Annotated in this window: 52 protein-coding genes and 2 pseudogenes; 33 read left to right on the top strand and 21 right to left on the bottom strand. The window is 35.9% G+C overall.

All coding sequences use genetic code 11. From position 1 onward, the window contains the following. Window positions 1-185: 185 nt before the first annotated feature. On the top strand, window positions 186-353 hold the full coding sequence (locus IPH52_18535) for a hypothetical protein (GenBank protein ID MBK7057007.1): 168 nt from the start codon (window positions 186-188) through the stop codon (window positions 351-353). 112 nt (window positions 354-465) lie between these two features. After that, on the top strand, window positions 466-711 hold the full coding sequence (locus IPH52_18530) for a hypothetical protein (protein MBK7057006.1): 246 nt from the start codon (window positions 466-468) through the stop codon (window positions 709-711). Between the two features lie 481 nt (window positions 712-1,192). On the opposite strand, the gene IPH52_18525 is transcribed toward IPH52_18530, so the two are convergent. From IPH52_18525 to IPH52_18500, 6 genes are all read right to left on the bottom strand, one after another. Then, the gene (locus IPH52_18525; GenBank protein MBK7057005.1) at window positions 1,193-1,366 is read right to left on the bottom strand and encodes a hypothetical protein; all 174 of its coding nucleotides are present in this window, start codon (window positions 1,364-1,366) and stop codon (window positions 1,193-1,195) included. Between the two features lie 16 nt (window positions 1,367-1,382). After that, complete coding sequence (locus tag IPH52_18520; protein MBK7057004.1) at window positions 1,383-1,913, bottom strand: hypothetical protein; 531 nt, start codon at window positions 1,911-1,913, stop codon at window positions 1,383-1,385. A gap of 16 nt (window positions 1,914-1,929) precedes the next feature. Continuing rightward, window positions 1,930-2,064, bottom strand: a complete 135-nt coding sequence (locus IPH52_18515; GenBank protein MBK7057003.1) for an AAA family ATPase — start codon at window positions 2,062-2,064, stop codon at window positions 1,930-1,932. 232 nt (window positions 2,065-2,296) lie between these two features. Then, window positions 2,297-2,659, bottom strand: coding sequence for a hypothetical protein (locus IPH52_18510; protein MBK7057002.1), 363 nt, complete (start codon window positions 2,657-2,659; stop codon window positions 2,297-2,299). After that, window positions 2,656-2,805 carry a hypothetical protein gene (locus IPH52_18505; GenBank protein MBK7057001.1) on the bottom strand — a complete coding sequence of 50 codons (150 nt, stop codon included), beginning with the start codon at window positions 2,803-2,805 and terminating at the stop codon, window positions 2,656-2,658. The genes IPH52_18510 and IPH52_18505 overlap by 4 nt, the downstream gene beginning before the upstream one ends. A 740-nt stretch (window positions 2,806-3,545) precedes the next feature. Continuing rightward, window positions 3,546-3,971 carry a hypothetical protein gene (locus IPH52_18500; GenBank protein MBK7057000.1) on the bottom strand — a complete coding sequence of 142 codons (426 nt, stop codon included), beginning with the start codon at window positions 3,969-3,971 and terminating at the stop codon, window positions 3,546-3,548. Window positions 3,972-4,108: 137 nt separating this feature from the next. Here IPH52_18500 and IPH52_18495 point away from each other — a divergent pair, with 137 nt between their 5' ends. The 3 genes from IPH52_18495 to IPH52_18485 all read left to right on the top strand — a co-directional run bounded on the left by IPH52_18495 (window position 4,109) and on the right by IPH52_18485 (window position 4,920). Next, on the top strand, window positions 4,109-4,456 hold the full coding sequence (locus IPH52_18495) for a nucleotidyltransferase domain-containing protein (GenBank protein MBK7056999.1): 348 nt from the start codon (window positions 4,109-4,111) through the stop codon (window positions 4,454-4,456). Between the two features lie 151 nt (window positions 4,457-4,607). Next, window positions 4,608-4,745: a hypothetical protein gene (locus tag IPH52_18490; protein MBK7056998.1), complete on the top strand. Its 138-nt coding sequence runs from the start codon at window positions 4,608-4,610 to the stop codon at window positions 4,743-4,745. Further along, entirely contained in the window at window positions 4,738-4,920 is a 183-nt protein-coding gene (locus IPH52_18485) for a hypothetical protein (protein ID MBK7056997.1), read from the top strand. The genes IPH52_18490 and IPH52_18485 overlap by 8 nt, the downstream gene beginning before the upstream one ends. Before the next feature lie 97 nt (window positions 4,921-5,017). Here IPH52_18485 and gatB read toward each other — a convergent pair whose 3' ends face one another. Next, entirely contained in the window at window positions 5,018-6,478 is a 1,461-nt protein-coding gene (gene gatB, locus IPH52_18480; GenBank protein MBK7056996.1) for an Asp-tRNA(Asn)/Glu-tRNA(Gln) amidotransferase subunit GatB, read from the bottom strand. A 37-nt stretch (window positions 6,479-6,515) separates the two neighbouring features. Then, window positions 6,516-7,409: a fused MFS/spermidine synthase gene (locus IPH52_18475; GenBank protein MBK7056995.1), complete on the bottom strand. Its 894-nt coding sequence runs from the start codon at window positions 7,407-7,409 to the stop codon at window positions 6,516-6,518. A gap of 93 nt (window positions 7,410-7,502) precedes the next feature. Here IPH52_18475 and IPH52_18470 point away from each other — a divergent pair, with 93 nt between their 5' ends. Continuing rightward, window positions 7,503-7,850, top strand: a complete 348-nt coding sequence (locus tag IPH52_18470; GenBank protein MBK7056994.1) for an Hpt domain-containing protein — start codon at window positions 7,503-7,505, stop codon at window positions 7,848-7,850. Window positions 7,851-7,857: 7 nt separating this feature from the next. Here IPH52_18470 and IPH52_18465 read toward each other — a convergent pair whose 3' ends face one another. After that, the gene (locus tag IPH52_18465; protein ID MBK7056993.1) at window positions 7,858-9,435 is read right to left on the bottom strand and encodes a DUF2079 domain-containing protein; all 1,578 of its coding nucleotides are present in this window, start codon (window positions 9,433-9,435) and stop codon (window positions 7,858-7,860) included. A 187-nt stretch (window positions 9,436-9,622) separates the two neighbouring features. Here IPH52_18465 and IPH52_18460 point away from each other — a divergent pair, with 187 nt between their 5' ends. The 3 genes from IPH52_18460 (at window position 9,623) to IPH52_18450 (ending at window position 13,209) form a co-directional block, all read left to right on the top strand. Then, complete coding sequence (locus IPH52_18460; protein ID MBK7056992.1) at window positions 9,623-10,210, top strand: sigma-70 family RNA polymerase sigma factor; 588 nt, start codon at window positions 9,623-9,625, stop codon at window positions 10,208-10,210. Between the two features lie 179 nt (window positions 10,211-10,389). Continuing rightward, window positions 10,390-10,740, top strand: a complete 351-nt coding sequence (locus IPH52_18455; GenBank protein MBK7056991.1) for a hypothetical protein — start codon at window positions 10,390-10,392, stop codon at window positions 10,738-10,740. A gap of 174 nt (window positions 10,741-10,914) precedes the next feature. Next, window positions 10,915-13,209, top strand: a complete 2,295-nt coding sequence (locus tag IPH52_18450; protein ID MBK7056990.1) for a hypothetical protein — start codon at window positions 10,915-10,917, stop codon at window positions 13,207-13,209. Window position 13,210: 1 nt separating this feature from the next. Here IPH52_18450 and IPH52_18445 read toward each other — a convergent pair whose 3' ends face one another. Further along, window positions 13,211-14,134, bottom strand: a complete 924-nt coding sequence (locus IPH52_18445; GenBank protein MBK7056989.1) for a FecR domain-containing protein — start codon at window positions 14,132-14,134, stop codon at window positions 13,211-13,213. Window positions 14,135-14,253: 119 nt separating this feature from the next. Between IPH52_18445 and IPH52_18440 the strand changes: the two genes are divergently transcribed. The 3 genes from IPH52_18440 to IPH52_18430 are packed head-to-tail and all read left to right on the top strand — an operon-like array spanning window position 14,254 to window position 18,028. Further along, entirely contained in the window at window positions 14,254-14,883 is a 630-nt protein-coding gene (locus IPH52_18440) for a phosphoribosylanthranilate isomerase (protein MBK7056988.1), read from the top strand. Next, window positions 14,867-17,407, top strand: a complete 2,541-nt coding sequence (mutS, locus tag IPH52_18435; protein MBK7056987.1) for a DNA mismatch repair protein MutS — start codon at window positions 14,867-14,869, stop codon at window positions 17,405-17,407. Before IPH52_18440 ends, mutS begins: the two co-directional genes overlap by 17 nt. Further along, window positions 17,408-18,028, top strand: a complete 621-nt coding sequence (locus IPH52_18430) for a hypothetical protein (GenBank protein MBK7056986.1) — start codon at window positions 17,408-17,410, stop codon at window positions 18,026-18,028. Here the strand turns inward: IPH52_18430 and IPH52_18425 are convergent. After that, a pseudogene (locus tag IPH52_18425) lies at window positions 18,025-19,340 on the bottom strand (radical SAM protein). The gene IPH52_18430 and the pseudogene IPH52_18425 overlap by 4 nt on opposite strands. A 108-nt stretch (window positions 19,341-19,448) precedes the next feature. On the opposite strand from IPH52_18425, the gene IPH52_18420 reads away from it, so the two are divergent. The 4 genes and pseudogenes from IPH52_18420 to yqeK all read left to right on the top strand — a co-directional run bounded on the left by IPH52_18420 (window position 19,449) and on the right by yqeK (window position 22,463). After that, complete coding sequence (locus IPH52_18420; protein ID MBK7056985.1) at window positions 19,449-20,057, top strand: hypothetical protein; 609 nt, start codon at window positions 19,449-19,451, stop codon at window positions 20,055-20,057. A 1-nt stretch (window position 20,058) separates the two neighbouring features. Then, window positions 20,059-21,311, top strand: a pseudogene (locus IPH52_18415) (glutamate-5-semialdehyde dehydrogenase). Next, complete coding sequence (gene nadD / locus IPH52_18410; GenBank protein MBK7056984.1) at window positions 21,311-21,910, top strand: nicotinate (nicotinamide) nucleotide adenylyltransferase; 600 nt, start codon at window positions 21,311-21,313, stop codon at window positions 21,908-21,910. The pseudogene IPH52_18415 and the gene nadD overlap by 1 nt, the downstream one beginning before the upstream one ends. Then, a complete protein-coding gene (yqeK, locus tag IPH52_18405; GenBank protein MBK7056983.1) occupies window positions 21,888-22,463 on the top strand; it encodes a bis(5'-nucleosyl)-tetraphosphatase (symmetrical) YqeK in 576 nt (191 codons plus the stop codon). The genes nadD and yqeK overlap by 23 nt, the downstream gene beginning before the upstream one ends. Before the next feature lie 281 nt (window positions 22,464-22,744). On the opposite strand, the gene IPH52_18400 is transcribed toward yqeK, so the two are convergent. After that, window positions 22,745-23,596, bottom strand: a complete 852-nt coding sequence (locus tag IPH52_18400) for an NAD(P)H-binding protein (GenBank protein MBK7056982.1) — start codon at window positions 23,594-23,596, stop codon at window positions 22,745-22,747. 145 nt (window positions 23,597-23,741) lie between these two features. Between IPH52_18400 and IPH52_18395 the strand changes: the two genes are divergently transcribed. Then, window positions 23,742-24,650, top strand: coding sequence for a cupin domain-containing protein (locus IPH52_18395; GenBank protein MBK7056981.1), 909 nt, complete (start codon window positions 23,742-23,744; stop codon window positions 24,648-24,650). Between the two features lie 58 nt (window positions 24,651-24,708). On the opposite strand, the gene IPH52_18390 is transcribed toward IPH52_18395, so the two are convergent. From IPH52_18390 to IPH52_18380, 3 genes are read right to left on the bottom strand one after another with little or no spacing between them, the layout of a single operon-like run. After that, on the bottom strand, window positions 24,709-25,200 hold the full coding sequence (locus IPH52_18390; GenBank protein ID MBK7056980.1) for a hypothetical protein: 492 nt from the start codon (window positions 25,198-25,200) through the stop codon (window positions 24,709-24,711). A gap of 17 nt (window positions 25,201-25,217) precedes the next feature. After that, entirely contained in the window at window positions 25,218-25,457 is a 240-nt protein-coding gene (locus IPH52_18385) for a hypothetical protein (GenBank protein MBK7056979.1), read from the bottom strand. 52 nt (window positions 25,458-25,509) lie between these two features. Beyond that, window positions 25,510-26,706 (bottom strand): MFS transporter, encoded by a 1,197-nt coding sequence (locus IPH52_18380; GenBank protein ID MBK7056978.1) that lies wholly within the window; start codon window positions 26,704-26,706, stop codon window positions 25,510-25,512. Between the two features lie 277 nt (window positions 26,707-26,983). Here IPH52_18380 and IPH52_18375 point away from each other — a divergent pair, with 277 nt between their 5' ends. After that, window positions 26,984-27,955, top strand: coding sequence for a hypothetical protein (locus IPH52_18375; protein MBK7056977.1), 972 nt, complete (start codon window positions 26,984-26,986; stop codon window positions 27,953-27,955). A 251-nt stretch (window positions 27,956-28,206) separates the two neighbouring features. Here the strand turns inward: IPH52_18375 and IPH52_18370 are convergent, their stop codons facing one another. Beyond that, entirely contained in the window at window positions 28,207-29,310 is a 1,104-nt protein-coding gene (locus tag IPH52_18370; protein ID MBK7056976.1) for a hypothetical protein, read from the bottom strand. 198 nt (window positions 29,311-29,508) lie between these two features. After that, a complete protein-coding gene (locus IPH52_18365; GenBank protein MBK7056975.1) occupies window positions 29,509-31,197 on the bottom strand; it encodes a protein kinase in 1,689 nt (562 codons plus the stop codon). A 116-nt stretch (window positions 31,198-31,313) separates the two neighbouring features. Here IPH52_18365 and IPH52_18360 point away from each other — a divergent pair, with 116 nt between their 5' ends. The 8 genes from IPH52_18360 (at window position 31,314) to IPH52_18325 (ending at window position 45,117) form a co-directional block, all read left to right on the top strand. Next, complete coding sequence (locus IPH52_18360) at window positions 31,314-34,409, top strand: PAS domain S-box protein (protein ID MBK7056974.1); 3,096 nt, start codon at window positions 31,314-31,316, stop codon at window positions 34,407-34,409. A 48-nt stretch (window positions 34,410-34,457) separates the two neighbouring features. Beyond that, window positions 34,458-34,940 (top strand): TlpA family protein disulfide reductase, encoded by a 483-nt coding sequence (locus IPH52_18355; protein MBK7056973.1) that lies wholly within the window; start codon window positions 34,458-34,460, stop codon window positions 34,938-34,940. A gap of 150 nt (window positions 34,941-35,090) precedes the next feature. After that, window positions 35,091-36,446, top strand: coding sequence for a thiolase family protein (locus IPH52_18350; protein ID MBK7056972.1), 1,356 nt, complete (start codon window positions 35,091-35,093; stop codon window positions 36,444-36,446). A gap of 149 nt (window positions 36,447-36,595) precedes the next feature. After that, on the top strand, window positions 36,596-38,218 hold the full coding sequence (locus IPH52_18345) for a 2Fe-2S iron-sulfur cluster binding domain-containing protein (protein ID MBK7056971.1): 1,623 nt from the start codon (window positions 36,596-36,598) through the stop codon (window positions 38,216-38,218). A 158-nt stretch (window positions 38,219-38,376) separates the two neighbouring features. Next, the gene (locus IPH52_18340) at window positions 38,377-40,299 is read left to right on the top strand and encodes an AMP-binding protein (GenBank protein MBK7056970.1); all 1,923 of its coding nucleotides are present in this window, start codon (window positions 38,377-38,379) and stop codon (window positions 40,297-40,299) included. Window positions 40,300-40,462: 163 nt separating this feature from the next. Continuing rightward, complete coding sequence (locus tag IPH52_18335; protein ID MBK7056969.1) at window positions 40,463-42,478, top strand: UvrD-helicase domain-containing protein; 2,016 nt, start codon at window positions 40,463-40,465, stop codon at window positions 42,476-42,478. 60 nt (window positions 42,479-42,538) lie between these two features. Beyond that, window positions 42,539-44,752, top strand: a complete 2,214-nt coding sequence (locus IPH52_18330) for a hypothetical protein (GenBank protein MBK7056968.1) — start codon at window positions 42,539-42,541, stop codon at window positions 44,750-44,752. Beyond that, window positions 44,731-45,117 carry a hypothetical protein gene (locus IPH52_18325; protein MBK7056967.1) on the top strand — a complete coding sequence of 129 codons (387 nt, stop codon included), beginning with the start codon at window positions 44,731-44,733 and terminating at the stop codon, window positions 45,115-45,117. Before IPH52_18330 ends, IPH52_18325 begins: the two co-directional genes overlap by 22 nt. On the opposite strand, the gene lpxB is transcribed toward IPH52_18325, so the two are convergent. The 3 genes from lpxB to IPH52_18310 all read right to left on the bottom strand — a co-directional run bounded on the left by lpxB (window position 45,080) and on the right by IPH52_18310 (window position 47,504). Next, complete coding sequence (gene lpxB, locus IPH52_18320) at window positions 45,080-46,225, bottom strand: lipid-A-disaccharide synthase (protein ID MBK7056966.1); 1,146 nt, start codon at window positions 46,223-46,225, stop codon at window positions 45,080-45,082. The two genes, IPH52_18325 and lpxB, sit on opposite strands and share 38 nt — an antisense overlap. Before the next feature lie 136 nt (window positions 46,226-46,361). Next, complete coding sequence (gene lpxI / locus IPH52_18315) at window positions 46,362-47,204, bottom strand: UDP-2,3-diacylglucosamine diphosphatase LpxI (GenBank protein ID MBK7056965.1); 843 nt, start codon at window positions 47,202-47,204, stop codon at window positions 46,362-46,364. Window positions 47,205-47,207: 3 nt separating this feature from the next. Next, on the bottom strand, window positions 47,208-47,504 hold the full coding sequence (locus IPH52_18310) for a zinc ribbon domain-containing protein (protein ID MBK7056964.1): 297 nt from the start codon (window positions 47,502-47,504) through the stop codon (window positions 47,208-47,210). Window positions 47,505-47,948: 444 nt separating this feature from the next. On the opposite strand from IPH52_18310, the gene IPH52_18305 reads away from it, so the two are divergent. From IPH52_18305 to IPH52_18275, 7 genes are all read left to right on the top strand, one after another. After that, window positions 47,949-48,209 (top strand): hypothetical protein, encoded by a 261-nt coding sequence (locus tag IPH52_18305; protein MBK7056963.1) that lies wholly within the window; start codon window positions 47,949-47,951, stop codon window positions 48,207-48,209. Further along, window positions 48,202-51,084, top strand: coding sequence for a hypothetical protein (locus IPH52_18300; GenBank protein MBK7056962.1), 2,883 nt, complete (start codon window positions 48,202-48,204; stop codon window positions 51,082-51,084). The genes IPH52_18305 and IPH52_18300 overlap by 8 nt, the downstream gene beginning before the upstream one ends. Window positions 51,085-51,116: 32 nt before the next feature. After that, window positions 51,117-51,374 carry a hypothetical protein gene (locus tag IPH52_18295; GenBank protein MBK7056961.1) on the top strand — a complete coding sequence of 86 codons (258 nt, stop codon included), beginning with the start codon at window positions 51,117-51,119 and terminating at the stop codon, window positions 51,372-51,374. A gap of 66 nt (window positions 51,375-51,440) precedes the next feature. Further along, window positions 51,441-51,671 (top strand): hypothetical protein, encoded by a 231-nt coding sequence (locus tag IPH52_18290; GenBank protein MBK7056960.1) that lies wholly within the window; start codon window positions 51,441-51,443, stop codon window positions 51,669-51,671. Further along, window positions 51,602-52,780 carry an ISKra4 family transposase gene (locus IPH52_18285; protein MBK7056959.1) on the top strand — a complete coding sequence of 393 codons (1,179 nt, stop codon included), beginning with the start codon at window positions 51,602-51,604 and terminating at the stop codon, window positions 52,778-52,780. Before IPH52_18290 ends, IPH52_18285 begins: the two co-directional genes overlap by 70 nt. A 125-nt stretch (window positions 52,781-52,905) precedes the next feature. Further along, window positions 52,906-53,394 (top strand): hypothetical protein, encoded by a 489-nt coding sequence (locus tag IPH52_18280; protein MBK7056958.1) that lies wholly within the window; start codon window positions 52,906-52,908, stop codon window positions 53,392-53,394. Window positions 53,395-53,416: 22 nt separating this feature from the next. Further along, entirely contained in the window at window positions 53,417-53,839 is a 423-nt protein-coding gene (locus IPH52_18275; GenBank protein MBK7056957.1) for a hypothetical protein, read from the top strand. A gap of 296 nt (window positions 53,840-54,135) precedes the next feature. Here the strand turns inward: IPH52_18275 and IPH52_18270 are convergent. Continuing rightward, on the bottom strand, window positions 54,136-54,897 hold a 762-nt coding region (locus tag IPH52_18270; protein ID MBK7056956.1), incomplete at its 5' end, for an SDR family oxidoreductase.

The following is a 54,897-nucleotide window of genomic DNA, read 5'->3' as shown; positions in this document are numbered from 1 at the left end:
AATGTATCACAGTTCAGACAGTGTAATAGTAAAAAGTCCAATTATTACTACATCCTGCTAATCCTTTAATCCTAAAAATCCTAATCCAGACAGTAAGTTAACCAAAAACTGCAAGCATAACTCTAACGTCAAAACCTAATAAGAAAAAGGTTTGCTAAAGAAAAATGTATCTACTAAAATAGTTTATGGATATGATATTTCTAATTGCATTCACGGTTACGGTTACTTGTAGTTTGACGGATTATTTTATTAGTTTTGCTAGAATTATTCGTAAAGGGATTAAGGAAGACATGGAAAATCTACTTAAACAAAATGAAACGCGACCCATTAATAATAATTCTAGCTTTTACTAAGTTTCTTCTTAACCATATTTCAACTATTCTCAGGCGACTAACAATGAATATTCTTTACTTAAAAAGAACAAGATTCTAGTAAAATATTTAAAACAAAAGGAACAATAAATTTATGGCGGCAGACATTACAGACGAAGAGCATGAGGCAATTATGCAATCGACTGTGAAATTTACAGAAAAAGAACTAAAAGAAAGAGAAGCATTCCGAGAAATTCTTAGGAAGAAAGGACAAAGCACAGAAATAATAAATGAAATTGTAATTACCCCCGCTGATGGAATCTTTTGGGAAAAAATAGGAAAGGATATTGATCCTGATCGACGGGATGCTTGGTCGAAGAAGAAAAATAAGAGGGGCTAATGGAGAGATGAATGGAACGAATGACACCAGAACAATTGAAAGAATTATTTTAAGGTAGCAATATTCGAACTATTAAGATTCCAAAGAATGCAATGAATGGAGCCGAAGAAATAGAATTAACCGAGGAAGATGACGAGATTCTTGATAGAATTTGGGATGAACGAGGTCGACGGGAAAGAGAGGAAAAAATGAAGGAACAAGAGAAGAAGTAAATTCTCATTATTCCTCATCGGTGTGATTTACAGAGAGTATCTACAAGAAGCCTATCGAGTCTTAAAGACTATGGGCACTTCGATACGATTGCTAAGAAGAAATCACTTGCTCCCTTCCGCGTATCGCTCGCTAGAAGCTACTTACTGCCAGACGATGACCTGACTTACTTTACTGGTAATAGTGATTTTCCTTTATCCAAGAACAGAATCATCCAATCATGAATCATAAAACTTGCACTGAGAGCGAAGCGTATCGGATGCGTCACAGTTCAGACAGTGAGTATTTTAAATAGTTTTAAATAATCTTGAGCTATAGGAGCTTTGCTATAATTATTTGCTTTTGCACTATCATTCTCATTTATTTCCGATGACTCCTGCAACAGTAACTCATCATCCGAATGAATAATAAGTATCTCTTTATATTTCTCCGTATCATCAAACATTTGCCCTGCGACTTTTTCAATAAACTGCCATGCTTGGCATAATCAATATCAATGTCTTTATCCAATGCAGGAATCCTAGTAGGCTAAAAGTAGACTGGATTGTTCTATTAAATAAATTTCGAGAAGGGTCTTGGATTGAATTGAGTAATTGCTTACAACCGAATAGATTTTCTGGATTGTTTACTGCGAGTAGCGTAACATGGTCTGCGAGCAAACTAATTGTTATCCCCGCAATTTCGGTGATTCCTGTTCTGGAATCGATTAATAAAAAATCAGGATTTAATTCATTTTTGATTCTTTCTTTTAGATCCAATAAAAATAAGATTCCATCTTCTTTATAAAGTAACTCTGTCCAGTTGATATTGGATAGATTAGACCAATAATTTTTATCGTGAATATCACCAGCGGGGATTAATTGAATCGGCTCTCCATCTTTTATAGTTGGTGGGAGGGTAATCACCATTTCCTGCAAGTTCTCGGGACGCTCTTTGGTTTTGCTGTATTCATAAATGTAATCGACTAGTCCTTTTCGATTGTGTAAATCCACTTTCGGAAATTACAATTCACACGGGAGCTTCTAAATCAAAATCTAGAATACAAACTTTTTTTCCAAACTCAGACAAGCGCATTGCAATATTAGCTAATGCTAATGTTCTACCTACACCACCTTTATAGGAATAAAAAGTTACTGTTTTCATTATTGATTAACAATATGTAAAAGCTTATTATTTCTAGAGAGGAATTGACTGATCGAAGAAGCTTTCCACCTACATCTTCATTTTTGATAGGTCTTTAAATTTATTGCTTTAGCCCTTGTAATGAAAGCAATTTGATTTTTACAGGTTTCATTTAATTTTAGGAATTGAGCTTTTAAAGTTTGATTTTTTTTAATAAATGGATTTCTAAATAAGATTATTTCCGTGATTTCCTTTAAGTTTTCCAATTGAGAGACAGGTAATTCGAGGACTTTAAGTTCATATTTTCAACAATTTGAAATAATGGACGCTCTGGAATGAACGAATATATTTCATCCGATTCATTGGTATTGGAATACACTGCCGTTTCGCTTTGATTCTTTTTGGTCTTAATGAATGTAATTGCATCATCTTCATTAGCGAAAATTTTAGATTCAGGTAAAAATCCCCTTTTGCTAATAGCTTCCTGCAATTTATCTTGTGATATAGATTCTTTATCATTAATAGAACTGTACGGAGGTTTTAACAACGAAATTCCATTCTTATTCTCTAAAATAATCCAATAATCAATTGGGTCAAATGCGATTAACTTAATCATAAATACTCCAATGTAATATTTTTATTCGTGATCTCTTTTAATACTCTGACTAACGAGATATTTCCGCTTTTATTTTCTTTTGTGGCTACGTTAGAGTCAACCATTTTAATAAAGACTTCATTTTCAATGGCAATCTTAGAGACCATCGCCAAAGTTAGCTTGAAGTCTATAGTAGTTTCAATATTCTAAATCACAATCATTTACTAATCCATTGTATTCGTTTACGGATAATTTTGAATAGTCTTGATCTTTGTTTTTAAGAACAACAAGCGGAATTGTATTTTCAAAATTAGTAAGTCATTTTTAATTTATCTAATAGCAATTCTTTTCTTGTGGTAAAGTATCGGTATTTGCCATTAGGCTCTTTGTGGACTAGTTGTATTTTATCAAGACAAGAAGAATTTATCTCTTTCGATTCTAGATGAATACAGAAATCACCCAGAATTTAGTTCAATGTTCCCTGAGTTTAAGCGCCATGTTTGGAAATCAGTTCCATTATCAAAAGAAGAATCAAAGAATCTATAGGAAAACAATGGATTATTTTTTCCATTTAGTCCATAATCATGTGAAAAGATTTCATAAATATTTTTATAATTTCCTTCTGCAAGAAATGAAATAATACATAATCGAAAATTAATGGAAACAGAAAGATTTGCGTTTAAATGTTTAAGAAATTTTCTATGCTCTGAAAATTCATACTCATCAAGAAAGAATTATACTATCAATTAAATAAGGAATATTTTTTTATTTAAGTTTTTTTTTTTTTCCAATGGAACCCTTTTTTTTTCTGTAAAAAATTTTTTACAATATTTTTTCTTAGGTATTTTTTCCCCGAAACTCATTTGCTAAGCATTGAACGAAGCAGAAGACTAATTCAAGGAAGTGCCTAATACTCCGCTGAAATATTCGACCAAGAATAGAACCTTTCCGCAAAATTGAAATTATCCTCAATATGAGATTCAATCCACTGGATAAGGTCATTTAACTTGATATAAAAATCTTTTTCTTCCTCTGTAAAATCATCTTCGGCTTCTTTTACAAACTCGCAATCACCAAAGCTCATTCCTGAATCTAAAAATCCCTCTTCTCGTTCATAGGCGGGCATTACAATGTATAGTCTTCTGGATTCTGACTCAGCATGATAGAAAGAACTAAAGTCAATCACTGCATCTATACTTTCAGATGAAGTAAAAAATTCAAACCGATGAATAGAAAGAGATTCTTCTGGATCATCGTCTGTGCTTTCATAAAGGGTTTCGTGCGGGAAAACTCCTACAAATTTTATTCCCATATCTTCTACTTGATAATTCATTTTTCTTTCCTCTTATTTAGGAAAGTATAAAAGTAGGGCAGGACAAAATAGAGGATACTTTGAAACGAAAGATTCATCTTGACAGTATTTGTTTTAAAAAGACCTAATGAATCTGTGGATCAAGAAGGAAAAAAATTATGACAGTCGCAGATCAAACGATTATTGAACAAGAATCGATTCAAAAGTTAATTACCATTCTAGTAACAAAGATTGATCCTGATAAAATCATTTTGTTTGGCTCTCGAACAACGAAAGACTTTCATGCGGATAGTGATTATGATTTGTGTATCATAAAAAAAGATGTGGTGCATAGAAGACAGTTGGCACAAGAGGTTTACAAATTGTTATATGGTTCAGGACTTAGTGTGGATGTAATTGTAGAAACTCCTGAAAGGTTTTTAGAATTAAAAGATAATCCTTACTTAATTTACCAACAAATTGAAACAAAAGGTCGATTGCTTTATGATAAACAAAGATATCGCTGATCAGTGGATTAGTCGCGCTTACAGTAACTTGGAACGCGAGTATGTTCAATTTCTTTATGTTAAAACGATGGGCACGCTTATGCTATTCGATAGAAAAAAATTAAATTGAATTGTTTGATTGTTAGTAGTCTAAGAAGCAAGGATATTAAAAATGAGTGGTTACGATTTATATATTTATGGTGTTGGTTTTATTGGACTTATTAGTTTAAGCTATTTGCTTTACGGAGTTATTTCTCGAATGATTGCAAGAGAAGTAAAAGATCAGCTAAGCAAAGCTAAACATGAATGATAGAATAATAGATCGAATTTTATTTATTTTAATTATTGTATTCTTAGGTCTTTTAGTTCAGCTATTAGCTTCCTACAAAAATTACAAAGACTTTGTTGATGTATTAATTCAGTTAATTTCCTTTGTGTCTTCCATTCTTGCAATTTATGAATTTATAAAAAAGAAAAATGGATAGTTACTTCGATAAAAGATAATTCAAATTCTTCGCAATTAAAGAGCTATCGTATCTTTTATCGGTGTCCATCTTCTTTCTCAGGGTAATCAGTTATACATTACCCTTTAGGCGGAAGAGGTCCTAACTTCTCAAGTAAAAGCTTATTCACTGAACCCGGATCAGCCTTTCCTTTGCTTTCTTTCATGACAGCACCTACAAGAGAGCCTAGAGCGCGGTCTTTTCCTTTGCGGTAATCTTCTATAGCCTGAGGATTCTTCTCGAGAATAAGATCAACTAGCCGCTCGATTTCTTTGTCGTCTTTAACAACGATTAGCCCTTCTGATTGAACAATCTCTTCTGGTGATTTTGGAGTAGTTAGCATTTTTTCAAATACGTCTTTGGCTATCTTACCGGAAATCTTTCCATCTACGATTAATTTGACTAATCCACCAATTCGCTTTGGATCAATGGTGAATTCAGAGATAGAAATATTTTCTTTGTTTACAATTCCTAATACTTCGTCTTTTACCCAGTTAGATGTTTTCTTTGCATCTCCTGATACTTTTAAGGCTAATTCAAAGTAGTCGGCGATTTCTCTTTCTGCGGTTAATACTTCTGCATCATAAGGAGGAAGACCCAATGCATCTTCGAATCTTTTTTTCTTTGCAGCGGGTAATTCCGGTAATTTGCTTCTTAGAGTGTCTATGTCTTCTTGTTTTAGAACGATAGTCGGAAGATCTGGGTCTGGGAAGTAACGATAGTCATGCGCCATTTCTTTACTACGCATAGATACAGTTTTTAAAAGAGTAGCATCCCAGAGTTTTGTTTGTTGTTGGAATGTTAGACCACTTGCGTATTGGTCTTTTTGCCATTCTACTTCGTAGTCGATGGCTTGCTTTACGGCTTTGAATGAATTTAGATTTTTAATTTCTACTCTTGTGCGAAATTCTTTCTCTCCACGCGGACGAATCGATACGTTAGCATCACATCTAAGAGAGCCTTCTTCCATATTACAATCGGAAACTTGGATATAACGAAGAATGGATTTGAGTGTGGTTAAATAGAGATAAGCCTCTTCGCTTGATCTAAGCTCTGGCTCGGAAACAATTTCGATTAAAGGAGTGCCTGCACGGTTTAGGTCAACATAAGATGCGTTCACTGATGGATCAGCGGAGTGCATGAGTTTTCCTGCATCTTCTTCTATATGAATACGAGTGAGCTTAATTACTGTTGGCTCCGTTTTACCTTTCATTGTAAAAGTAATTTGACCGCCTAAACAAATTGGTTTATCATATTGAGAAATTTGGTATCCCTTTGGTAAATCAGGATAGAAATAATTCTTTCTGTCAAACTTAGTAAATAGCGAAATATTACAGCCAAGTGCAAGTCCTGCTTGGATTGCTTTTTGGAGTGCTTGTTCGTTTAGCACAGGTAGTGCACCCGGAAGACCATAGCATACAGTAGAGACCTGTGTGTTTGGCGAGCTACCAAATACGGTAGGGCTTGGTGCAAATACTTTTGTGGTTGTGTTTAACTGTGCGTGAACTTCAAGACCAATAATTGTTTCGTAATCTATCATACATTCTACAAATTTAGAAACTTGATTTTTAGCAATTCTAAAACTTTTCTAAATAGTAACCTGCAATATCTTTAAAGGAAAAATTGACTTTGTGGTTTTTGTCTAAGTCTGCACCAATCGAAATCAACTTATCTATTGGAACTCTTGTGGAATCAGTCGAGCCGATAACGATTAGATTTCCTGCTCGATTTTTTTGGAAGAAGTAGACTTGTGGAAATTCTGTTTGAATTGTTTTGATGTCTTCTTGCATTTTTTCGTGGTTGTTTATATTAAAGACTACGATTCCATTTTTTTTGAGTCTGGACTTTAGTCTCTGGAGAAAAGTAGGGGCTTTGAATTTATTTGCAACACCGGTTGAGTCTGTCTCGGAGGATGGTTTTAAGAATGCATCCATGTAAATCACATCGTAGTTCTTTCCAGGTAGACTAATGAAATTAACCGCATCGTCTGTTATAATTTTAGTAGATGGAATTGGTTTTAAATAAAAATACTTTTTAGCGACATCTACAATGGCAGGATCTATTTCTACTGCATCCATATTTACATAAGGAAAATAAAAATTTAGAAAATGCACCATTCCTCCACCACCAAGCCCGATGAGAAGAGTGTCCTTGTGCTCTTTGTTGATTAAGAAAGAGGAAAACATAGTTTGCGTATAGAGCAGAAAAAGATTCTGCGGATAGTTAGTGTCGATGGTGGACTCAAGTGCTTCATCTCCATTGTCTCTTATAAAATACAATTGCCTGAGAGTTCCGTAGTCAGCGACTTTGATATGTGAATACTTTGATTTTACCTCTGCAACGACTTCTTCTGAAACAGAAAATTTTTCTTTTTTACTTTCTATTGTTTTAGTTTTATTCTCATTCTCGGAGCATAGAATTGTAAATGCTATAAGTAATATACTAATTGAAATAACTGGTTTTTTAAACAAATTCGAATCCTCTTACGCCAAGCTATAGAGACTTAAAAGTTGGTAAATCTTTTAATGCTTGCATAAATGCTAAGTTTATATTATAAAAACAGTATGATTGATTTGTCTTATTTTATTCAGCTTTCGAATAATAAAACGAGTTTTTTAATTCGTGTTATGAACGTCTTTATAAATGAAACGCCAAAGGATTTGGCGGAGCTAGAAAAAAACTACCGAGATACAAATCATACCAAGGTAAAAGAAATTTGTCACAAGCTTAAAGGACTTTTTAAAAGTTATAATATGCTTGAGCTTACAAAACTAACTATCGAATTAGAAGACAGTGCAAAGGCAGAAAGTTTTTCGAAAGAAACAACTGAGTTGTTAAATTCAATCTTGAAAGGTTACTCAGAATTGCGCATTGAAATGATTGAGCTTTCTAAAAAATACAGCGCACTATAAATCATTTTTATTTAATCCTCCTATAGAGTTTAATTCCATTCTTTTCTAAAAGTAATGCATACGATTGATTTGACGTAACAGTCTCAATCATTTTTTCGATTCTTTGTTTGTCTACATAGGGAGAAATTCCTTTACTTGAATCAATGAATAAATAGTCCTTGTCTAAATTCTTTTCGTGTAGCGGATAGAGAGGATTCGCCCTTGGAATAAATGCTCCTAAATCAAATTGAGTTGCAACTGTTTTTCCTCTTGGGATACTTTCGATTATCCGTTGGACATCGCTTACTCTTTCTATGTCTGTATTAATCCTTGCATACGGAAAGAATTTATCTCCCGAGCTTGAATAAAGAGAAAGAGAAATGGAAACTAATAAAATAGCAGACGTGTAATCTTTAATTTTTGATTGAGTCAATTTAACGATAGAAAATAAAAAACTTAAAATAAAAAATGATACAATTGTGTATGAATAGTAGTTGTATAGTGAATTATACCAAATTCTGTCCGAGATAAAATGGAGTATAAAAATTGGCAGGCTAACTAGTATTAGGCTAGGGGTCAATAGAATCAGCGGACTGAATGCAAAAAGAAATTCTCTGAGGACTTTCCATTTTAAAAAAATGGAATCTAATACCTTTAAGGGATTTGCTAATACATTGAATACAATTTCAGAATAGGACTTTCCCCATTTGCTCCAATCTTGTAGCCAATCTACATGAGTGGATGAATCGAGTGAGCGTTGGAAAAACGATGGCACGAAAAAAAAATAAAGAAGAGAAATTGTAGTAAGGAATATCGCATAACGCCAATTTCTTTGGAATGCAAAAAACATTCCGAGGCAAAATACATATATAGCCATATCTTCCTTTAAGAGTAGAAGAAATAGTATCGAAAGAATGGATATATAGGTTTTGTTAAATTCTATTCCTACAAAAAATAAAAGAAAAAAGAATACTGTTAGTAATTCAAAGTGGTAAGAAAAGAATAGCCTATGAAGTGGTAAGTTGATTGCTATTAAAATCATGGAAAGATAAAAAGAACTTCCTTTTACATTTCTTCTTAAAAGTAAAATCGATATTAGACTCATAGATACGATTGTATAGAATAATAATCCGTAGGCGTAACCAAGTCTAAATTTAGATAAAAGTATAAATGGAGATAATAGTAAAATGGAAGGAGCAAAATGATGGGATAAATAATTACCGGAAGAGTTGGATCCATAATGATGTGTGATAAAGAATTTTCCTTTGATAGAATTGTTTAATATTTCGCCTATCGCTAAAAAATCATAATCAACTAGAAAAAAAGAATGCAAATGTTGAAATAATGTATAGATGTAGAGAAAGCAAAGTGTGCTAAATAAGCAAAATAGAAAAGCCATTTCTTTTCTAAATCCTGCAATCACTGCTTCCGAAATGGTGAGAGAGCGGGCGCTCATTATTTTATAAATTGCAAAGATCCCAAGAAGAAAGAACCCCAAGGAAAAAGCTTTTGTCCAATGTCTTGGATCTGTTACATTTCCAATGCAAGGAATCAAAAAGAAGGTTATTGAAAAGAAAATGGAAAGGAAAAAATAGATTTGCTGCATTAGTGTTTAAAGATTCGACTTTATCTTTTTAGTTGACGACTAATTTTCCTTTAAAACATGATATAAAATAATTAGAATAATTACAAATATTTAGAAATCATACGGCAGTCGATGAAAAAGCAATTTTTACTCTGTCGAAAAAACATTGTCTAGAAAGTTTTAAATATTTTATAGGTAAACATAGAACATGACTCTAAGAGAAAAAGAAAAAATCTTACTTCAAAAAATAAAGGCAGGAGATAAATACGCCTACATGGAATTAGTCACACCTTTTCGGGAGAGACTTTTTCGCAAAGCCAAGTCCATGGTGAAGGATGATGATGATGCAGATGATATAGTACAGGATGCGTTAATCGCAGGATATAAATCAATCGTAAATTTTAGAGCAGAGGCTGGAGTTTACACATGGCTCTATCGAATTGTGATAAATAAGTCAAAAGATCTCTTGACAAAAAGAAAAAGAATGGTAGAAAAATCAATCGATGACAATGAACAACAATTTGTAGATGAAAGGCCTGGTTTTGAAAAAAAATTAGAACTCTCAGACGAATCTGCCTATCTAATAAAAAAGATCAATCAGTTAGAGGGCATTTACAAAGAGGTCATTGACTTACGATACTTCGAAGAAATGTCTTATTCGGACATAGCAGAGCTTTTAGAATGTAACGTGGGTACAGTAAAGAGCCGACTCTTTAAGGCAAAGGAAATTTTAAAACATATGATATTGCAAGACGAGAAACGAGAGGTTAAAATTGGTATAAATCAAATTTATTAAATTGGTTAAAAACGAAAATTGAGAGAATTTCTAAGGAAGATGAATCCGATCATGTACATGTTGAATGCAGTCTGATACGTTGTGTTTCTGAATACAGAGAAAAGGAATTATCGCAAATCAAAATAGATAAAGATTTTAATACTAGGCTTCTAAATCGTCTTGAGCACATTGATTTGGAAGTGGTCGAGACTTACTCTGACGGAACCGAGAGAAAGTATAGTCTCCCAGTTGTTTTCTCAGGGGGTTTTGCGTTAGTTGCAGTGATTGTAAGTGTAGTTGTTTTTTATTCGGGTGACTCCTCTAATCCTGAATTTGGCAAATTTCCATCTCATGCAACTCCGATTCATTTAAATGGTAATACGTATTCTAGAATAAGCGCCGAGCAAGAATCTCTACTGAACGAGTTGAAGAAAAACCCTGAAAACGTTCGTTTGCTCGAAAAATTAGAAACCTATTATTCTGAAAATGGAAAAAAAGAGCAAGCAACTGAGATTCATTCCATGCTCGAAACAGTGTCAAAGAAGTATTGATACGATTTGATGCTCTAAAGAAAGAAACTTTGACCATTTCTGCCACTTACGAATGGTCAAATAGCCTAGTATTTGGTGGATTATTTATTCTTTACTCTAGTATATAAAGTTTTTCATACTTGCAATTAATGCTTGCAAGCTGGACAGACTCTAAAAGAATACCTTACTAATCGTATGGCAGAACCTAATTCAAAAAACAATACTGAGAAAGCGGTAGCACCTCCGAGTATTCCTGCAAAGGCAGGAGCAATTGACAAGACTGTTTTAGTTAAAACTCCGCAGTCTATGAATAGTCTTTCCGCGACTTCGAGATCGATCATGGACGAATTGAGAGATCGTCATAAAGGAAAAGACCGACCCGGTTCAAAGGCTCTCCATCCAACTGAATTAATCACTTTAGATAAAATTATCGATCATTTGCATAAATATACAAATTTAAGTGAGCAAGCAAAGTCCGTTGCTGCAATAGACCAAGCACTAAAGCAATTGTCCGATATTGATAATGGCGGAAAAGAAAGAATGGCTTACATTTATCCATTTTTAATTAAGAATGGTGCAAAGGTATTAGCTAAGATTGCGATTGTCTCACCTCAATACACACACGAAATTAACGTGAAGAATTATCGTGAAGCCTGCTTTGATTATTCGAGGGCAATGGTAGATTTAATTCTATCCAATCGAGCAAAGCGAATCAAAGAAATTGATGAGAACAATCCCGGTAATTTCCTTTTCCAAAAAAACAAATCAGGGGCTAGCTGGCTTTATCCAATGAATTGTTCTTTAGAAGCAGAGATTGGTCTTTTGATTAAAGGTGGATTTAAACCCTACGCCTATATTCCTATTAAGGACTTTGTTGATGACTTTATCGAATATGGACATGAGAAAGGACTTCTCGAGCAGGTAATGCCAGGCTACCATTTAATTATTGATGAGATTGAATTAAAAGACGATGGAACTTATCAGAGACCACCTGAAATAGTAAATCATTATCGTGCTCAATCAGACGGACTAGAAAAATTTGCAATGGAGCAACTTCGCAAATTAGCGGAAGAGGGAAACCTCAGTGATATAAAATATAAGCTGAACGAGTATAAGCGAGAGCATATTGATCTTGCGCCTGACGGTCGTAGACAGGGACGAGAGAAAGTAAAAATTCTAATCGAAATCATCAAGTCCTTTCCTTTTGATAAATTTAATTCTGAATTTGCAAGGTCAGTTCAAAATACTTGTAATCTTTCAGTTCGCATCGTTGAAAAGTTTATGAGTGATATGAATAATCTTCTAGATAGAAAGTATTCTTCTATATATAATAAGCTTTCAAAGTCTTTAGAAAAATTAGTCACTGAAAATACAAAATCAGAGCTTACACTTTTATCCTTGGATTTAAACCAAGAAGTAGAAAGAGCAGGCATCAAAGAAACAGAAAAAATTAAAAGTTTTACAGAAAGACTTCGTAAAGATATCACCAATACATTTGGAACTTATTCTTTGAAGGATGATAGCGGCAAATCTTTGTTTTACGCTGTTGATCAGAGTTACATGGCTAGCGTATTGCATAAGCTTGCTTCTTTATCCACATCAAATCCGGAATATAAGAAAGAACTTGAATATGCAAAAATTATAAACCAAGAAATGATTCTTCAAAAGAATCCTAAGTTAAATACGAATATCAAAGAAGATCATATCAATAAGCTAACAAGTGATATAAATTCTCTTGAACAGCAAGAAAGGGAACGAATCAAGCGGGAAGCATTTCAGCGTAGATTTAATTTACCTGTCGGGCTAATGGTTTTTATATTCCTAATGACAATTTTTATAATGATTTCATTTGTTGAAGCGAGTCTTGGAACAATCTTCTTTGGGCTCTTGATGAGTGGAATAGCTGGCTTAGCTGCTGCTGTGTATTTCAGAAAAAAAGACAAATCTTCGGATAAGAAAGCACAGAATAAAGCAAGTGCTTTCGGAAACGAAGTGGGATTTGATACCGCAATGCAAAAGTCAATTGAGGAAGATAGTAAGAGTAAAGAAGAAAAAACCAGCATTATCGCAAGAGCGGCTATTCAATATGTATTTCCTAAAAAATACAATACCATTGACGAGAAGTTGTATGATATCAATTTACTTAGAACAAAAATCCAAAGTAATTTAGATGATATCAAAAGAGCAGTGCCGGTTCTTGCCAAAGAAGGGGATAACCAAAAAGTAGCCTCTGCTGTTGAATACTCTTTGATGACAAATAGTGTTGTAATCGCAATTCCTGCTGATATTGTCCCAAAGGGAAAACCTGCCTCGGTCATTATCAATAAAGAAGACTTTAAGTCTCCTTTAATGCGTAATCAAATGTCAGAGCACTATCGAGCAGTGGCGGAAAAAAATAAATACGACTCAGCCTTAGTTAAATACTATACTTTCTTAATTAATACAATCGAAGTTGAGTATTATAAATTCTTGAATAAGAAAATTCTTTAAACTAGAATTTCTTATTCGGTTCTAACTTGAGTCTATCTCTATGAATATCTTTTGATACTGGCTTCTTCTGATTAGCCGGTTTCTTAATTGCGGCTGGCTTTTTTGGTATTTTCTGAGTAGGCGGCAAAGGTTTCTTATTCAAAGCATTCCTATTCGTTATTACTATTTGTGGCTTAACAAAAGTTTGCGCTGAATTGTATTCTTGTAAAATCAATTGCTCAACCACTGGCTCGTTAGCATGAAATGCAAGCATATTCTTTGCGTCAGACTGAGAAATTCTATCGAGGGGTAAAATCTTGTTTTGCGAAAGTTCTGATTCATTGCCAACTGTGAGTTGAAATTTTTTTTCTACGAGTAAGTCACTTGCATTTCCGACTTGCTTAACATGTAATTTGCCATTTAAAACAGCGAGTTTTGTGAAGCAGGAATTTTTATCACATTCAGTGCCTTTTGGTTTTTTATTGTCGGGAATAATTTGAGCAAGAACAATACTGTCTTTTGTATTAGCGAGCGTATTTGGAGTCAGGATTGAAATTTCCTCTTGGCTGTCAGCATTAGCTATGACTAATACCTTTCCTGATTTGAGCGAAATGCTTGAAGTTGTTTCCCCATTTGTTGTTAGAAGATTTGTAACAGAGATTTCAGAATGATTCCCAAGCTTTATGTGATGATCGATTCCGAGCAAAAGTTCAGCAGAGCCATTTGCACCTGTTTTAATTAAATCATCCTTTTCCAATTCTAAATCAGTTTGCACAGGCACATTGGCATTTTTCCTTTGGATCGTAACATCGCCTTCAAACCAATATAGCTTTAATAGGAGCATATCAGTCTCCTTTCTGTCAGATACAGGATGATTTTGGTTTTGCTCTTTTTTAAAATTGCAAAACGAAAAGAATAGAATAAAAAAAGGAATAAATAGTTTCATAAACCGCCTCATGCTCATTCCACTTATCCTATTAGTTGCAATTCCTACAATAAAAAAAACTTTGCACTGTAAATTGCAAAAAACTTGTCTGTAGAAGCGTTCCATACATTGTTTCCTAAATGACAGTGCGAGTAAAAATCTGTGGAATCAAAACCATTGATACGGCTATGAGCGTAATCGATTCAGGTGGAGATTATATCGGTATCAATTTTTCTCCGGTCAGCAAACGTAGCGTAGACTTAAAGAAAGGAATGGAAGTTTTCGAATCCATCAAAAAAAGGAGCAATCATTCTCTTCTGGTTGTTGGATTGTTTTATCAAAATTCCGAAACTCAAATAAGAGAGATTCTAAGTAAAATTCCGTTTGACTTTGTTCAGTTTGTTGCCCATGATAATACTTTGAATCTAAATTTGCTGCGAAGTTTTAATCAAAAACTAATTCCGCAGGTTTCGGTTAAAGAGCCTGTTAATGATTTGTCATTTATAGAGTATGAAACCGAGTTTTTAATTTTAGATAGTTATAAAGAAGGACTAGGCGGTGGAAGTGGACAGGTATTTGAATGGGAAAATGCAAAAGCAGTGAGAAGAAAATACCTATTAGCCGGTGGACTTAAGCCCTCCAATGTAGGTAAAGCAATTAGTGTTTTACAACCATTTGGTGTTGATGTTGCATCTGGTGTAGAAACAAGCCCTGGCGAGAAAGATATTAAATTAATAGAAGAATTTATAAAAAATGCAAAAAGAATCTGATCCATTAACAACGCCTGCAATGAAACAATTTGCAGAAATAAAATCAAAACATCCCGATGGAATTTTATTTTTTAGGATGGGGGATTTTTATGAAATGTTTATGGAAGATGCAATCACCGCTTCGGCTATTCTTGATATTGCGCTCACTAAAAGACAAAATCAAATTCCAATGTGTGGAATTCCTTACCATGCAACGGAAAGTTACATTTCAAGACTTATCACTGCGCGAAAAAAAGTAGTCATCTGTGAGCAGATTAAATCAGAAGACCCAAATGTGAAACTTCTCCAAAGAGAAGTCGTTCGCATTGTGACTCCAGGCACAGTAATCGAAGAAAACCTAATTGGGTCATATAATAATAATTACTTTGCCGTTTTTTTGTTTGATTTGCGCCAAATACTTGTTGCCTTCGCAGATATATCAACTGGAGATTTATATTATTTTAGTTTTGCACGAGAAGCAAGAGAAGATTTATTTGCAACGATTCGTAAATTTGAACCGAAAGAAATTATGCTCTTAAAAGAAGAAGAAGAGTATTGGAAAAATTTTCACTTCGAAGATATTTGCGTAAATACAATTCTAAATAAATCGGAAATTGATTTTGGTAAAGCCGATAAGACTGCAAAGTTTTCTAATCTCGAAGTATTGATTCAATTTATAATCGATCGAAATTTTAAGAAAAGTAGTTTTGTTTTTAAGAATCCTGTCATCATGGATGATAGCGATTACATGGAGTTAGACGAAGACACAGTCCAAAATCTAGACCTAATCGAAAACCAAAATGAAGCAAGTAAGCATCATTCTCTTTTTACTGTATTAAATAAATGTCATACTGGAATAGGAAAACGTGTATTAAAAAACAAAATTCTATTTCCATTAAAGAGTAAAACTGCACTGGAATTTATCTGGAATCAAATTAAAATCCTAGATGCAAATAAAAAAATAAAACACCAACTCTCTGAAGAGCTTTCTGAATTTGCAGATATAGAAAGAATTATTTCTAGATTCAGAGGCGCAAAGGGTTTACCGCGTGATTTTAAAACTATTCTTAGAACAATCGAAATTGCAAAATCAATTCAGGCTTCATTAAAAGCAATTGAATATAAATTTACAATTCCGGAAATAAAACTAGATAACGTTTACTCCTTTATAGCCGCTAGACTTTCGGAAAATGAGCTTCCTCCCATACTCGGAGGAGAAGGTGCTTTCTTAAAGACTGGATTTAACCCTGAACTTGATCGAGCCAGAGAAGCAAAGACGAAAGGAAAAGACTGGATCATTGCACTTGAGGATAAAGAGCGTAAGGCGCTAGGGCTTAATACACTTAAGATTCGTTATAATAAAGTAGTAGGGTTCTATGTTGAATTATCGCGAAAAGACTCAGAGCTTGCACCAACGCGATACCAAAAGAAGCAAACACTCGTTACCTCCGAGAGATTTACTTTTGCTGAACTCGAAGACATCGAAAGAACTATTCTTGAAGCAGATGAAATTATACAATCCATCGAAAAAGAAGAATTTGAAAAAATGATGCAAGAAGTTCTAAAGGAATTTCATAGCTTCATCGCACTTTCAAAAGAAATTGGACAACTTGACTATACGCTTTCTCTTTGTGCTTGTAAAGATGAATATAACTGGGTAGCCGCTGAAATGAATGAGAAGGGCGAACTAAGTTTAATAGAAGCCCGTCATCCTGTGATTGAAAAATTTATGAAGATAGGCGAAAGGTTTGTGGGTAATGATGTTTATCTCAATAGAACCAATTCTTCTATTGCAATTCTTACGGGTCCGAATATGGCGGGTAAGTCTACCTATATGCGCCAAATCGCTCTTTGCCAGATACTCTTTCAAATGGGTTCTTACATTCCCGCAAAGAAAGCAAATCTTTCTATAGTGGATAAACTATTTACACGTATTGGTTCTGGGGATGATATTACAACTGGTCAGTCTACGTTCTTTGTTGAAATGAAAGAGACAGCTCATATCCTAAAAAATAAAACTCCTGATAGCCTTGTATTATTTGATGAAATAGGACGCGGCACTTCCACTTATGATGGAATGAGCCTTGCATGGGCAATTTTAGAGCATCTATCAGCCGAAAGGCAAACAAAGACCAAGACTATCTTTGCAACGCATTACCATGAGTTAACCCAACTAGAAAAAGAGTCAGGCATTTTTAATCTATATATGGATACAGTAGAAGACAAAGAAGAAATCATATTCTTGAAAAAAGTCCGTATGGGTAAAGCAAAGAAATCATTTGGTATCTATGTAGCAAAGCTTGCCGGTGTGCCCGATGAAATCATTGGGCGTGCTAAGATTTTACTCGAAGGTCTTGAATCCAAGAAAAAAGAAATTAAACTAAAACCAGTAGAAGAGCCTCTTTTATTTCCAAAAGAAACAGAAGCAAACATCCAGCAAACAAAGATTATCCGCGAGTTAGAAAAAATTCAAATTGAAAGTATTACTCCTATCGAAGCATTGCAAATCTTAAATGAATTAAAGAAACTAACGAGGAATGTATAAGTGCAAGATTTGAGTAACATACTATTTTGCGGTGCCTTTGAGGGGGAAACCGATCATTTGAGTAAGTATGCCAATCTCAAAGTATACAATACCGGCGTTGGTTTTATGGATACTTTATATAACCTGCAAAGATATTTATCGAAGATGAAAGACATTAAATCGATTGTATTTCTAGGATCGGCTGGATGTTATCGCCATTCGAAGCGGAAGATTGGCGACATTGCTTATTCAAATAAATTTGTATATAGAGACATCGCAGAAATAAAAGGAATGGCAAAAGTGCCTGACGTCATAGGCAAACATCTATTAACCGACTCAGACCCGAGATTTACTCCCTTTATAAAAAATCAAAAACTAGTCGAGGCAATCACCAATTCTACTAATTACGTTACTCTTGTAGACCTTACAATGGAAGAATTAGTGGATTCCCTCTATGACGTCGATCTAGAAAATATGGAAGCATTTCCAATTGCCTATGTCGCTACTCGTCTTTCTATTCCCTTCACGGCATTTTTTTATATCACAAATTATGTAGGGGCTAACGGCAGTGTAGATTGGAACCAAAACTGGCGACATGGTTCCAATATTTTACAAAAAGAGATTTTGAAGTTTGTGCTTTAAGCTCTTCCCTTATACCCAATCACATCCATAAAAGCAGAAACGGAAAACACCGCTTTACCCGGACCGGGTTCGCCGTATCCGGGAGGAACCGGAAGATTGTATTTTTCAAATGTATTTTTCCATACGGTGAGGAGTTCACAAAAATATTCGAGTGGGGGACCTGCTTGTGTTCCTAGCGTTGTGTAAGGCTCAGGGCACCAGGCAGTGAAGCGGGGCATGATTCCTTTTGACATGAAAAATCTAAACCTTCGCCGGTTGACTTGACTGCTTCGGCAACTGTTGCGAAACCGTAGGGTTCGGAGAGTTCGACTCCACCTACGAAGTTTGGTATGACGTGTGAAGGTCCAAATACTTCTGCGGAGTCAACGATGCGCCTAATCCATGTATCCCGTCCGATCCAAGAAGCTTTACCCGGACAGATTTTATCGAATAGATTTGGATCCCATACTTCGTAGTTAGGATGATAGACTTTAATGCCTGCGTCTGCGAATTTTTTACAGTCTTCTTTTTCAAATGCTTGTGCGACTAGTTTACCCATCCAACGTCCCGGAAAATGTTTTTCGATTTCAGTTGGATATTCTAAATAAAAGTCGACTTCGTTTTTTTTCTTGAGTGTGGTTAATACCGATCCGCCGGTGATTGTGTAGACTTTGGCAACGCTGTCTTCTTTGTCAATCCAACTCATGACTTCGATAATGTCTTCGATGTCTTTTACGCCTGTGTAAGGACGACCTGCATTTTTTTGTTGGCGGTAGTTGTGGTTAATATCGCAATAGGCGCACTCTTCTTCTTTTCCGAAATATTGACAATTACGAAATACTGTGAGGTAAATGAGATATCCCCATTCGATTACAGGTGCAATTTCTCCTGGAATTTTTCCGCTCTTTGTTTTGTGTTTATACCAACTTGGAATTGGTGGAAATTCTAAAGAGCCGAGATTTACTTCGCCGATATATAGGCAGGGTTTATTGTCGAATAGCCGCACTACGTAAGGAGATTCAGGATTATTGCGCGTGGATATTACTGTTGGTAATAAATTAAAATGTCCTCCTGATATTTTTATCTCTTCGGGAGTTTTGTAAGCGATGCCTTTTTCCATGTCCGCGACAGGAATATGATCGAAGGAAAAAATAAAGTAGTCTTTCGATTTGAACTCTGAGCCAGTGAGGGATTCTGGAGAAAAATTAATTCCAATTCGAAGCACGTCTTGTTTTAGAATTGCTTCCATCGGGATATTCTTGTATTGTTTCTCCATTTGTTCTAAAAGGGCAATGGTAGAAATTTGTCTTTGTTTTGGGTTTTTAATATCAATAGTTGCCATACACGTTTAGACTTTTTTCGATTCCTTAGTTTGCAAGCGAGAATTATTTTCTAGTTTATTTTTTTGCCCTTATTATAATTCTAGAGATAGGCAGTAAAAATGGAAGAAATTACAAAACCAGAAAAAGTGGAAGCAGATTCTCTAAGAGATATGAGTGTTGTCTTTTTTAAATCACTCAATGATTTTATTCTATTTACGAGTGGATACTATGAAATGGCAGCAGAGCCACCGCGTGGAATCGTTCCATTCTTGGACAACCCAAATTTTGTGGTAGAAGTGGCAGCTTTGCAAACTGCTTCGGTTTCTTTTATGGCTTCGCTTTTTCAAGGAAGGCTAATGATTCCTGCCCTTGCCATCGAATACTTTCTGAATAATCGAATTCAAACGGAAATGATTTTTAATCTTTTAAAAGCAAAAGAAATTGTTCCCGATGAAGAAAACTTCCTGCGTTGTCTGTCTGGAATTGACAAAGACAATATAGATGTAAATGATAAAATGGTCAATGGAATTCTAACTGGATCGGCACTCCTTGCGAGAGATTCTTTTTATTCAACTGTTTCTCATTTACTCGATACTACTCCTGCGGGGCAATTAAACATTACCCGTAATGCGCTTAACACAGTCTTATCCGCAATTACTTCTTATATTGAAACAAGAAGCATTGCCACTGCCACATCCAAAATATACAATCTTGAAGAAGGAATCTAAAATGAGCGATTCAAAAGAATACACTGATACAATTGCACGTAAAGCAAGTGCGGCTAAGAGAGAAATCCGCACACTCAAATCTAGTTTTAAAAATGAAGTATTAAGGCTACTAGCAGAAGATATTTTAAAAAATAAAGAATCAATCATTTCGGAAAATGCAAAAGACATTGCAGCTGGCAAAGAGAAAAATCTAAGTCCAGCTCTTTTAGACAGGCTTTTACTAAACGAAAAAAGAATTGAATCTCTAGCGAATTCTGTTTTAGAAATTGCGGCTCTTCCCGATCCAATTGGTGAGGTAGTAAGAGGAGTTCATTTGCCGAATGGAATTGAACTAGTTAGTAAGCGTGTGCCTTTAGGCGTAGTCCTTGTTATCTACGAGTCACGTCCGAATGTTACAATTGATGTTGGAGCACTCTGTTTTAAATCTGGAAACGTAGCAATCTTACGCGGTGGAAGTGAAGCGATACATTCCAATTTAGTTCTAATCAATATTTTTAAGAATGTGCTAAATAAAAAAAATATTTCAGAGGACGCAGTTTTATTTGTAGATAAGACAGATAGAGCGCATATCGTATCTTTACTTGTAAAAGACAAAGAAATTGATATTGTCGTGCCTCGGGGCGGAGAAGGGCTTATTAGCTTTGTCACAGAGAATTCTAAAATTCCTGTCGTGAAGCATGATAAAGGAGTCTGCAATATATTTGTAGATGCCTCGGCTGATTTTGATAAGGCGGTTAATATTCTATTAAACGCAAAGACGCAACGCCCTGGAGTTTGCAATGCAGTAGAAAATGTTGTCATTCATAAAGACTTCCCTCGCACAAAGGATTTATTATCAGCTCTCAAAGCAAAGGGCGTAGAATTACTGTTAGATGAGCCACTTTTAAAGCTATTCCCCGATGCAAAGAAAGCGACTGATGAAGAGTATGCGCTAGAATTTTTGGATTTACGTTTGTCTTTTAAAACTGTATCGAATATAGAAGAAGCCTTTACGTTCATTGAAAAGTATTCTTCCGGACATTCAGAAGCAATTCTTTCAGAAGACCACAAAAGTATCGAGCAATTCTTGACTCAATTAGCTTCTGCTGCTCTTTTTGTAAATTGCTCTACTCGTTTTCATGATGGGGAGAATTCGGATTTGGCGCTGAGGTTGGAATTTCTACGGGTAAACTGCATGTTCGCGGTCCTATGGGATTAGTTCATTTAACTACTACAAAAACAATTCTACGCGGGGATGGACAAGTCAGAGGCTAATGATTGGTATCTACGGGGGAAGTTTTGATCCTCCTCATATTGGTCATCTAGGAGTTATTTTGCATTTCTGGAATATATTTCCTGAATGTAAAAAACTCCTTTTAGTTCCGAATTATATATCTCCTTTTAAAAAAACAAAGGGTGCTAGCGAGCAAAATATTATCGCAATGCTAGAAATTTTAATTCAGGAAAAATCTATCTTGAATACTGTCGTGGAAGATGTAGAAATTCTTAAAAAAGAAACAAGTTATACGATTGATACCATTGAGTTTATACATGAGAAATATCCAAATGAGGAATTGTATTTTATCATTGGAATTGATAATCTAAAGAAATTTCCTCTCTGGAAAGAGTATAAAAAAATCTTAGAGTCTACAAAGCTTTTAATCTTTGATAGAGACTTAGGGAATAAAACTGAATTGTCTTTTGAACTAAAAGAGTTTTCCGAAAGAATTGTATTTGTAGACAATCCACTAATAGAGGCGAGTTCATCGGTAATTCGTGATTTGCCACATCATAAGAGAAATGCATTTTTAACCAATCAAATACTACATTACATAGAAGAAGAAGAATTATATGGATTTAGAAAAACAAATTGAATACTTTGTCAAATTAGTGCCAGAGGAAGTAACGCATTCTCGGTTCTATCACTCGATTCGGGTAGCACAATTAGCGGAACGGTTTTCTTCGTTGCATGGATTTTATTCGCCACGTAAAGCCTTTCTTGCTGGAATCTTGCATGATATCACCAAACAAAGGACAAAGGATTTTCATATAGAAATATTTCATCGTCATGGATTTGATTTTACTATTTTGCCAGAGCCCGCCTACCATCCGTTTTCCGCTGAGTATTATTTGCGCGATAAATACCAATTTGCCGATGAAGAAATTCTTTCGGCAGTGAAAAATCATACGCTGGGAGGAGAGAATTTAGCTCTACTCGATCAAATACTTTTTGTATCTGATTTTTTGGGGTCTGATTTTGCTATGAGGCAGACTCACTATGCAAATTGGCTTAGTGAGACTGAAAAGAAATTAGCGTTTGGGATTGTATTAAAATCGAAAAAAGTAATGGAAGAGTTATTAGAAAAGAGTCATCCTATACACCCGACGACTCTTGCGACATACAATTATTATGTGAAAGAATTATAGGTGTGATTTAATGTGTCACCCCCGAAATTCCACCCGCTATCGCCCAATGTCATTAAGATAAGAGTTTTTCACCACGAAGAGCACGAAGTTCACGAAGGGGTTTATGATGGAATCCTTTTTTTCTTCGTGTTCTTCGTGCCCTTCGTGGTGAATTCTTTTTTCTTTTATCTTAACTTAATGACATTGAGCGATGTCGGGGCTCTCAAGAAGTTGAGACCCCCGACAGAAAATTTCGGGGGTGACAGAAAGGTATTTTTCGTGCCTCTGTGGCTAATTTAGTTTTACCCTAACCAGGCTTGTTTGTTTTCCTTTGCATAATCGTCAAAGGAAATTGGATCTTTACCTGTGATTTGTTTTACCGAATCAACGATAGGAGAAGCATTTCCCTGTTTTAAAGATGCCGCAATGTAATTCATAAAGTCAGCGTAGTCTTCCGGTAAGCCACCTGTAAGTAATGCCTTTTTAAATTCTTCGGGAGTAATATCTACATAAGCAATAGATAATCCTGTCGCATTAGAAAGCTTAGCCGCTACTTCTGAGTGATTGATTGCTTCTTTTCCTGTTAGTGCGAATGCTTTGTTGTCGTTTGCATTCGTAGTTAAGAGGGTAATGGCAGTTGCCGCAATGTCTTTTACATTGATAAAGCTGACCTTTGCATCACCACCTGGAAAAAAAATCTTTTTATCTTTTAGAATTCCACCAATCCAATAGGTTTGGAAGTTTTGCATAAACCAATTCGGACGAATGATATTGTATTTTAAACCTGAATTTTCTAATTCTAATTCTAATTTACGAAATGGTGCTTCAGGAGGAGCGTGCTCTACACCCATAGCTGTGTTTAATACAAATTTACTTAACTTAACTGTCTTTGCTTTTGTAAGCCAGGGACTTAGTATCGCATACTGGTTTGTTAGGCCCGGTGGTGCAATAAAAAAAGCTGCTTCTACTTTTTCTAACACAGAAAGTCCTTCTTCTGGTTTTTGTGCGTCTGCGAAAACCCAATGTAGATTAGCCGCTTTTCTTCCATTTTCTGGGTGTCTACTTCCTGCGTAAACTTCATGACCTTTTTCTAAAAGTCCTTCTACTACTTTACTTCCAATACTTCCATTTGCTCCATAAACAAAAACTTTCATTTAAATCTCCTAGTTAGATTACATTAATTAATTGTGTACAGAATTAGACACTAATATTCTTTTCTGAGAATATCCATAAGAAAAAAAAGAATATCCAATCGTATAAATATATAGACATTTAGATATTCAGATTCAAAATGAACTTATGGATATACTTTCAGAAATAATTAATGATTCTAGATGGAAAGGAAATTTACTTGCAAGAAATTCATTTTATAAGCCATGGGGATTAAAATTTCCCTGTGAAAAAAGTGCAGGATTTCATATAGTCACTCAGGGAAAGTGCTTTGTCCGATACAAATCTAAATCTATTTTATTGACAAAGGGTGATATCGTATTTATGGCAAGAGGGTTTATACATGAATTAGCCTCACATGAAAATCAAAAGGCAATGGATATAAAGAAGTTTAAGGAGATTGCGGAAGAAATTTTAGAAAATCGAAATCCGATTACAAGTTTTTTATCAGTTCGTTATGAAATCGGAAATGCACCGATGCATCCTTTCTTTTTGGAGTTACCGGATGTTATCCTCATTCGTTCCGATGAAATTCCTACACATCATCCTTTACAAACAACATTAGTTTTAATTTCACAGGAATTGGATAGAGGAATAGGCTCAGATATTTTGCTTCAAAAATTATCAGATATTCTCTTGTATTATGTGATTCGACACTGGATGGAAACACATCCATCTGAAACACCTGGATGGCTTTCTGCCTTAAAAGATGATAAAATTTTACTGGCATTAGAATCACTTCATTTACATCACTCCAAAGGCTGGACTATAGAATCTTTAGCTGGTAGAGTTGGAATTTCTCGCGCAACGCTTGCAAACAGATTTAAAGAAACACTCGGTTCTAGTCCTATGGAATATTTAGCAAGATTAAGAATAGAAAAAGGTAAACAACTATTAGCCGATGACCGTATGTCGTTAGAAGAAGTGGCTCGAGCAGTAGGATACTCATCTGCCTTCGCATTTTCAAAAGCGTATAAACGAATTCAAGGATTTTCCCCAATCCAACATCGTGATATTCAATGGAAGAAGGGTTCCTAGTCTATTGAATCATCTGTTTCGGGATTGTGAAAAAACCTTCTTTGCTTTTACATAATCCCTAGCGTGAATACTTTATAATATCGTCTTTTTCTTCTTGGTCTTTGTCGATGTTTGGGCTTTCTACTGAATAGCCTTCTTCGGGAAGAACGTCAAATTCTATGCTATCCATTACTTCTTCTTCGAAGGCAACCTGTAACCGGTATTTGCCGGGACTTAAACGAATGAATCTGTCTTTGAGGGAACTAGTTTCTGCTTCGAGCATCTTTTTCTTAAGATCTATTTCTACAAATCCCATGGATTCTTTTTCGAGTGTCACTACAAACTCAACGCCTTCTCCGGGATGACGGGAGAAGGTGTAGATATAATGAATAGTATCTGATGGGGAAAATATTAAATTAACCCTTGTCATCTTAAAATCAGTTACCATATAGAGCTCACGCTCTAACACGCTTTTGTTTTCATCTTGAGTAGTTGCCCAACCGAATTCCCCTTTCGAAGGACCACAGTTAATGAAAAACGCAAGAGTAATTAGAAAAAGTAATCGTATCAAGAAATTGTCTCCTAGGTTTAAGAATCGGATAATTTTGCCTTTTCCCCGTCATTTTTATCCTCATCTAGAATTCTTGCTCGATCTGAAATATCTTTCTCACGACTGCCTGAACGGTAAATGAATGGATTTTGACGGCTCTCCTGGTTTTCTCCTTGTGGGTTTTGGATTTGGGAGAAAAAAAAGATTCCTTTGAATAAACCGCGAATAAATCTGAATATAAGATAAATAATTAATGAAATGAATAAAAATTTAATCATTCCTAATCTTACCCCTACCTTCGCGTATTAGTCAAATGGTTTTTTTATTTGATTACATCTCTCTTAGGCTACCACGAATTCGAAGTGTTGTATCTAATAGAGTGTAGCCGACACCCGCTGAGAGGGCAAAGAGAGAAATGATTTGCCAGGCTATTTGAAAATTAAAATCAACCCATTCTAAAATTTTCCCGCCAATATAAGGACCTGCTGACCAACCTGCCACAGCCGTCATTGCATAAAGTCCCATGTATCGCCCGATCATCTTCTCAGGTGCAAGTTTGGCTACGCTTGTTTGCGAGAGTGGCATTACAAATACTTCGCCGAGTGAAATACAAAAAAGAATTCCAGCATAGGCATAAATTGAATTTGCATAGCCTGCAAGTAGATAGCCACTCATATAAAGAAAGGAGCCGATAGACATGCCGTATAACGGTCTAATTTTACTTGTGAGGAAACGTGAGACTGGAATTTGAAATAGAAAAACAGTAAAGCCATTGATAGCAAAGATATAGCCTATGAGACTTGCATCTAATTTTTTATAGGAACTCAAGAACACGGAGAGAGAGGAGAACATTTGCGAAATGGTAATGCTGAGGAAAAATGAAATTAGACAGAAGACTAGAAAAAGTTTGTCTTCTGCTATAGTCAAAATATTTGAGCGAGTTCTTTTATCGTCCAATTTTACAATATCAATATAGTGTCTGGAAATGAGGATAGCACCGATTAGACTGAAAAGTCCGGAAATTAGAAATAAAGACGAGAAAGAAATTTTAACCAAATAGCCCGCGAGAATCGGACCTAGCATCCAGGAAAAATTTCCGGCTACACGAATGCGACTAAATCCATGAATGAAGTCATTTAGCGGTAAATGATCCGAAAGCGCAGCTTGTGCCACCGGCTGAAACATCGAAGCGCATACATAGCTGAGACCTAAAAAAGAAACAACATAGATATAATGCATTTCTAGTTTCATGCATAGGACTGCGATGCAAATCAGAATTGCACGTAGTATCTGCGAGTAAGACATTATATTCTTTCTGCCTATTAGATCAGATATTTCTCCACTGTATACTTGAAATATAGAACGAAAAAAGGCTGTTAAAATAAAAAAGATTCCTACCTCTGCAACGGATAACGCATATTGTTCGGTGAGAAATATAGATAGAAAAGGAAGCATGGTAGCAAACCCAAACGCGGAAAACATCCAACTAAATAGAAGAATATAAAAAGGTTTTCCGTAAGGTTTCATGATTGCAAGGATTTTCGATTTATGAATATTGTCTAGGTAAATAGATAAGAGGGCATTATTGTCTTTAAGTTATGAATCTATACTGTCATTTCGAACATCGCTTGACTGTTGGGTTTGTGACTCGGTAAATGAGTAGATGTGAGAAATCTATCTGGCAATAAAACGATTAAATTCGAATGCACACTGGAGCAAAATTTCATCGCGGGAAGCTTGATAGACCTCTCACGGCGCTAACTCGGAAGATGCTAGTTCGAGGTGACAGGAGTAGTCCATAGTTATGAAACAATATATAATTTTATTATTAATAATATCATTTAGTCTTTTCGCAGAAGAGGCTAACAAAAAGTATTCGATAGAAAAAGAAAATTTTATGGGACTTGAAAATTCATGGCGAGTGAAGATGGGAAATTTAGAATTTCTAATCCCAACGGAAATTGGACCTAGAATTTTACATTTTTCTAAAATAGGTAAACCAAATCTTTTTCGAGTAATAGAAGATCAAATCCAAAATAGAAGCGCACCAAATTGGCAAAACTTTGGTGGTCACAGACTCTGGCGTGCTCCTGAAGATAGGACACTTACGTATTCGCCAGAAAATTCTAAAGTAAGCATAGAGGATAATCAAGATTATATCCGAATTTCCAAACTGGATGCGTTAAATTCCCTTTTAAAGGAAATGGAAATTTATCCAAATGGAGAAAATTCTCTTCGGGTAGTGCATAGACTGACTAATAAAAGTAAGACTGATACAAGAGTGTCAGCCTGGGCACTTACAGTTCTACCTTTAGCGGGTAAAGCCATTTTGCCGCTCACCAAAAGAGGACTTCATTCTGAGAATTTGCTCGCGACGGATTCTATTCATCTCTGGACATATACGGATATGACTGATCCGACTTATCTATGGGGAAAAGAATTCATAGTAATGCAAAAAAAAGAAAATAGCAATTTACCTCAAAAAATCGGAGTAGGTGGGGAAAAACTCTGGGCGGCTTATGTTCTAGACGATCAGTTGTTTATCAAAAAATATTCCATAACGGCTACTCGCTCTTATCCCGATAGGAATTCCCGCGTAGAAGTATTTATCAATAAAAAATTCGTAGAGCTAGAAACCCTAAGTCCACTCATTCGCTTAAAAGAAAAGGAATCGGTTACTCATACCGAGATTTGGTATTTGCATACACTTCCGTCGAATACTTTTACCAATGAGGAGATTGTGAAGTATGTGAAAGAGGCTTTGGGCGAGAGATAATCTTGCGATACGGGAACGCAATACAATTAAGATTTTTTTACCACGAAGAGCGCGAAGATCACGAAGGTAAGGAATAAAATTCAATTTATATTCTTCGTGTTCTCTGTGCTCTTCGTGGTAAATATCTTTTGGTGTTTCCTGAGAGGGCGATGTATGAACCTTACTATGAATGATACTATCAAAGATACTCTCCTCTATACTTGTAAAATTTAAACAGTATGTTTAATAGTATCATAGAGAGTATCTTTGAGTTATAGCTTTCCATAATTCATTCCCCCCATTTGAAAGCGGGGGATAACAGGCCAATGCCGGTAGAACTTTCCGACTTCGGAGGAAGGTTGGATGTTTTTAAAGCGAGGATCGCGTTTGTTTACATCAGCGAGAAGTTTTTCCTTTACCATAGAGTCGTATTGTTCTAGAGAGTCTTCCTGCGTATTTGCATTTAGGATTACTTCGCGGTTATAGAATTTTGCATAGGCTTTGAGACCTGGAATTTTAGAATGCTCGGGAAAATAAGAATCGAGAGATACTCCATTTTCGGAAGAAACCCATATTCCATCCGGAGTATTAATGCAAAGACTGTGATTACCGTCTGTATGCCCCGGTGTGTGGATAAGGGCAATTCCATACCCTAGTTCAACGTCTCCGTCGATTAGAATTAGGTTTCTCTCATCTAAATCCTGCACACATTCAGTTACATACCAAGCCCATTGCATTGGATGAGGAGAACGAAGAGTATCCATTTCTTTTTTTTGAAAGATAAATTTTGCATTTGGGAAGAATGGCTTTCTATTTTCTGTCTCGCCTGGCATCGGACGAGTTGTCCCCATTAACAAACGAAGGTCTTGCACATGTAGATGATCAAAGCTTACATAGTCAACATCTTCCGGTTCAATGCCTGCTTTTCTAACTGCGGATAATAAGGTATTAAACTCAGTTGTTAGAACCTTATAGGATAAAAATTCTCCATAACGTTTGATTAATTGTTTAAAGAAAGGAGCTTTCGCTGAGCCTTCTCGAACGGTCGGTTCCCAGGCTAGTATTTTGGAATGACCATTGAAGTCTTTGAATTTTACAAGCACAAGTCTGTTTAGAATATTGACAAAGGGGTTAATCCCGATAGCCGCTCCCGCATAGGCAAACTCTAAAGGGTAGGCGGCAGTTACCAGATCAACGGACTTGACTGCTTCCATTTCTCCATTCTGTTTAAATCTTCTTTTGAAATCATCTACGACAATTTTCATATGTGTAAATTTTTCCCCTTTAAGGGAAACGGAAGCTAGACTTTTAAATTCCTGGATATATCTAAGAGGCACTGTTTGTAGATTTGAATGATTCATGGGTTGCAAGCTCATTTACAAAATAAGCATTTCATTTCGTCAAGCTTAAAGTTTTTGAAACCCATCATGAGGGCAGGAGGAGATTTTGCTTTTTTTAATCATCTGCGTTGATCTCTGCATATCCGGTTTGTTGAGGGGAAGGGAGATCGTAAAACGACCCCTTTTTACTCTACTGGCAAGAAAATCTTATCTTTAATCCACTGATTAACCCATTTACTTCTTCTTCATAATAATCTTACCATTCTCCCAGTGCCCGCTGATGACAGTGCCATCGCTTTGGATGAGTTTACCGTTTCCGTCAAGTTTACCGTTGTGGAAATCTCCGATATATACCCTTGCACCGGGAAGAAGGATGGTGCCTTTTCCTTCCGGGATCATTTCTCCGTTGATTAAGCGGATATCTCCTTTGTAAAGGGATTGGTCTCTGGTGTAGAAGATTCCATGTTTGCCATCGGGTTCTCCCTTTACAAATTGACCGGCAAAATAGGAGCCATCACTAAAAAAATACGCGCCTTGACCGTCGGGTTGATTGTTCTTAAAATAGCCTGCATAATGCGCACTGTATTTTTCTAGTTTTTCATCCGCGAAGTTGGTTAATGTCCCGTATCCGTAAAACTCTCCATCTATAAAACTTCCTTCATACTTTGCTTTTACGGAATACATAAAGTATTCTCCTTTGCCTTGCTTCTTTCCGTTCTTGAATTCGCCTATATAGATGTTCTTTGGGTCATTTGGATTTTGTGGGGAATATATATATTTGCCTTTGCCATCTCTACAATCCCCGATTACGCAACAATTCTCGCAGGTCTCAGTAATAAAATATCGCGCAGCTCCATAGCTGATTAAGATTGCAAGACTACCGGTTAGAATCGCATACATTGCAATTAGTTTTCTATTCTTTTTAAAGGACTCTGATTTTTGTTCTTCTATTCGCAAAACGATAGATTCGATTGCATCTGCCATTTCCTTACAGGAAGAGTAACGATTGGCTTTGTTTTTCTCGCAGGCTTTGCGGATAATTACTTGTAACTCATCAAGATTCATTTCTTCTTTTTCAATTTTTTTGAGATCTTCTTTAGTTAATCTTGATTTCAGGTCGGGTATACTGGTTGTTAAATGCATTTCTGTCAATTTGTCTTTGTCTAAGGATTCGAAAGGCAGGCTACAAGTAAGCATTTCAAAAAATAAAATTCCGAGTGAATAAATATCAGATTTCTGGTCTATGTCTTTGGAGTTTTGTATCTGCTCCGGACTCATATACTCTAAAGTTCCGCCTTTTTCGATTGTGTTTTTCTTTTGTGTCTTATCAATTGCAATTCCGAAGTCACTGATAAATACATCATTCGATTCACGTAGAATTATATTATGCGGTTTAATGTCTCTATGAGCTAATAAATTTTTAGAGTGAGCAAAATCAAGGGAGCGAAGAATTTTTATCATAGACTTACACACAGTAAGACTCGGCATTTTTTTATGGTGAGCATTTAGGTCAGAAAGGACTTTCTCAAGCGAGCCTTTTTCTCCATATTCCATGATAAAAAAAGGTCTGCCTTCTGCTTTTCCATAATCGACCATTTCTACAATATTGGGATGCTTGACGTTAGCCGCTATTTGTGCTTCCTTCAAAAAGTTATTAGCGAGTGCAGTATCTAGAGCTAGATTTGCATTGAGTAGTTTAATCACAACCTTTCGATTTAAAGACACTTGTTCGCCAAGGAAGATTGAGCCCATTCCTCCTTGTCCAATTTTTTCTATATGGGTAAACTTAGGCTCTAGAGTTCGTTTTAGAAATTCTAAGTCTTGATCTAGGTCTGAAATGGCATCAGGCATTTTATTGCCACAAGAAAAACAAAACTTTGCATTAGGAGTTAACTGGGTATTACATTTAGGACAATTGCTCATTAGAACTTTTTATTTATCTAGGAATATTGAGTCAAGAGTTTTGAAAAGTAAAACAGTTTTTTCGTATTTAGTTAATTTATTCTTTCAAAGAAATTAAACTATGCTATTGTAAAAAAATGAGCAATGATTTCGTGAAATCTCTACTTATTGTAGAGGATGATAGTGTAATGGCTTCAGCCCACAGGAAGCTTTTGGAAGACAATGGATATGAAGTCTCAATTGCTGAAACTGGCGAAAGAGCTGTTGAACAAATACAGTCGGACACTTTCGATTTAATTCTAATGGATATTGATTTAGGTCCCGGCATTGATGGAACAGAAACTGCTCGAAAGATTTTAAATCTAATTGAAATTCCTATCGTATTTTTGACATCCCATTCGGAAAAGGAATTAGTCGAGAAGGTAAGAAATATTACCCGCTATGGTTATGTTATTAAGAATTCTGGAAAGTTTGTATTACTTTCTTCCATTGAAATGGCTTTTGAGTTATTCAATATGCATAAGAAAACCAAGCAGAAAGAAGAGATGTTTCAAATGATTGCCGAAAATACCCTCGATCTCATTGCTTTGCATGATTTGGATGGAAAGTATTTATACTTAAGTCCTTCCGTAGAAAGAATTCTTGGTTATAAGCCAGAAGAGCTAATCGGTGTTAGTCCTTATGCGTTGTTTCACCCGGACGATATGATGAGAATTCAAAAAGAATCCCATGAGAAAGTAAAAGTAGGAGATGATGGTCTTTATATTAGCTATAGAATCCTGGCGAAGAATGGCGACTATGTGTGGTTAGAAACCATTCCTAAATCAATCTGGAATTTAGAAAAGACAAAAGTCATTCAAATGCAGACAGTCTCTAGAAATATTACTCATAGGGTAATAAAGAATAACCGTGAAAAAGAATTAGAACAAAAAGTAAAAGAAAGCGAAGAACGTTATCGCGCTATGGTAGAATCTTCGCTCGAAGCTATTTTTGTTCATAGAGATTTCAAATTCATTTACGCAAATGTAGCAGGTCTAAAATTGGCAGGGGCAAATACATTTGAAGACTTGAAGGGGAAAAATATATTCGATTTTGTCCATCCACAGTATCAGGGTCAAGTTCATGATCGGGTTGGAGATCTCTATACGAAAAAAGAGAATGCTCCAATTCTAGAAGAACGATTTATTAGATTGGATAAATCGATCATTGATGTGGAAATCTCTGCAAATCCAATAGAGTTTAATGGGTCTTTTGCAGTCCTCGTCATTGCAAGAGATATTACAGAAAGAAAAAATCACGAGAAAGAAATTAGAAATGTAGAATTTAGATTTCAAGCTTTAATTGAGAATCTAGATGTGGGCGTAATGGTTCAGGATTCAAATTCTAAAATATTAGTGAATAACCCTGCTGCTGAGCGGCTTCTTGGATTATCCTCAGATCAGATGAGAGGGAAGACATCTTTTGATAAAGATTGGAATGTGATTCATGAAGATGGAACAGATTTTCCGGGTGAGACACATCCAGTCCCGGTTTGTATTCGAACAGGAAAGCCTGTTGTAGATGTTATAATGGGTGTTTATAGACCGAATACACGCGATAGAGTATGGTTATTAGTCAACGCAAAACCAGAATTAGACACAGATAATAAAATAAAGCAAGTAATCTGCACATTTCAGGATATGACTAAAAGTCGCACAAATGAGCGATTGCTGCAAGAAAAAGAGGAAAGGCTTAGGCTTGCATTCTTGGCGGGTAATCAGGGATTATTTGATTTAGATTTAAAAACGGGAAAGGCAAAGGTAAATAGCTCTTATGCACAGATGCTCGGATTTGATTTAGAAGATTTCGAGGAATCCAATCTAAACTGGAAAAACAGGATGCACGCAGATGATAGGGATGCAACCTATAAGGTTTATACTGATTATGTGCAAGGCAAGCGAAAAGACTATAATGTTGAATTTAGACAACGAACAAAAGATGGTTTTTGGAAATGGATTTTGTCGCAGGGTAGAATTGCAGAATGGGATACCGACGGTAAGCCTACAAGGATGCTTGGGACTCATACAGATATTACTGAAAAGAAACATTTCGAGTTTTTGCAAATTGCTCGCAATCATGTTCTAGATGCAATGATTGCAAAGAAAAATCTGTATCTAATCCTAGAAGAAATTGTTAGTGAAATTGAATCTATTCATCCGGAAATGAAGGCATCCATTTTACTTTTAGACTCGGAAGGAAAATTAAGAAAAGGAGCGGCTCCGAGTTTGCCTAATTTTTACAATGAAGCTATTGAAGGAATTCAATCCGGTATTGGTGTAGGTTCCTGCGGGACTGCCGCGGCTACTGGTGAACTGGTGATTGTCGCAGATATTCAAACTCATGCTTATTGGAAGAATTATACGCAGCTTGCAGAGAAAGCCAACTTGAGAGCCTGTTGGTCTTTTCCTTTCAAAGATGATTCAGGAAGTGTTCTTGGAACCTTTGCGGCTTACTACAATTTGCCCAAGCTACCCAATCGCTCAGAATTTGATATTATAATGGAATTTTCTCGTATGACTGGGCTTGCAGTTCAGAATCACAAAACGGAAATTGAAAGAATGAAAGCCGAGGAGGAAGTAAAATCTCTTCTCATCGAAAAGGAGATATTATTAAAGGAAGTCCATCACCGAATAAAAAATAATATGGCGTCTATTTCCAGCCTTCTTAGTTTGCAAGCGGATTATGTGAATGATCCACAAGTAAGTAAATCTTTAGAAGAAGCAAGGAATAGAATTTTAAGTATGATGTTAATCTACGATAAATTATTTAAATCAACCGATTATAAGAATATTTCTCTTCAGGAATATCTTCATGACTTACTCGATCAAGTTATGCTTTCCTTTCCAAGCCCCGCAAAAATTAAAATCGAAAAGCATATCGAGAATATTAGTCTGAATTCAAAATCTGTCTTTTCAGTGGGCATCATCATCAATGAGTTAATCACGAACGCTTTCAAGTATGCCTTTCCGGAAAAAAAGGAAGGAACTATCATAGTCTGTGTAAAAAAATTAGAAGGTGGTAATCTAGAATTAACCGTTAGTGACAATGGGGTAGGTTTATCAAAAGAATTCACCATCCAAGATTCGAAAGGATTTGGTCTTACTTTAATAAAGATGCTCACTCAAAAAAAAGGAAACAGCTTTGAGATTCTGCCCTGGACCGGTACGAAATTTAGAGTAGTTATTTCTGTGTGAGTTATTTCTTGATTTACAACGGATGGCATTCAAGAAAAAGTTTTTAAGATGAAGAAAGTTTTACTTATTTTGGTTCTATTATTTTCCCTATCGTGTAAAGAAGAGTTCACTGCGCCTTATCTTTTTCTTGAATTGAAAGATTTAGGTGGCAAGACACATAAGATTCAAGATTATAAAGGAAGAATTCTAATTTTAGACTTCTGGGCAAGTTGGTGCGAGCCATGTCGAAAAGCGGCACCCGTAATCGAACTTTTACATGAAAAGTCAAATCCAGACAACTTTGTATTTCTGGGTGTGAATACAGATCATGGTTTGACGAATGAAGAGATAAGAAATATTGCAGAAGAATTTGGAATCAAATATGAGAGTCTTTTAGATCCGGACTTAAAGTTAGCAGGTGAGTTGGCAGTGGAGGGGCAACCGGCTCTGTTCGTATTTGATAGAACGGGTAAGAATATCTACCACCAATACGGTGTAAATGCAGAGGACGCTCATGACTTATTGAAAAAAATGTCTGAGTGGGAAAAATAGACCCATTTTTCACTAGACGAATTCACCTTGCATTAAATCCTTTTATTAGTTGCGGGCTTGTATGGTAAAATTTGCCACAAGGCACACAGGTGTTCTTTTGGCTGGTATTCTATATGCCCTTTTCAAATAAACAAAGGATAACCTTATATCATGAAATTTACAACATTTGATAACCAAAGAATCGTTCTGGCATCGGGAATTAGAACTCCGATTGGTCAGGCAGGCAAGTCACTTGCAGATATTCCTTCTGCAGAATTAGGCTACAGAGTAACCGAAGAAATCTTTTCCCGTAGTAAAGTATCCAAACTAGAAGTTGATGGAGTCGTGGCAGGTGAAATTAGTCAAAGTGTATATACTCCAAACGTTGCACGTGTAATTTCTGTTCGTGCAGGAATTCCTTTAGAAGCAACTGCTCTTACCGTGGCGAACAATTGCGTTTCTGGCCTGGAGGCAGTCCTAGATGCAGCTAGAAGAATTATGCTAGGGGAAGGAAAATTCTATTTAGCCCTTGGTCTTGAATCTATGTCACAAGGTGCATTCATTGTAGAAGGTGCAAAATCAGTTACTAAACTCGATACAGTTGATAAATTGATGAAAAATTGGGGTGAAGCACAAGCTCTTGGTGTGCGAGTAATTGATTCTATTGATGAAGGATTAAATGATCCAATTCGTAAAATCAATATGGCTATGACAGGCGAGGTTGTTGCACAACGTTACGGTCTCAAAAAAGCAGAATTAGATGATTACGCTTATCGTTCTTACAAAAAAACACTCGATTCTATTAAAGCGGGTAATTATCGTCAATACCAAATGCCTGTTAAACTAACTGACGGAACTCTTCTCGAAGATGACGAATTCATTATGTCCAAAACTGGAATGGTAGAAAATCCAGCTCGTTTTGGTAAAGCAGGAGCAATCTTTGATTCCAAGTTCATGAGCATCAAAGAGTTCTATGAAAAATACGGTGAGTGGATTGGTAAACCATACGTCGAAGGCGAAACCGAAGCAGCGGTTACTCTCTTCAATGCTTGTCCTCGTTCTGATGGAGCAGCAGCTATGTTTGTAACTACAGAAAAAGAAGCAGCTAGACTAGGTCTTGAAGTGCAAGCTGTGATTACCGGTTGGGGAATGTATGGAGTTGATCCTTCTATCATGGGAGTTGGTATGGCTTGGTCTATGAACAAAGCAATCAAATCTGCAGGTTTAGATTTTAAAGACGTAGATAATTTTGAGATTCACGAAGCATTTGCTGCTACTGCAATGGGAACTATGAGAGAAATCAAAAAATCATGGGGCTTTGATTTAGAAGCAGTAGACAAAGAAGGTGGACGTGTAAATCCAAACGGTGGAACTTTAGCTCTAGGTCACCCACTCGGAGCAACCGGACTTCGCGTATTACTCAACCAAATCATGAACTTTAAACTCAACCCGAGCGCAAAACGATCAGTAAACTGTATTTGTGCAGGTGGTGGTGTTGCTGGTTCTATTCTTTTAGAAAGACCTTAATCCCCCTCGCTCCGCTTTCCCCCTTTAGCAAGGGGGATGCTCGTGAAAGTTGGAAGTCTTTTCCTTTAAGAAGAAATTCTTCCAAGTGAGACTTATTACGATTACCCCCTTTGCAAAGGGGGCAGGGGGGATTTCAAAAAAAACACAGTATGACTGAAATCTATTTTCTAGATGATAAAAACGTAACGGAAGATGATTTCAGTCTTTCTCTATTAGAAATTTCTCTAAAAAATCAAATTCCTCATGTTCATGCCTGTGGCGGCAATGCCAGGTGTTCTACTTGTCGTGTTATCATTCTAGAAAATCTACAGAATGTAAAACCTAGAAATGAAGCAGAATCTAAATTAGCCGCAACCAAAGGATTTGAAGAGAATATCCGCCTTGCCTGTCAAACTCGAATTACTGGTGATGTAAAGCTTCGTCGTTTAGTTATCGACAAGGAAGATATTGACATTGCTATTTCGGAAAAAGGAGAAACTACAGGACGCGAAAAAAAAGTAGCAGTTCTTTTTAGCGATATACGGGGATTTACCACGTTTTCGGAAAAGGCATTGCCATACGATTCCATTCATATACTAAATCGCTATTTCAATCGAATGGGGCTCGCTGTTTTAGATAATAACGGATACATAGATAAATACATTGGCGATGGGCTAATGGCAATCTTTGGCTTAAAACAGGACAATCAGGTAGATGTATGCTTACAGGCAATAAAAGCCGGTTTGCAAATGATTGATTCTCTTCGAGATTTGAATCATTATTTAAAGTCACACTTTGACCTGGAGTTTAAAATTGGAATTGGCATTCACTTTGGAAACGCTATACTCGGTGAATTAGGGCATCGCAGTAAACGACAATTTACCGCTATCGGTGACACGGTCAATATGGCTAGTCGAATTGAGTCTACAACTAAAAAGGCTGGCGCTTCCTTTTTAATTTCAAGCGATATGTATGAGATAGTAAAGTCCTGCGTAAACCGCGGACGAATCTTTGAAACAAAGCTAAAGGGTAAAACTGGTCAATACCGGCTATACGAAATTAAGTCTTTGAAAGCAGAACATCGATTAGCCGCAGATCTATTGAACGAGTTTTTGAATCAAGCAATGAGCATAGAAGAAGCTCCGAAGTTCTTACGATTAGCATTTCATGATGCCGGTAATTTTGATGTAGTTACGAATACAGGCGGAGCTAATGGCTCTCTTCGTTTTGAGTTAGAAAGAGAAGAAAATCTTACACTTAAACCCTACTTTGAAAAGCTGGAGTCTGTAAAAAAAGAAATGGAGCAAAATGGATTTCTCGTTTCCTATGCAGATGTAATTTCATTTAGTGGTGCTACTGCTGTGTATAAAACAGGTGGACCTAAGATTTACTTAAAAACAGGACGTGTTGATGCAACTAATGCTGGAAATAGAATGCATTTTCTGTCATCTGATCTAACGATTCGCGAATTGTTGGATCGGTTTTCTCATATGGGTATGGGAGCGCGTGATTTAGTCATTCTTTCTGGTGCGCATACGATTGGAATGGCAAATGGTAAACCTCTCACAGGTGATTTGTATAAATTTTCAAATTCCTACTATAAGAATCTTGTAGAGTTTTGTAATGGCTCTCGAAATGAAAGTCTTGGCATTTTAAATTCCGATGTAGCCTTGCTTGATACCTATGAAACAAAGAGTCTAGTTGAATTATACGCAAGAGATGAAATAAGTTTTTTCAAAGATTTTGCAGAAGCGTATCAAAAATTATCCTATTTGGGACAATCACCTGTCTAAAATTAAATGAATCATAATTCACAGTTCAATAAATTATAGAAGACCGTAAAATAGTTTTTTTTAAAAAATTAACTTGAAGTTTTAGGTAAAATTTATTTTTGTGGGTTAATCTTTTTGTGATTCTAATAAATAAACAGTAATCAGGAGTAGTTACAAATATGGCGAACAATCTCGCAGAACTATACAGGGAAGTGGCTGAAAAATACGGTTCATTGCCGGCATTCTTTTCTAAAGATGAAAAGAAGCAATATCAGTCAACAAATTACAAAGACCTCTATGAAATGGGTCTTGGATTAAGTGAGGCTCTTATCGAACTAGGAGTCAAGGCAAGAGACAAGGTAGGTTTTATTGCAGATCACCGCTTAGAGTGGGTCATTGTAGATGCAGGAATTCTAATGACTGGCGCAGCGGATGTTCCAAGAGGAACTGATGTTACCGAATCAGAATTAGAGTATATTTTAAATCACTCTGAAGCCAAAGTCTTATTCGTAGAAAATGACAAGGTCCTAGAAAAGTTTAATAAAGTAAAATCTAAGACATCTGTGAAAACTGTGATTATGATTGATCCAAAAGCCACCGGAGCGGCTGGTGTATTAAAGCTTTATGAGTTGATTGAGAAGGGAAAGAAACTTAGAATTTCTGGCACAAAGAAAGTGGAAGAGCGAATAGCAGATATTAAGCCTGACGATTTGTTTACATTAATTTATACCTCTGGAACTACCGGTGCTCCAAAAGGCGTTATGCTTATGCATTCCAACATGATGCACCAAGTGAATGACATGGTTCCTCTTCTAGAGATTTCTTCTAAGGATAGAGTGCTTTCCATTCTACCAGTTTGGCATATCTTTGAAAGAGTGTTTATGTATGCTGCTGTTAGTCGTGGTGCTTCAACTTATTTCACTAACGTAAGAGATATGCGCGAAGACTTTGCAAAAGCTAAGCCAACGTTTATGGGTTCTGCACCTCGTCTTTGGGAGAGTATTTACCTTGGTGTATACAACAGACTCAATGATCCAAAGCAAACTCCTGCTGCAAGAAAAGCAATTTTTAATACAGCGTATTTTTTCTCCAAACATTTCCATGCATCAGTTCGTTTCCTTCAAGGTCATGAAGTGGATTATGAAGGAAGAAATCCTATTGTTTCTCTTTTAACTGGAATCAAGTCTATCCTTGTAGCGATTTTAACTTTTATTCCTTACAAACTTTTTGATGCGATTGCACTTTCAAAAATTCGTTTGGCGACCGGTGGTCATTTAAGAGCTACTTGTTCTGGTGGTGGTGCACTTCAAAGACACGTAGATGCGTTCTTCAATGATATAGGAATTAAAGTGATTGAAGGGTATGGTATGACAGAAACTGCTCCTGTGATTTCTGCTCGTAACTTTAAAAATCTTGTTATGGGATCTGTTGGTAAAGTGGCTCCTAAGACTGAACTTCAAATCCGTGATTTCAACGGTGCAGTTCTTACACATGTAAAAGTGGATGGATCTGTTGAAGGAAAACGTGGTGTAAAAGGGATAGTCTTTGTTAGAGGTCCTCAAGTAATGAAAGGATACTATAAAAACCAAGAAGCTACAGACAAAGCATTAAAAGATGGTTGGATGGATACCGGAGACTTGGGGATGATTAACTTCAAAGATACGCTGACTCTTACAGGTCGTGCAAAAGACACTGTTGTATTACTCGGCGGTGAAAACGTTGAGCCGGTCCCAATCGAGAATAAACTCACAGAGTCTCTATACATCAACCAAATCATGGTTGTTGGACAAGACCAAAAGAACTTGGGTGCTATCATTGTTCCTGATTTCGAAAAGCTCAAAATTTGGACAAAAGAAAATGGTATTGCTGAAACTGACGAAAAAGCGATAATTGCAAACTCAAAAGTTTTAGACCTTTACAAAAAAGAAATCAAAGAACTCAACGGTGCAAAAAACGGATTCAAGTCCTTTGAACAAGTAAATTCTTTTTTCCTAATCACAAAACCGTTTGAAGTTGGAGATGAAATGACTAATCTATTTAAACTCAAACGTCACGTGATAACAGAAAAATACAAAGAGCAGATTAAGAAACTTTATTTGTAAGCATCTCCTGTAGGAGTTGTAAAAAGGCTTTGCCACAGAGTCACTGAGACACATAGGAGTGAGAGGTTTCGATACTAAACGATGTTTATGAAATCTCTTGCTTTCTATTTAGAAATATTTCATTAATTTTCTCTGTGACTCTGCGGCAAAGAATTCGTACCAATTGAAATTAAATCCAGAACAAGAATCAGCAGTAAGACATGTAGAAGGTCCACTTCTTATATTTGCAGGTGCAGGCTCAGGTAAGACACGCGTTATTACCAATCGCATTGTCTACCTAATCCAAAAAAAGAAAATAGATCCAAAGCATATAGTAGCGCTTTCATTTACAAATAAAAGCTCTAAGGAAATGAGAGAGCGTGTAAGAAAGTCTCTCCTAAAAAAAGAAGGTAGAGGATTAACGCTTTCTACTTTCCATTCTCTCGGTTTAAATATACTAAAAAAATACATCGACCGTCTAGGGTTTCACATGCCCTTTATGCTTCAGACTCCGGGTGATTTAGAGTCACTTTTAATTGATTCACTAAAGCAAAGAAAAATAGATCCAAAGTTATTTCCGCCAAAATTAATCTTATCGCATATCAGTAGGCTTAAAAATATGGGAGCGGATTACAAGAGAAGCCTCGAAACTTCGGGAAAGGAAATTGATCTAATTGTCTTGGATATATTCGATGAATATGTGCAAATTCTAAAGAATATGAATTCGGTGGACTTCGATGATTTAATCTTACTTCCAATGAAGATTCTGAGAGATTTTCCAGAAGTAAAAGAACATTTTCATAAAAAACATAAATTCTATATGATTGATGAATTTCAAGATACGAATCAGGTTCAATATGAATTCATCAAGCTTTTATTAAACGATAGAAACAATATTTGCGTAGTAGGGGATGATGATCAAAGTATCTACGGATTTAGAGGGTCTAATGTCAATTTGATTCTAGACTTCGAAAAAGACTTTAAGAATACGAAGGTCGTGCGGTTACTCCAAAATTACCGATCTTCTATGAATATTTTAAATGCCGCAAATTCTCTAATTAAAAATAATACATCACGAAGAGAAAAGAAACTCTGGTCAGAGATTCATCACTTGGATAGACCTCTTTATGTGGAACGGCAAAACGAAAAAGACGAAGCGATATTCGTAGTAGATGAAATTCAAAACGAGCTTATCAAAGAGCATAGACAGGGCTCAGAAATTGCGATTCTATTTAGAACCAATTATCAATCCCGACCTTTTGAAGAAGAGTTAAGACTCCGAGGTGTTCCGTATAAGCTCATTGGAGCGTATAATTTTTTTGATAGAAAAGAAGTAAAAGATCTTGTCGCCTACATACGAGTAATCGCAAATCCAAAGGATGAAATTTCACTCCTAAGAATTCTAAATTATCCAAAACGTGGAATCGGGCAAACATCCATTGGTAAGATTCAGCAAAAATCAGTAGATGCAAGTATGTCAGTAATGGATGTGCTTCATAAAATTTGTGAAGAGCCAGAATTTATTCCTGAAATTAAACGTGCCTCCGCTGCTTTGATCTATGAATTTTTAGATTTACTTCATAGGTATAGATCTGAATTTTATACAGCCAATAAGATGACAGAAGTGCTCCGTAAATTTATTAAAGAAATCGGATTTGAAAAAGAAATATCGACAGAAGAAACGGATGAGAAGGTAATGAAGGCTCGTATGCTAAATCTTTCCGAGTTAGCCAATATGATGTCTTATTTTGAAGAGGAGTGGGATTCAGAAGGAAAGCCAACCTTATTTGATTTTATTGCTAGACTTTCTCTTTTGACAAATGATGATGATTCCAATGAGAAAGATGCAAGGGACAACCGAGTGCAACTGATGACAATGCATCTATCTAAGGGACTAGAATTTGAAGTAGTATTTCTCGTTGGGATTGAAGAAGGAATTATTCCTAATTCTAGAGTAATTGATGAAGGACAAACGGTAGATGAAGAGAGAAGACTTTTCTATGTTGGTATGACTCGTGCGCGCCGAAAATTATTCATGACGGGTGCAAGTGAACGAAAAAAATATGGAGAGTCAATGCCTTGCCAGCCCTCTCGTTTCTTGGATGAAATTTCTAGAGATTATTTGGATGTTCAATCTATGCGCGAGACTACAACACCAGAAAATTTCTTAGAGGAATTGGAGAGATTAAAATCGTCCTAGCGATATTAACTATCAACACCAATGATTGAGAGTAAGCAGTGAATTACCAGATAATATATAATGATTGATCGAATACAAAAAAAAATCCTTAGATTATACATAGATTTAAAGGACAGATGGGAAATTTTTCAATTTCGTTTTTTGAAATCTAAATGGAATGTTACGATTTTCATCGCATTCTTATTGTTAAGTGTTACTTTGTTTATCGTGAATAATTTCTACGCGTATTATGTAAGAAAGAATTATGTAAATATTTATCAGGTTAAGTCTTCTATTGTTACTTTCATTCGAAAGAATTTATCTAAAGCGGTAGAAATTGGAATCGCAGACTTTTCCTCATTGCAGGGAATTATCTTTGAAGACATTAAGATTTCGCAGGAAGAAGATTTTTCTAGCAATAAGCTTTTATTTACAAGTAAGCGAATCGATGTCCGACTCACCTCGCTTTTCTCGAAAGCGATTGTTCCTGAAAAAATTGTAATCTATAGTGCAAAGCTAACACTAGACATAGACGATCCGATGAATGTGAATGTATTAAAGCATATTCACGAATTAAATCTTCCCGATATTTACTTTGATAATCTAGAAATTCAGCTAAGAGCGAATAATCAGGATTTGCTTCGAAGCACTAGACCAATTCATGTTTCCATTCTAAGAAAGAATCAAATTTTGGAAATTTCCTTTAATGATAATAAGTTTTTAGGGATACTTGCCGGTAGCCTCAAAGGAAGTGGTAAGATTAACTTAGAGACTACCGAGAATTCATTAAGAATTGATTTCTCGGATGAAGATTTAGAGAATATGTCTGGAATTTCAAAGATTTTACTCAATCTCACACCTGAGTCGGGACTTGCTGACGGTTTTATTTCAATGAATAAAACACAGGATGATTTTAGTATTGATGGTAATTTGAATTTCAGAAAGTTCAGTGGAGATTTTTTTCCTATCTCAAATATCAAGGCAAATGATTTTACTATCAATGCAAAATTTTCATATCTAAAAGAATTTACCGATCCAAAGACTTCTGAATCCTATTTTAAAAGAAAAATATCGAGTCCTGAATTCTTTTACGACGAACAGGTTCATACTCCAGCGAATAATTTACGTAAGACTACAATTTCAATTCGAGTGGATAATTTTAATAAGCTGCTAGACCGGTTAGTGCTAGAAGAAGATGTTACTGTCAAAGGCAATATGCAACTCAATATGAGACTGGAAGAAACTGGAAGGCTTGCTGATTGGATTTGGATTGATGGAAATGGAAGTCTAAATGACTTAGAATTTCAAAGTAATACTCCCTCTATGCGGCTAACTGATACTAGCCTAAAATTTAATTGGAGCCAAAATGAATTGCATACCGATTTAAAGGGTAAGCTATTTGATAAAGACTTTAATGCTGCAATGAATGGAACTATTTCCTTTACTAAGGCAGCAAAGGAAGCTCCCGTTTCTTCTACTATATCCAATCTAAAGTTAAATGTAAATTTAGACTCACTCATTCTGAAAAGTTTTCAGTCTATTTATGATTCTATTGCTGCGAAAGTCAGTAGTGATATAAAAGAGCGGCAAGAAAAAATGTTGCCTGAAACATTCTTTGTTCAATCAGCATTACACAAAGTCTTTTTAGAAAAAGCAAATGTAAAAGCAAATATGAAAATTGGCGAAGTAAAGTATAGACCTGATTCCCATTCACAGGGAAGTTATAATCTTGATTTAAAAATTGAATCCGGTGCTGGCAATTTAGTATTAACCGGAGGAATTATTGATAAAAAGGAAAACGAATTAAACTTAAATTTTTATTATGATAGAAAAGTTCCTGCCGTTGATTTTAGAACTCGTATTTCATCCCTTGTTTGGCTAGACGAGACATTTGATCTTTGCGATAGCAGTATTTACACTGACATTATTAATTTTAATATGTCTTTTGTTTCCGGTGGAAATAATTTCTCTGATTTACTCGTGAATCGAAGTATAGCAGGGGAATTAAATCTAATTGGAAATAGTTTTATTCGATCGAATCCGGGGGATAATGTTAATTTGTCTGAAATGTTTCTGGGACAGAGTAATTTGGATATTAGCCTTGGTTTCAATGCCTATTCTCAGGAAGGGTTTATCAGAAATATTGAAGTTAAAAGTAAAGAATTAGACTTGCGGGGAAATGCGAGTCTTGTCCGATCCGATGTGAATTATATTTTCTATGGGCAATTAAAAAATAAACCGCAAAACATAGCGTTTACAAAAACAGGTGCATCATGTCAAAAATCAAAAAAATAATATTATTATTAATAACCCTAGCATTTTTTCTTAAGTGCAGTAATGGAGATTCTAAAAAACCAGCATTCGAATTGTATGATACAAGAGAGTTAGTTGGAACCTGGAAGATTGTTCCTTCTTACAATACAAAGATTCTATTTGAAAAAAATGATAAGACTTTTCTTGTCAAAGAAAAGGAACGCTTGCAAATCTATGCTCTCGAAGATGTAAGAGGTCTTCGCTTGCAATACAGAATGGAAGATGACAGTCCCTTCGCATACTTTCTATTTGCCGAGAAAACCAAAAACATCTGGGGCGGAATTTTAGATAATAAAGTCGTTCGTATCGTTAAAGAAGAGCAGAGTCCCGAATCAATTTTAGAATAGCAGTGGATGCATTTTTTCCAGCGTTTCCGTCCCCTAGACTCGCCTTTACTGCTTTGATTTGCCGTGTCATTTCTTCGCGGTAATTTGTATCTTCTAGAATTTGTTTTGCTTCGGCAAATATTGTTTGTCCGGTAACTTCCTTTTGTAAGAATTCTTTGCAAATTCTTTTTCCGGCTAGAATATTGACTAACCCGATATCCGTTGCTCTTACGATTCTTAATCCAATTTGATAGGTAATAAATCCAAGTTTATAAACAATAATCATTGGCTTTTCAAAGTAGGTGACTTCGAGTGTGGCTGTTCCGGAAGATAGAATCACTAAGTCAGAGGCTTCTAAGCATTTGGCAGAGTTGTCAAAGAAATATTTTATTTTTATGTTTGATTCTTTTTCGAATTGACTTAATTTTTCTAGGATAGCTGTCTCTTGTGATTTATTAATATTGGGAAGGATAAACTGCACTTTTTTGTTCTGACTATCCATTCTTTTTTGAATTAATACTGCACTGTCTAGAATAGGGTCTATGAGTCTAGAAATTTCGCCTGCCCTGGAGCCCGGCATGAGACAAACAGTTGTTACCCCTTTCTCTATGTCAATTGGCTTTTCGGTGAGAATCTTTTCTTTCATTCGACTGCTTAAAGGATGACCCACAAATTCACAGTTTACACTGTATTCGTCGTAGATTTTCTTTTCGAATGGAAATAGAACGAGCATTAAGTCTACAAATTTTTGAATACGAAAGATTCTATTAAATCTCCAAGCCCAGATTTGTGGGGAGACGTAGAATATAATTTTAATTCCTTTCTCGCGGAGCTTTTCGGCAAGGTGAAGGTTAAATCCCGGATAGTCTATAAGAACAGCATAATGGACGTTCTGCTCTACTGCTTTTTGAACTAAGTCTTTTGCGATTCTTTTTAATTGATGATAACGAGTGATAATTCCAGTAAATCCGATTACACTCAATGATTCCATATCATGTAAAGATTTAAATCCAAGCTTTTCCATTTCATTTCCGCCGATACCGGTAAATGAAAAGTTGCCTCCAGTCTTTCTGAGTTCCTGAATCAAATCAGCACCTAGCAAATCACCGGAAGGCTCGCCGCAAACAATTAAAATTTTCTCTTCTATCGGAGGTAATTTAGGAGTTACCTCTTGAATCACCTTCTTTGTCGTTACTTTCTTTTTAGAAACAGTTGTTGACTTCTTGGTTGTAGCTTTCTTAGAAACTGTTTTCTTTGCTGTGGCGTTAGATTTTTTTTTCTGCATTGTATTTATTACTCTCAGGACCTGAATAGCTGATGAAATTTATTTTGAGTTTATTTGCTTCTTCTATGAATTGCTTTGGACTGACTACGATTGTCTCGCTCGCACGAATAGCGATTGTGTCACATCCTGATGCGTGCATATTTTGTAGAGTTTCAATACCGATAGTAGGTAGATCAAATCTATCGTCTTGTCCCCGTTTAGTGCTTTTACAGACTACGGCTCCTTTTTTTCTAGAAAGCAGACCGCCACGTTTAATGGTTTCGTCTGTTCCTTCAATTGCTTCTAGCGCCAACACCATCTTTTGCGTTACAATGACAGTCTGACCTACATCGAGTGTGGCGAGTTGATGCGCAATGTTCATTCCGAATTCTATATCGCCTAACTTATCTTTAGAGAGTTTCGCTTTCGTATAACGTCCTTCTGGAAGTAAAAGGGTTTTTAGATACGTTTTCTGAGATAGGATTTTGATTTTTTCTTTGTCAAATTCCTTAGCGGCTGTTTCAAAGAATGTATAGTCATTTTGATTCAGCATCTTTGCCAGTAATGTAATCGTTTTCAAATCATATCGATACGTTTTTAGAATTATATCTTTTTTTACTTTGCCTAAAAGTAAAATTCTATCTACATTGTTTTTTTTGCAAAGCTTAAATATCTTTCCGATTTGTGTGATATATACAGGAATAGTTCGACTTGCAAATTCTCCTGCATAAAAATCAGATTCTGTAATGGAGAAAAACAATGGGTCTTCTCCTTGCGCTAAGGCTTCGCGCATGGCTATATGTGGCAAATCACCAGCACCCGCAATGATTGCTAATCTTGCCAATGCTTATTTGTCTGTAGACGGTGCAGGACTTGTTGTCGCAGCCGGAGTCGTTGTTGTTGGAGTCGCAGGCGTTGTAGAAGGAGTGGTCACACTTGCTGAGTTTTCTCCGCTTCCGCTTTTTTTGTAGTCTGTTACATAAAAACCGCTCCCTTTAAAAATAATTCCAGTTCCACCGGAAATCATTCTAGAAACTTCTCCTTTCTTTTCGCAAAGGCATTCTTTTAAAGGTTCGTCTTTCATTGCTTGAAAGTGTTCAAACACTTTGTCACAGGTTTTACATTTATAATCGTATGTTGGCATATTTGAACTCTCACTTTGTCAATTGGGATTGCTATTCCAAAATTTCCTATCTAGGGAAATACTCAAGTGGAAAAAAAATCAAGAGACCGGGTTTATTTATTTGGCTTGGCTATGGATGAAGGATACTGTCTAGTATACTATTAAAGATACTCTTAAAAAAGCAGGAGTATGATTTACAGTATCTTTGATAGTATCATTCATAGTAAAAATGAGATACAGGGTATCTATTGCCTGTGGTAAAGAGATTTTTCTTAGACAGGATTAACAAGATTTACAGGATGAATATTTGATAGACTACTCTTACCTGATTCTAGTCTTTTACTGAGAATTTTGTAGGATTAAGCTATTGCGGGTAACGAAAATTCTGAATAGTTTTTATTTGTCTCAATATTATCAGATTTTTTACTTTAAAAATTTAGAATAGTTTTAAAAACATCTTAGAATATGAGAAATATTTTATTTGCTGGGATCGATGTTGGTTCTACGACTGTTAAGATTGCTTTGGTTCATCCTGAGAAGCAGGATTCTCTTGTTCATTTTAAGTATATGCGGCACAATTCGGAGCAATCCAAGACTGTCCTGACATTACTAAAAGAAGCACACCAACTGTATCCAGAAGACGAATTTAGGTTGGCAATTTGCGGAAGTGGTGGTTTTGATATAGCAAAGCTTTACAATCTTTTTTATTCAGGAAGTGGTGGCTAATAGCATTATCATCAAAAGATTATATCCAGAGACAAAATCTGCAATTGAACTCGGTGGACAAGATGCGAAGTTGATTTTTTTTAAGAAGGACGAATACACTGATAGCAATCTAGTGCACGATATGCGAATGAATGGAAGTTGTGCCGGTGGAACAGGTGCTTTTATCGACCAGATGGCAGAGCTTTTAAAAATTTCTACAGAGGATTTTAATGAGTATGCGCTTAAGGGAAATCGGGTTTATGATATTTCGGGAAGATGTGGAGTCTTTGCTAAGACAGATGTGCAACCTTTACTAAACCAGGGAATTTCTAAAAACGATATTGCCTTATCTGTATTTCACGCCATTGCAAAACAGACCATAGGTGGTTTAGCGCAGGGAATCAAAATTGAAGGACCTGTAATATTTGAAGGAGGTCCACTTACATTCAATCCGAGGCTAATAGAAGTTTTCCGAGAAAGACTCAATTTAGGAAGCGATGAAATTATTATTCCACAGCATCCAGAAGTAATTGTAGCCTTTGGTGCTGCTCTTTCTGTTCAAGATATGTTTGGAGAAAAGGATAATCTGTATAAGCCTGCAAATCTAGAAGCATTAGAAAATCGAGTATTCGATCATAAGAAAAATTTAGCAAAACTGAATTCAAATTATTTTAAAGATAAAACAGAAAGAGAAGAATTCAATAGACGTTATAAAATTCCTGATTTTAAATCTTACTTGGATACCTACTCACCGAATGGTCGTAAGGTAATGGAAGTATACATCGGAATAGACGCTGGCTCTACAACGAGTAAATTTGTTCTTATAGATAAGGATGGAAAATTACTCGATAAGTTTTACAAAAACAATGAAGGAGATCCAATTCAAGTAATTAAAGGTGGACTTCTACAGATTTACAATTCCTACTTAGAAAAAAATATTCTATTAAAAGTAATCGGGGCTGGCTCTACCGGTTACGGGGAAATGCTAATTCATAAAGCGTTTAACACTGATTATCATACAGTAGAAACGGTAGCGCATACAAGAGCGGCTGTAATGAATTGCCCCGATGTTAGTTTTATTTTAGATATTGGTGGACAGGATATGAAGGCAATCTTTGTTCACAATGGGATTCCTACAAACTTTGTTTTGAACGAAGCCTGTAGCGCTGGATGTGGTTCTTTTTTAGACACCTATTCTTCTACTTTAAAAATTCCCATTTCACAAGTTGCAGAGCTAGCGTTTAACTCGAATTATCCGTCAGTGCTTGGATCTAGATGCACTGTATTTATGAATTCCTCTATCATCACAGAACAAAAGAATGGTAAGTCTGTAGAAGATATATTTGCCGGACTATGTAAATCAATTATAGAAAACGCACTCACAAAAGTATTACGTATTTCTAATATAGATTTATTGGGAAATAGAATTGTTGTTCAGGGTGGAACTTTTAAAAATGATGCAATCCTGAGAGCCTTTCAGTTATTGACTGAAAAAGAGGTCATTCGTCCCGATCATCCGGGTGAAATGGGAGCGATTGGCATTGCCATTCTAACAAAGGAAAAGATTGAAAAGGATATACAGGCAAATGGAAGTTATTCTCCGACTTTTATTTCATGGGAAGATTTAGAAAAATTTGAGTATAGTAAAATGCCTTCTGTTGTTTGTAAATTTTGCTCTAATTCCTGCAATCGCTCCGTTGTGGAATTTTCCAATCATAGTTATTATGTAACTGGAAACAGATGTGAGAAAGGAGAAATTTTAGAAGACCCAAAAAATCCAGAAGTAAAAGAAAAGATTAAAGCAATCAACACAAAACAAAAATCGAAACCGGATATGCTAAGCTTTAGAGAAAAACTTTTGGTATCTGAGTTTCCTATTTCCATTGTGGATACGCCAAAGAATCAAACGATCGGAATTCCAAAGACCTTGGAGTTTTACAATAGTTTGCCGTTCTGGAAGCATTTTTTCTTATCCCTCGGATACAAGGTAGAATTATCGAGTTCTACTTCTTATAAATTGTTTGAGACTGGGCTTGGCTCTGTTTCCTCGGATACGATTTGTCTTCCTGCCAAAGTAGTCCATGGACATATTTTAGATCTCATAGAAAAAAAAGTTGATCGAATCTTTAATCCTCTTTTGCAAAAGATTATTAAGCAAAATAAAAATTCGCAGAATTCCTGGATGTGTCCTGTGATCCAAGGTTATGCAGAGATAGTGAGAATAAACGATAATCCAAGGCAGTTTGGGATAGAATATGATACTCCTGCGTTTCAATTTGAATCTATAAAATCTAGAAACGCACAGATTGCACTCTATGCAAAAGAAAAGTTGGGTATCAAAGAAAAAATCGTCTTAAAGGCAATTGAGCAAGCGGATAATGCCAATAATCTGTTCAAATTAAAATTAATAGAAGAATCAAAACGAATTATGGATTCTCTCAAAGGCACTGATCGGTTTGCGGTTTTAATCGCCGGTAGACCCTATCATTACGATAATTTTATCAATCACGAACTAGCAGTTCATTTTACAAAAATGGATATTCCAGTTATCACGTTAGACGGAATACCTGAAATCAATGATATTACTTTTCATGATTTGAGAGTGGATACAAATAATGAATTTCATACCCAGCTTTACAGTGCGGCCATTTTTACAAATGATCAACCCAATTTAGAACTTGTGCAAATTGTAAGTTTTGGTTGTGGGCATGATGCGATCATAAGTGACGAGCTAGATAGGGTTCTAAAAGAGTATTCAGGAAAAAGTCCACTTGTCTTAAAACTAGATGAGGGAGAAAACAAAGGACCAATCAATATCAGGGTTAAATCATTCATTGAATCGATTAAAAATAAACGAGCAAAAGAAATGCTAGCAACTACAAGGAGGAATAATTAGATTAACCGTTCCGGTTTCTAATGTATTAATTTATGGCAGAAAATAAAGAAAAACAAAAAGCAATTTTCACAAAGAAAGACAGTAAAAAAAGAACAGTTTTAATGCCAAATATGTTTCCCGAGTTTTCTCAGATCATGAAAGTAGCCATTGAACGAAATGGATACAAGGCAGGAATATTTCCATTTGCCAATGAGGAAGCTGTTGAATTAGGGAAGAGATATGTGCATAACGATATTTGTTTTCCTGCTCAATTAAATGTAGGAGAGGTCTTAAGATGGGTCAACCTGTAAAAAGTAGGTAAAAAAATTGTACAAAATAAATGGGAAAGAAAAGTAGTAAAAAAGGGGAGAAACCTAATGCACTTTTCAGAATCTGATATAGAAGAATTAACCTTAAAATATAAAGAAAGACTTAGAGCATCGACAGAGAAATTACCGAAGACTGCGCCGACCTTATCGGAATTGCAGGGATGGATGTCAGAGAATCTAATCGAGAATGAAGAAGTTCTTTTGTTAGCATTGAAGAAAATGGGCAAAGGCGAGAAGGTAAAAAAAAATGCCCGAAGTGCGGGTGTGAAGAAAAGTTAAAGAATCAAGGACTGCGCAAAAGAACAATTCAGACAGGCAGAACTGGAAGTATTGAAATACAGAGAACGTATTATACTTGCGTAAATCGTAATTGTGATTACACTGAATTTCCCTTAGATAGGATACTCGGAATTAGCCCAAATAGTGCAGGTGGGAAATTTGAAGAGAAGATATGTTGGTTAGCCGCTCATGCTCCCTTTGAGCGAGTAAAGGAATTTTTTAAAGACATCGAAGGATTAGAAGTAGACGAAGAAGTTATTCGAGTCGTGTCAGAAAATTGTGGTCATGCGTTACTTAAAAAAGAAGAAGAGTCTCCGGTAGAGAATAACACTGAGTTAACGACAGCGACCCTTTATGTAGAAGTGGATGGAAGTATGGTTCCAATTTGTGGAGAGGAAGGCGAAAAGAACCATGTAGAATATAGAGAAAATAAGCTTGCTCTTTTGTTTCGAGAAGAAGATATTAAATACAACAAAGACAGAACTCGACGTGATATTACAGAAAAAAGATATGTAACTTCTCTTGGTCAAGGAGTGGAGCATTTTGAAAATCTAACTAAGAAGAAAACTTGTTTGTATAGAGCGGAAAAAGTTATTTATGTGACCGATGGTGCAGAGTGGATTGATCAGATGAGATTAAGGTTACATCCAGATTCAATTCATATTCTTGATTGGTATCATGCAGAAGAACATCTTTGGAATTGCGGTAAATCCATATTTGGCGAAAAGGAGGAATTAAAAGTGAAAGAATTTGTAGCTCCTCTCAAAGACCTTTTATGGAATGGAAGAGTATTAGATGTATGCGCAACTTTACTAAACCTCATCAAGGAATATCCCAAAAAAGAAACAGAAATTCGAAATCTGTATTCTTACTATCATACCCGTCAAAATAAAATGCACTATGATGAGTTTAGAAAACTTGGTTACTTCATTGGCTCAGGCGCGGTTGAAAGTGCAAATAAATATCTCGTCCAACAGAGACTTAAACAAGCCGGAATGAAATGGCTTATTAAAGGCGCACATAGCATTCTTAAATTGCGGGAAAAAATCTATGAAGGTTCATGGTCACACGTTTGGAGCAATCGACATTTAAATTTTTCCTACGAATGACAGGTTGACCCGTCTTACATGGATTAAAAAATGGAAATTATAAAAGAGATGAAATTGCAATTGCACTCGGAAAAAGATGCAATGCCTGTAGAGCCTTACAGTATTTTACCCTTGTTCGAAAAAGTTTGGATGAGAGTGGATATTCTGATATTCCTATAGTGACTAACGATTCTGATATCTACGAAACACATCCCGGATTTAGACTTGGTTTTTATTGGGATATAATTGCACTTCAGGGAATGCTTATCTGGGAATCTTTGAATGAGATGAGACAGAAAACTTTGCCCTATGAGAAAAATCAAGGTGAGACTGAAAAAGTATTCAAGCATTATATGGATAAAGGAATGGATGCTCTCATGACTAATTTTCGAAGAGCAAAAAAAGTTTTAAAAGAAGCAGTCCCTGCATTTAATAAAATCGAAATAGATAGATCGAATCCAAAACCCAAAGTTGTCATCATTGGGGAGATACTGGTTAATTACAACTCTGTAGCGAATTACGGGCTAATCGAATATTTGCGAAAGAACGATATGGAAACAATCCTTCCACCCATTTCCGATTTCTTTTCGCAAGAGATGGTTAATTATAGTATGCGCACGAAAAAAATTCTCTGAGATTCCACTAAAAGATTGGGTAATGCAACAAATCATAGAAGGTGTTGTAAATTTTAATAGAAAGCCAATTGATAAAATCATGAAATCGTTTCGCTTTTATGAATATAGACCTACTGTATATGAAATTAGCAAGAATGCGAGTGAGGTCTTTGATATTTCTTTTAATTCCGGAGAGGGCTGGCTCATGCCCGGTGAAATTATTGCCATGATTAAAAAAGGAATTAAATCCTTTATCATTGTTCAGCCCTTTGGTTGTCTTCCCAATCATATCTCAGGGCGAGGTTTAATCAAAGCAATTAAAGAAAAATACAACGATATTCAAATACTATCTCTAGACTATGACCCCGATATTAGCATTGGAAATATCGAAAATAGATTGCAAATGCTAATCATGACCGCAAGAGAATTGGAGAAAAAAAATCTTCGTTCCAGCAAAAGAGTTTAAGTTGTAGGAACTGATTACCACCGATGCACACTGATAACAGACACCGAAAAAAAAACGATATGAGTTTGAATATCTAAGACCATCGTATCTGTTAATGGTGAAGATTGCGCAATGAAGTTTTCATCCGATTTAGTAATCTTTGATCTAGAATCATCTTGCAAAACCTTTGGGAAAAATGAAATCGAAGAAAGTAAAGACTGTTATGGAGAAAAGAATAAATCTATCCTTTCTAGCTTTGGGATATATTATGATTGGCTAACAATCCTTACCTTCCCGGTAGGAGTTCAAAGAAAAAATCAATCTATCTTCATGAGTCGATATACCATGAGAGCCATAACTCGTCTTGGTGTAAATCGAAGAAAGAAGATACTGAGTTTGTTCATAAATCCAGGCAATACACTTGGAGTTCCGCGCATAAGACCTCTTACCCCTATTTCAGCTACAGGTCTACTTTCCATCATACTGAGTTTTTGGTAAGGTGTAAGTGGTTTTTCTTTTGCAGCCGTTTCTTGGAATCCTGTGCGAGTAACACCGGGAGCGAGTGTGCTTACCTTTATATTGGTATTACGAAGTTCATAGTTTAATGCTTCGGTGAAATTTAGAACATAACTTTTGCCGGCTGAGTAAGATGCATAAAGGGGAGAAGGCTGGAATGCAGCGATAGAGGAAATATTCAGGATATAACCAGAGTTACGCGCTACCATGTCTTTCAAAAAAAGCTTTGTTAGATGCATAAGGTTTACAACATCTACCATAAGTTGCATTTCTTCTTTGTCCCAGGGAGCATCAACAAATTCTCCATAGATTCCAAAGCCTGCATTATTAATAAGAGCGTCTACAACAATGCCTTTCGATTTGACCGCATTATAGAGAGTAACCGGTGCTTCTTTAGTGCTCAAATCCATTGGGATTACTTCAACTTTTATTTTGTGATTTGCTTCTACCTTTCTCTTTAATTCTTGCATAGGCTCTATTCGTCTTGCTACTAAGATAAGATTAGATCCGCTTTCTGCGAATATATTAGCAAAATCAATGCCGAATCCACTTGAGGCCCCTGT

Source organism: Leptospiraceae bacterium, from assembly GCA_016708435.1.
In the GTDB taxonomy this organism is placed as follows: Bacteria; Spirochaetota; Leptospiria; order Leptospirales; family Leptospiraceae; genus UBA2033.
Note: the sequence above shows the minus strand (reverse complement) of the source record. Positions and strands in the feature narration are given on the sequence as shown.

Coding starts and splice junctions, on each gene's coding strand:
- IPH52_18460 (MBK7056992.1), top strand. CDS start 9,623: ATGACTCTAAGAGAAAAAGAAAAAATCTTACTTCAAAAAATAAAGGCA.
- IPH52_18530 (MBK7057006.1), top strand. CDS start 466: ATGGCGGCAGACATTACAGACGAAGAGCATGAGGCAATTATGCAATCG.
- gatB (MBK7056996.1), bottom strand. CDS start 6,478: ATGATAGATTACGAAACAATTATTGGTCTTGAAGTTCACGCACAGTTA.
- IPH52_18350 (MBK7056972.1), top strand. CDS start 35,091: ATGAAATTTACAACATTTGATAACCAAAGAATCGTTCTGGCATCGGGA.
- yqeK (MBK7056983.1), top strand. CDS start 21,888: ATGGATTTAGAAAAACAAATTGAATACTTTGTCAAATTAGTGCCAGAG.
- IPH52_18470 (MBK7056994.1), top strand. CDS start 7,503: ATGATTGATTTGTCTTATTTTATTCAGCTTTCGAATAATAAAACGAGT.
- IPH52_18505 (MBK7057001.1), bottom strand. CDS start 2,805: ATGGTCTCTAAGATTGCCATTGAAAATGAAGTCTTTATTAAAATGGTT.
- IPH52_18450 (MBK7056990.1), top strand. CDS start 10,915: ATGGCAGAACCTAATTCAAAAAACAATACTGAGAAAGCGGTAGCACCT.
- IPH52_18400 (MBK7056982.1), bottom strand. CDS start 23,596: ATGAAAGTTTTTGTTTATGGAGCAAATGGAAGTATTGGAAGTAAAGTA.
- IPH52_18305 (MBK7056963.1), top strand. CDS start 47,949: ATGAGAAATATTTTATTTGCTGGGATCGATGTTGGTTCTACGACTGTT.
- IPH52_18385 (MBK7056979.1), bottom strand. CDS start 25,457: ATGATTAAATTTTTATTCATTTCATTAATTATTTATCTTATATTCAGA.
- IPH52_18375 (MBK7056977.1), top strand. CDS start 26,984: ATGAAACAATATATAATTTTATTATTAATAATATCATTTAGTCTTTTC.
- IPH52_18525 (MBK7057005.1), bottom strand. CDS start 1,366: ATGTTTGATGATACGGAGAAATATAAAGAGATACTTATTATTCATTCG.
- IPH52_18365 (MBK7056975.1), bottom strand. CDS start 31,197: ATGAGCAATTGTCCTAAATGTAATACCCAGTTAACTCCTAATGCAAAG.
- IPH52_18355 (MBK7056973.1), top strand. CDS start 34,458: ATGAAGAAAGTTTTACTTATTTTGGTTCTATTATTTTCCCTATCGTGT.
- IPH52_18325 (MBK7056967.1), top strand. CDS start 44,731: ATGTCAAAAATCAAAAAAATAATATTATTATTAATAACCCTAGCATTT.
- nadD (MBK7056984.1), top strand. CDS start 21,311: ATGATTGGTATCTACGGGGGAAGTTTTGATCCTCCTCATATTGGTCAT.
- IPH52_18485 (MBK7056997.1), top strand. CDS start 4,738: ATGAATGATAGAATAATAGATCGAATTTTATTTATTTTAATTATTGTA.
- IPH52_18330 (MBK7056968.1), top strand. CDS start 42,539: ATGATTGATCGAATACAAAAAAAAATCCTTAGATTATACATAGATTTA.
- mutS (MBK7056987.1), top strand. CDS start 14,867: ATGCAAAAAGAATCTGATCCATTAACAACGCCTGCAATGAAACAATTT.
- IPH52_18420 (MBK7056985.1), top strand. CDS start 19,449: ATGGAAGAAATTACAAAACCAGAAAAAGTGGAAGCAGATTCTCTAAGA.
- IPH52_18360 (MBK7056974.1), top strand. CDS start 31,314: ATGAGCAATGATTTCGTGAAATCTCTACTTATTGTAGAGGATGATAGT.
- IPH52_18500 (MBK7057000.1), bottom strand. CDS start 3,971: ATGAATTATCAAGTAGAAGATATGGGAATAAAATTTGTAGGAGTTTTC.
- IPH52_18310 (MBK7056964.1), bottom strand. CDS start 47,504: ATGCCAACATACGATTATAAATGTAAAACCTGTGACAAAGTGTTTGAA.
- IPH52_18490 (MBK7056998.1), top strand. CDS start 4,608: ATGAGTGGTTACGATTTATATATTTATGGTGTTGGTTTTATTGGACTT.
- IPH52_18465 (MBK7056993.1), bottom strand. CDS start 9,435: ATGCAGCAAATCTATTTTTTCCTTTCCATTTTCTTTTCAATAACCTTC.
- IPH52_18380 (MBK7056978.1), bottom strand. CDS start 26,706: ATGAAACCTTACGGAAAACCTTTTTATATTCTTCTATTTAGTTGGATG.
- IPH52_18345 (MBK7056971.1), top strand. CDS start 36,596: ATGACTGAAATCTATTTTCTAGATGATAAAAACGTAACGGAAGATGAT.
- IPH52_18440 (MBK7056988.1), top strand. CDS start 14,254: ATGACAGTGCGAGTAAAAATCTGTGGAATCAAAACCATTGATACGGCT.
- IPH52_18395 (MBK7056981.1), top strand. CDS start 23,742: ATGGATATACTTTCAGAAATAATTAATGATTCTAGATGGAAAGGAAAT.
- IPH52_18495 (MBK7056999.1), top strand. CDS start 4,109: ATGACAGTCGCAGATCAAACGATTATTGAACAAGAATCGATTCAAAAG.
- IPH52_18370 (MBK7056976.1), bottom strand. CDS start 29,310: ATGAGCTTGCAACCCATGAATCATTCAAATCTACAAACAGTGCCTCTT.
- IPH52_18275 (MBK7056957.1), top strand. CDS start 53,417: ATGCAACAAATCATAGAAGGTGTTGTAAATTTTAATAGAAAGCCAATT.
- IPH52_18340 (MBK7056970.1), top strand. CDS start 38,377: ATGGCGAACAATCTCGCAGAACTATACAGGGAAGTGGCTGAAAAATAC.
- IPH52_18515 (MBK7057003.1), bottom strand. CDS start 2,064: ATGAAAACAGTAACTTTTTATTCCTATAAAGGTGGTGTAGGTAGAACA.
- IPH52_18445 (MBK7056989.1), bottom strand. CDS start 14,134: ATGAAACTATTTATTCCTTTTTTTATTCTATTCTTTTCGTTTTGCAAT.
- IPH52_18510 (MBK7057002.1), bottom strand. CDS start 2,659: ATGATTAAGTTAATCGCATTTGACCCAATTGATTATTGGATTATTTTA.
- IPH52_18290 (MBK7056960.1), top strand. CDS start 51,441: ATGCACTTTTCAGAATCTGATATAGAAGAATTAACCTTAAAATATAAA.
- IPH52_18535 (MBK7057007.1), top strand. CDS start 186: ATGGATATGATATTTCTAATTGCATTCACGGTTACGGTTACTTGTAGT.
- IPH52_18295 (MBK7056961.1), top strand. CDS start 51,117: ATGGCAGAAAATAAAGAAAAACAAAAAGCAATTTTCACAAAGAAAGAC.